Here is a 57,671-nt window from a genome sequence, read left to right as displayed (position 1 = left end):
GCCGATCAGGTGGGTGAAGCTGATCTTGCCGCCGCGCGTGCGCTTGAGGTGGTTGTTGATGACGACGCGGTTGTCGATCATCAGCTTCGCCGGGATGGCGCGCACGCTGGTCGCGGTCGGCACCTCCAGCGACGCCGACATGTTCTTCGCGACGGCCGCCGCGGCGCCGCGCAGTACCTGGTTCTGGTCGCTGTCGTCGGACGGCTGGGACGCCGGCTTGGCGGTGCCGTTGCTCGACTTGTCGGACTTGTCGGATTTGTCGGAGGTCTTGGTGTCGGCCGGCTTGGTCGACGACTTCGACTCGGCGGGCTTGGCTTTCGTCTGGGACTTCGAGTCCTGCTTCGAGTCCTGCTTCGAATCCGCCGGCTTGGCGGCTTGCGCCTTCGAGTCTCGGGCCTTGGGCGCCGGGGCGGGCGCCGGCTCCGGTGGGGCCTTCGGTGCCGCGGTGGAGGTGGCCGTCTGCTGACCGTTCCCGCTCCCGCTGGAGTCGGTGGTCGGTTCCGGGTTGTAGTCGACGAGGAACTCGTGCCAACTGGGGTCTACCGACGAGGGATCCTCGCGGAATTTGCGATACATCTCCTCGACCAACCATTCGTTCTGGCCGAATGGTGAAGGTGAACTGCTCACGGCAGCTACTCGCCTCGATTCCGTCGTCTCAGGCGAGCATGGCAAGGATGCTCGCCGCTCATGTTCTGTTCCGCGGGTTACCCGCTTTGGCGCCGACTAAAGGCTAGCGCTCCGGCCAGCACCGGACCACGGCAATGCCGCCTTGGGCGGGTTGTGGTCGTAGTGGTCATGAATTCGGTTGCACCGACGGCAGGACGTGCAGTGTCGCCGGCCAGCGCGACGGCGGCGGCCCGAAGGCCGATCGGGCGTTCTCGATGATCTTCTTGCCCATCATCCGGTTGCCGACCCCGCCGACGACGGCGCCGATGCCGACCGGCAGCACCTTGCCGAACGCCAGCGCGCCGCGCTTGAGCGTGTAGCGCTTGACGAAGTACCGCAGCAGCCGCGAATTGAGCTGCGACACCGCGGGCAGCGGAAGCGTCGCCGCCCCTTCGCTGACCCACGCGCCACCGGTACGGCCACGGCCGAGGAGGTCGGCCACCGCCTGCTTGCTGTCCTCCCCGACGAGCACCGAGAGCACCAGCGCCCGGCGCCGCTCCCGTTCGTGGGCCGGGATGCCGTGCACCTCGGCGACCGCGAGGACGAACAGCGACGTCGCCTCCAGGAACACCACGGTCTCGCCGGCGACCGCCGACATCGCCGCGATCGTGCCGATCCCCGGCAGGGCCGCCGTGGAGCCCACCGCGGCGCCGCTGGTCATCACCGCGCCCATGTAGTGCTTCTCGAGCTTGCCGATGATCTCGGCCGGGGAGGCGCCGCGATCCCCGGCGCGGACCCGGTTCACGTACGCCTTCACCGCGGGCTCCTGCACCCGGGAACTGCGTTCGATGATCTGCGACAGCACCTTGGCCGCCGCGCCCGGTTTGTCCTCGGGGTCTCCGCCGGCGAGCGCCAGCTGTTTCTTGCGGTCCGATCGAGCGCTCATCGCGAGGCCTCCCTTACCGTGGCGCCTGACTTCCCAGGCTAACGCGAGGACAACGAACGACCACCGCCGCGGGGTGCCGGGTAGTGACTGCAGTCACTGTCGGGCGGTAAATGGAAGAAAATATCGACGCGACTCGCTGACCCTATCCATGGCAACATCCCCGCACGTGAACGTGACCCCCGCCCTCGGTGCGCCGGTGCCCGTCGCGCCGAGCCGGGCGCGGATGATCGTGGTGCTCGGCGCCCTGGTCGCGCTCGGTCCGCTCACGATCGACATGTATCTGCCTGCGCTGCCGCGCATCGCCGACGAACTGAACGTGTCCTCGTCGGTCGCGCAGCTCACGCTCACCGGCACCCTGGCGGGGCTGGCGCTCGGCCAGTTGGTGGTGGGTCCGCTGTCGGATTCGCTGGGGCGGCGGCGGCCGCTGATGGCCGGGATCGTGCTCCACATGCTGGCGTCGGTGCTGTGCATGCTGGCGCCCGACATCACCGTGCTCGGGGTCGCGCGCGGACTGCAGGGTATGGGCGCCGCCGCCGCCACGGTGGTGGCGATCGCGGTCGTGGGCGACCTGTTCGCGGGCAAGGCCGCGGCCACGGTGATGTCGCGGCTGATGCTCGTCCTCGGTGTCGCGCCGGTGCTGGCCCCGTCGCTCGGCGCGGCGGTGCTGTTGCACGCGTCGTGGCAGTGGGTGTTCGCTGCGCTCGTCGTGCTCGCAGGCGGGCTGCTCCTCGTGGCGGCGCTGGTGCTGCCGGAGACCCTGCCCGTGGCGCACCGCCGTCCGCTCAACGTCCGCGGCATCGCGGGCACGTACGCCTCGCTGCTGCGTGACCTGCGATTCGTCGTACTGGTCGTGGTGGCGGCGCTGGGCATGTCCGGGTTGTTCGCCTACATCGCCGGCGCGGCCTTCGTGCTGCAGGGTGACTACGGACTGGATCAGCAGACGTTCGCGCTGGTGTTCGGTGCGGGAGCGGTGGCGCTGATCGGCACCACCCAGTTCAACGTGGTGCTGCTGCGCCGGTTCTCGCCGCAGCAGATCATGGTGTGGGCGCTGGCCGTGGCATCCCTGGCCGGTGTCGTCTTCGTCGGTCTGACGCTCGCCCGCGCCGGCGGTCTGGCCGGATTCCTGGTGTCGGTGTGGGTGATCCTGGCCGCGATGGGGTTGGTGCTGCCGAACGCGCCCGCGGTCGCGCTGTCGCGCCACAACGAGGCCGCGGGCACCGCGGCAGCGCTGCTCGGCGCGGGGCAGTTCGGACTCGGCGCGGCGGTGGCACCGCTGGTCGGTGTGCTCGGCAACGACGAGTTCGCGCTCGCCCTGGTGATGACGGTCGGCACGGTCGTGGCGCTGGTCGCGCTGGTCGCGGTCGGTGTGCGCGGGACCGGCGCGGACCGGGAGCTCACCGACGAGGAACTCGACGGGGCCTTCGACGTGGCCCTGGACGAGGCCGCCGCCGAACCCGCCTGAGTGCCCGGCCGCCTGTGGACTTGTTTCGTCCGGGGCCGGGTACGTAGCGTCGGCTGGCTGCATCCTTCGATAGGCGAGTCGACCCGATATGTTCTCCACCCCTGAAGCCCGACCGGTGACCGGTGACCCATGGCCTGCGCTGTGGGCCATGATGGTCGGTTTCTTCATGATCCTGGTGGACGCGACGATCGTGGCGGTCGCCAACCCGGTGCTCATGGAGGAGCTGGGCGCCGACTACGACGCGGTGATCTGGGTGACCAGCGCGTACCTGCTGGCCTACGCGGTCCCGCTGCTGGTCGCGGGACGGCTGGGGGACCGGTTCGGACCCAAGAACGTCTACCTGCTCGGTCTGGCCGTCTTCACCGCCGCCTCCCTGTGGTGCGGGCTGGCCGGATCCATCGACACGCTGATCGCCGCGCGGGTCGTCCAGGGCGTCGGCGCGGCCCTGTTGACCCCGCAGACCCTGTCGACCATCACCCGGATCTTCCCGCCCGAGCGCCGCGGGGTGGCGATGAGCGTCTGGGGCGCGACGGCCGGGGTGGCCACGCTGGTGGGGCCGCTGGCGGGCGGCGTCCTGGTGGACAGCCTCGGATGGCAGTGGATTTTCTTCGTCAATGTGCCGGTCGGGCTGGCGGGTCTGGCGCTGGCGTTCTGGCGGGTGCCCGCACTGCCCACCACCGCGCACCGGTTCGATCTGCTCGGGGTGCTGCTGTCGGGCGTCGGCATGTTCGCGATCGTCTTCGGACTTCAGGAGGGGCAGTCCCACGACTGGCAGCCCTGGATCTGGGCGGTCATCCTGGCGGGCGTCGCGGTGATGGCGGGCTTCGTCTACTGGCAGTCGGTCAACCCGCACGAACCGCTGATCCCGCTGCGGATCTTCGGTGACCGCGACTTCTCACTGTCCAGCTTCGGCGTGGCCGTGATCGGGTTCGTGGTGACGGGCATGATCGTGCCCGTCATGTTCTACGCCCAGGCGGTGTGCGGACTGACACCAACCGAATCGGCGCTGTTGACCGCGCCGATGGCGATCGCCACCGGAGTGCTGGCGCCCATGGTGGGGCGCATCGTCGACCGCGCCCACCCGCGCCCGATCATCGGGTTCGGATTCTCGGCGCTGGCGATCGCGCTGACCTGGCTGTCGGTCGAGATGGCCCCGGACACGCCGATCTGGCGGTTGGTGCTGCCGTTCCTCGTCATGGGCATCGGCATGGCGTTCATCTGGTCACCGCTGGCGGCCACCGCGACACGCAACCAGCCGGCGGATCTCGCCGGCGCGGGGTCGGGGGTCTACAACACGACGCGCCAGGTCGGATCGGTGCTGGGCAGCGCGAGCATGGCGGCGTTCATGACGTCGCGGATCAGTGCGGAGATGCCGTGGGCGACGGGCGCGGCTCCACGGGGGGAGGGCGCGGTCTCCGCGCTGCCGGCGTTCCTGCAGGCGCCGTTCGCCGCGGCGATGTCGCAGTCGCTGCTGCTGTCGGCGTTCGTGGCGCTGATCGGGGTGGTCGCGGCGATCTTCCTGCGCGGATTCGGTGACCGTCCCGCGCCGGTTCCCGCGGTGCCGGTGGCGAGGGCCGAACCGCAGGACGGCTGTCCCGACGGCGATGTCGATGACGATGACTATCTCGAGTATGCGGTCAGCTGGGACGATCTGCAGTTCACCGAACCGATCACGCCGCGTCCGGACGTGGGCGCCGACGACAGCGTCACCCAGCCGCTCGTCGCTCCGGCGCCGCGCCTGTCCGTGCCTCCCGGCGAGGATCCGTGGCGTCGCGTCCTCGACGAACTGCTGCCGGAGGTCCCGCCGCGGCCCCCGGTCGACCCGGCGAACGGGAGGCGGCGCCGCTATCGCGAGGAGGGCGACGGCCGGCCGGAGTGGCTGCGTACGGGGCCCGAGCAGTCGCGGGGCCGCCATTCGCGCGGGGACTAGGTGGCGCCGTGACCCGTCAACGACAGGAACGCCCCGAGTTCCACCAGCCCCTTCGGCGTGGCGGGCAGGTACTCGGTGAGCGCCTCCGACCGCACGATCACCGCCGCGTACTTGGCCCGGCTGATCGCCACGTTGAGGCGGTTGCGGTTGAGCAGGAACGAGATCCCGCGCGGCACGTCGTCGATGGACGAGGCGACCATCGAGATGAACACCACCGGCGCCTGCTGACCCTGGAACTTGTCGACAGTGCCCACCCGCACACCGGCCAGCCCCGCCGCGTCGAGGCGCTGCCGCAGCAGCACCACCTGCGCGTTGTACGGCGTCACCACCATCACGTCGCCCTCGGTGAGCGGCCGCGGCCCGTCCTCGTCGGTCCACACCGCGTTCAGCAGCGGGCGGATCCGCTCGACGATCGCGTCGGCCTCCTCCGGGCTCTCGGTCGCGTTGCCGTCGTGCGGGACGGCCACCTCGTGCACGCCGGGTGACCAGCCCTGGAGGGTGCGCGCCGCGGTGACCGCGTCGAACGACTGCAGTCGGCCGTCGTAGGACAGCCGCGACACCGCCGCGCACACCTGCGGGTGCATCCGGTACGACACGTCGAGGAAGTAGCCGCGTTCGGCGGGCAGCGTGTGCGCGCCGTCGACCAGCCAGCCGAGCGCGGAGGTGTCGACCGGTTCGGGATGCGTGCCCTGACTGACCTGCGGCAGCTGCTGCGGGTCGCCGAGCAGCAGCAGGTTCGCCGCGGCCGGCGCGACGGCGATCGTGTTGGCCAGGCAGAACTGCCCGGCCTCCTCGATGACGAGCAGGTCGAGGCAGCCGCGGGGGATCCGGTTGCCGTTGGCGAAATCCCACGCGGTGCCCCCGACGACGCAGCCGTCGTTGTCGCTGACGAACGCCGGGAACTGCGCCTCGTCGAGCACGGTCCAGCACGCGTCGTCGCCGTGCCGCTTCTTGGCCACCCGCGCCGCGTCCACTCCCGCGCCGATGATCCCGCGGAACAGGTTCTCCACCACCGCGTGGGACTGCGCCACCACCCCGATCCGCCAGCCGTGGGTGCCGACCAGCGTCGCGATGATCGCCGCCGCGGTGAACGTCTTGCCGGTCCCCGGCGGGCCGTGCACGGCCAGGTACGACGAGTCGAGGTCGAGCAGTGCGGCGGTGATCGCCGCCGGGGTGTCCGGCCCGGTGGGCAGCGGGCGGCCGCTGCGGGTGCGGGGCGGACGGCGCAGCAGGATGTCGGTGACGGCGGTGGCGGGTAGCCGCGGCAGGCTGTCGGCCACTTCGGCGGCCGTCGCCTCGATCGACTCGCGCAGCGCGGTCGTGCGGATCGGCGGGCCCGGCGTCAGCGCGAACGGCAGCTGGTCGAACACCCCGCCGTCGCGGGGGGTGCGCTCGACGATGACGACCTCGGTGGGTGCGTCGGCGTCGTCGTACTCGACGACGGTGGCGCTACCCGCGGCCCGCCGGTCCGGATCGTCGCCGAGCCCGGCCGGGGCGGGCGGCTCGTACAGGGCGTGCATCTCGCGGCTGAGCCCGCCCGCGGCCATCGCGCCGGTCAGCCGGACACGGCGCTGCGGTTTGCGGGCCCGCGGCGGCGTGTGCCAGTCCGTGTCGACCTGCGCGCCGTCGGTGTCGACGAGGAAGACGTCGGTGCTGTCGGCCCACTCGTCGACGGGGTTGTTGAGCCGGTCGAAGTGCGACCACCAGAACGGTTTGTCCTCGCGGCGGTGGTAGCCGCGGGCGGCCGCGACCATCGCCACGGCCGACTGTTCCGGGGTGCGGCCCTCCAGTTCGTCACCCGCGTAGCGGCACAGCGCGCGGTCCAGGGCGTCGACGGCTTCGGGTTCGGCGCCGTCGCGGACCGGCTGCGGCCCGCGCGGTGGCACCTCGCAGTCGATGGCCCGGCACACCAGCCAGTCCCGCAGCTTGCGCGTCGAGGTGCAGTCGTACCGGTTGTAGTCCTCGATCTCCTTCAGGACACCCGCCGCCTCGTCGTCGCGTCCCGCGGCGCGCAGCTCGCAGTACTCGGCGTACTGCGTGATCGATGCGGCGGCCGTCGTCACATCGCCGGTGCGGAGTTGGCCACCCATGTACAGCGGTTCGAGCGATTTGAGGCTGTAGTTCTCGGTGCCGATGCGAAAGCTCTTGCGCACCAACGGGTACAGGTCGACCAACACACCGCTGCGCAGCAGGTCGTCGACCGCCTCCTCGCCGACGCCGTAGCGCCCCGCGAGCCGCAGCAGCGCCGTCTTCTCATAGGCGGCGTAGTGGTAGATGTGCATGTTCGGGTGGCGTCTGCGCCGTTTGCGCACGAACTCGAGGAAGCCCTCGAGCGCCGTGCGTTCCTGTGGGCGGTCGTGCGCCCACAGCGGATGGAACCCGTCAGCGGTGTCGAGCACGCCGAACAGGTACTCCAGCCCCCACTCGTGGCCGTCGTCGGTCCACAGCGGGTCGCCCTCGAAGTCGAAGAACAGGTCACCCTTGTCGGGTTCGGGGAGCAGCATCAGGGGCTGCGGATCGGCCACCTCGTAGGGCGGTTTCCCGTCGACGCGCGGCGCGGTCTGCAGCCGGGCCTGCGCGCTCAGCGCTGCGACCGTGCGCGCGGCCAGTTCCGGCACCGGCCCGCGGTGTGCGGCGAGCTCGGCGACGGTGGTGATCCCCGCGTCGAGGAACCGGGCCCGCTGGCTCACCCGCATCCCCGCGACCAGCAGCAGATCGTCTTGGGCGCGCACCTCGATGCTGCACTCCGGGCAGCGGAAACACGCGCGGACGTGCTCATCCTCCCAGCGCACCGGGACACCGCCGGCCAGATGGTCGTCGAGCAGGCGCTGCAGCGCGTCCCTGCGCGGCCGGTACACCGGCAGCAGCTCCTCGAGCGGATACCTGGCGGTGGCCCCGTCACCGAGGACGAGCTCCACCTCGTCGGCGACCGGCACGCCCGCCGCGGTCAGGGCCTCGGCGTAGGCGGCCAGCTGCAGCAGTGCCTCGACCTTCACCGAGCGCGCCAGCTTGGTGTCGCGCAGCAGGTACCGGTCGCCCTCGAGGACCAGGAAGTCGGCGAAGCCGGCGAACCGGCCGTCGAACATCGCGGCCTGGTAGATCACCGGGGCACGCCTGGCGACGGCGCGGGTGGTGGCCTCGGCGGCCGCGGCCAGCCCGGCGACGGTGTAGGGCGGCCTGCCGATGACGGTGACGTTGTGGTCGCCGTCGGCCCGCAGCGCCTCGAGGTGGCGCTTCTCGTGGTCGTCGCCGAGGTCGGCGGTGCGGGCCAGCAGCTCGTCCTCGGCGGCCACCGCCGGACCCCACCCGAGCCGGGCGTCGAAGGAGCGCAGCAGCGCGTACTCGCAGCGGGCGGCCGCGGCGAGATCGGATGCGCTGTAGATGACCCTGCTGTGTGCGGCGTCGTCGTGCGCCCCAACTGATTCGACGAACACGCCAGCCACTCTAGGGCAGCGGTCCGACAGCCGGCCTCGACCTTTCGTGAGGATGGCGTGGTGAGGGGCGTGTGATGCACGGTGGTGCCTGTCCTGCTCGGAAGGCGCTCCGTCGGTGAAGCGTGGCCGGTGCGGCAGGTTTCGGGTCGAGGCAGGTGGTGAGTCGCTGATTTCGTCGACTGGTGGGTCGCTGCTGTCGCAGACGGCACATAGGCGGTTCTGGATCCGGCGACGGCGATCGCTCTCGGTGATGACTGGCAGACGTGGCGCCGGTGCGGGCTTCGACGCCATGGGCGATGCGCTACGTTGACCGCTGCGCACGCGGAGAACGAGGACGCAGCCCCGAACGTCAAGCGTGCGTTCGGGTTCCACCTGATGATGGCGTGATGACACCGGCGTGGGCAGGGAGGAACGGACACCCACGTCAGCAGCTCGAGCGGTGGGCGATGTCCGCGATCGGCAGACGCTGACGGCGACTTCCCCTGCCTCGCAATATTGTTCGAGCCATCGCGGCTGACCGTCGGGGAGAGATGGGGTACGGGCAACCTTGTGTTCGGCCGACGACCGTGCTTGACTTTCCCGTAGGAGCGCGGTTGACGGATGTCCGATGATGTGTAACCCCGGCGGTGGTGCATGAACGTACGTGATTGTGCAGCAGGACCAATGCAACAAGAGATGCCGTCCGCTGATGTCCGGCCGGAACCCCGCGGTGGGGTACTGCCGCGATGATCCACCGTCTCAGTGGCTTTGATACCGCATTTCTGTTGCTGGAAGGTCCCTCTCAGCCGATCCACCAGTGTTCGCTCGCGGAGTTGGACGTCTCTGCGGTGCCGGGCGGATACAGCTTCGAAGCCTTCCGGGACAGACTGGCCGCCCGCGCCGACGCTCTGCCCGAGTTCCGCGCAAAGCTGGCGAACACCACTCTGAACCTGGGCACCCCGGCCTGGGTGGAGGATCCCGACTTCGACATCGATCACCATGTGCACCGCATCGACGTACCGGCGCCCGGCGGGTACGCCGAATTATGTGAAATTTCAAGAAAACTCGCCACCGAGCAGATGGACCGCCGCCGGCCTATGTGGGATATCTGGTTCATCGAGGGCCTCGATGGTGTCGACCCCGGAACCAGTGGCCGCGTCGCGGCGATCATTCGGACACATCACGTATTCGCCGACGGCGTGACGTCCGGGAACCTGTGGGCGCAGCTGTATGCCGATGCCGACGCGGCACCGTCGAGTCGTGTCGACGGATTCGGAACGTTCACCCCTGGACAGATCGCCCTGGACGGCCTCAAGCAGGTGGCCCGGCGGCCGTGGTTCTTCCTCAGTCACGTGCTGCCCGCAACTATCGGCGGCATCGTGAAAACCATCCGGCGCATGGATCTGGGACAGGTGATGTCCAGTCCGTTCGCCGCGCCGCCCACTCCCTTCAACGGGGACGTCAGCCCTCAGCGCACGGTCGCCTACGCGCAGCTCGACCTGACGGAGGTGGAGGCGATCAAGGCCAAGTTCGGGGTCAAGGTCAACGACGTCATGATGGCCTTGGTATCGGGAACACTGCGCCGTTACCTCGAGCGGCGGACCGCGTTGCCCGAGAGGGCGCTGATCGCCATCATGCCGATCTCGATCTACGACGAAAGTCGGCCGAGCCGCAACCAGTTCACGTCGGTCTTTTCCAGCCTGCACACCGACATCGCCGATCCTGTGCAGCGGCTCAAGGCCATCGCCCATGCCAACTCAGTTGCCAAGGATCACAGCTCGGCCATCGGCTCCACGTTGATGTCCGATTGGACCGAGTGCATACCCACGCTGTACCGGACACTGGTGCGGCTCTACGCGTGGTCCGGGATCGGCAAGCGTCAACCCATGTTCAATCTGTCGTTCTCCAACGTCCGAGGTTTCCAGGAGCACATCCTGGGTGCCCCCATCCTCACGAACTTTCCCTTCGGCCCGGTGCTCAGCGGTGTCGGTCTGAACATCACCGCCTCGACACTGAACGACCACATCGGCTTTGGTTTCGTCGCTTGCCCGCGGCTGACGCCCGAGATCTCGGATCTGGCCGACGGCATTGCCGTGGCGATGCGGGAGTTGCGAGATGCCGAGGAGCATGCGGCCTGAAGAAAGCGCGGAGGTTCGGCGCTGCACGGCGTGATCCGGATGCGTAGCCGACCTGATGATTCGACGTGACCGTCAACCTGGGGCCGTCGTCAGGTCTGAAGTCGTGGACGACGCCGGGATGCCCTCGAGGGGACTGCTGATCCGGTACAGGTAAGCGAGCTGCTTCACGATGAACGGGAGGCTGATGAGTGGTCCGACCAGCCACGGAGTGTTCATGAACACGAACTTCAGCGTGAATCCCCAGACGCCCTGCTCGAGGTGCTCGAAGCCTGCCCGAAGCTCGGAGACGTAGTAGATGCCGAAGGCTGTCAGGTTGTTGACCAAGGCGAAACAGCACCACCACAGCGCGTTGATGCGTTTGGCGGTGTCGTTCTTCGCGGTCAGTAACCTCACCCACTGGATGACCAGAACGATGCCGCCGAGCACGACGAACGTTTCCACGCCGTAGAGACCCGGATCGCTGGTGAGGTATCGGGTGTCGGCGGCGCCGTAGATCCACCACATCCATCCCCAGCGGTCTTGCTCGGTGAGGTTCATCAGTCCGAACGCGTCTCCGATCAGCCACACCAGTTCCCAGAAGAGCTCGCTGGACGCTGTGATCGGAAACCACAGGAGCATGAACTCGTTGGACTTCTCCAACGTCGTGCGGTTCTCACCCGGGGCGTCCCACCACGCTGCCGCCATCATGACGAATAGCGGAACGCATAGGGCAGGGCCCGCGATGAAGCCGGTCGGCTCCATCGGCCATACCCCGATACCGACCAGCGTGACCGGTACGACAGCAAGAAAGAAACCTGCTACCGAGCTGCCGATGTACACCTTCCGGCGCTGGGGTGCCCACGGGCGAGTGAAGTCATGGCGTGCAGAATTCACGCGCGTCCCTTCAGAACACTGGAGTCCATTCGGCGTGTCCCAAGGGGTGTACGCCTTCAAGGATGATTACATCGCAGCCCCACGCCGTCTACAGATTCTTGAAAACGCAACGGATGTACTCGCGGCGTGGCTGCCGGCCCTGGCAACCCGTGGCCCAATTGACCTGGCAAGCAATGAACTTGGTGCGCCTCCGTTCCTCATTGAAACTACGAAGCTGTCAATTTCGCTTGCATGCTCCGTCACGTCACCCGGCACTTCGGCTGAGCGCCTTGCTTATTCACCGAGACCTGCCCCTGTGGACACGAATCGCATTGCCCAGCAGCGTGTCTCGTGAGCAAAGCCGCGACGGCCTTGACACCTGCGGCAACATGTGTAACCTCTCCGAAAGGCGGGCGGCGCTGCCGTCCGTGGGGAGATTTCCGAGGTCGGGTCGATGAAAGCACCCTTGGGTCGAAATTCTGAGGCCCCAGTAGGCCGAACGGAGCCGGGGCGTCCCCCCGGTCCCAACCTTGCTCAACTCACCATGCTGGCCGCGTCCCACCACAAGGACGTCTACGGTTTCCTGCCCGCGATCGCGCGTCGCCACGGCGACGTGGTGAACCTACCCGTCCCACTGCTGGGATGGACGATGACGCTGCTGAGCCATCCAGACCACGTCGACCATGTCATGACCCGTCACCACGGCCGCTACGACCGCCACTACCTGACCGGTGACCTCGTCGTCGGCGAGCCTGACGTGATGCCCGTGCTGGAGGGCGAGGCGTGGCGACGGTGGCGCCAGTCGCTCAATCCCTTCTTCACCGAAAACGCTTTGTCGCGACTGAGTGAAGCCATGGCGGCCGCGGTGGCCGCCGGCATGGACGGCTGGCAGAGATATACCGCCACCGGACAGTGGATCGACCTGGAACACGAGCTCGGCACAGTGGTCATGGATGCACTGATGCGCTCGATGTTCAGCACCACGTTGGACCCCGACACCATGGACCGCTATGTCGGCGCCGCTCGCGACCTCGGCACGTACACCATCGCCCGCGCGCTGATGTCGACGTTTCCGAAATTCGTGCCCCGACCGCACCGACGACGTGGCGAGGCGGCTCAACGCCTGCTGCTGGCCGAACTCGACCGGGTCATCGCTCGACGCATGGAGGACGGACCGCGTGCGCCGGCGGATGTGCTCGACGCATTGATGGGCATGTCGTTCGAGGGATCTCCGCAACACCGGTATCGCAGGCTGCGTACGGAGGTTTCGTCTCTGGTGTTCGCCGGCTTCGAAACCACCGCCCAATCGGTGTCCTGGACCATCGCCCTGCTGCACGACAATCCGACGGCACTCGCCGAGGCCTACACCGAGGTCGACGCACTGGGCGGCGCACCGGTCGAGTACTCGCATCTGGGACGGCTGCCGTACCTACGGGCATGCTTCGATGAGGCCCTGCGAATTCAAGCCTCTCCAGGCCTTATTCGTACGGCCAATCAGGATGACGAGATCGGTGGATACCTCATCCCCAAGGGCTCCCATGTGCTGGTGTCCCCTTACGGTCTTCATCACGACGCGCGGTTCTGGACACGGCCTGAGAGGTACGAGCCGAGCCGGTTCCTCACCGACAAGATCAATCGCAACGCCTACATCCCGTTCAACACCGGACCGCGTAAATGTATGGGCTGGCGAATGGCTTACATCGACGGGCTGATGACCTTGACCGCCATCCTGCAGCGCTACCGGTTCGAGACCCGCCCCGGATGGACGCCCAAACCCAAGCTCCGCATATCGGCCGGACTGGTCGGCGGACTGCCTGTACGCCTGGAGAACCGATGAGCACCGGTATCCGGCCATGTCCTCGCTCCTGGCCTGATCGGGCCGGATGTAACGCTGCTCAGGACACGAGTGCTCAACCGCGCCACCACAGTGAGAGACCCACTCTGCAGGACAACGATGCTCGCACTTTCCGGAGGTAACCCCATGTCCGCCAACGCTCCACGATTCACCGGTTACACGCGACCCGATGGCGTCGTACCCACCGCGCGGTCCTGGCGCACGATCCTCCGTTACTGGGAAGGTTTCACCTTCACCGGCCACGGTGCGTACGAGTACCTCCTCGACAAGGTGAAGTTCGGCAATTCGCGGATGTACGAGACCTTCCTGGAGATGTACACGCCCTCGCTGTCGCGGATGTTCGACCAGTCGCGCGCCCATCCCTATGGCCGCCAGGTGATCCGCGACAAGCCGGACCTTCTGGCCCTCCTCAGCGACGACGACTACCTGGCGTCTCTGCCCGTGGGCTCTCTCGGCCACGCGTACCGCTCGTTTCTGACGACAAATCGCCTCGACGCCGGGGTGTTCGACGAAGCCACCGTCATTCGGCCGCTCGCCGAGTCGCGCAACTGGCATGAAGATTTCTACTACTTCGTCGTGCGCTACACCGTGATGCACGACCTCCTCCATGTCGTCACCGGATATGGGGCCGACATGCCCGGGGAGATCCTCGCCATCGGATTCCAGGCGGGCCAGTCCGAACCCGCTGGACCGTTCGGGAAGATCGGCTACGCCTTGGCAGCGTGGGTGCCCGGTGCTTCCCTGCGGCACAAGCTGCGCGCCTATCGGGAAGCGGTCGAACGGGGCCGTCGGGCTGACCGGCTGTCGGCCACCCCATGGGAAGAACTACTCGACGAGCCACTCGAGGATGTCAGGTCGCAACTCGGCATCGCTCCGGTGAGGGCGGCACACCCGCATGGCATTTGGTTCACGACGTGGACGCCTCCGCGTATGCCGCCTCCGACGCGATGGGACTACGAGGAGATTCTCGCCCGAGAGTCCGCCTGACGCAGGACATGCCGCACCTGCCCCCGAATCACCGTGGTGCGCTGTATCAAATACCGCACGCCGGTGGCGCTGCGCGCACCCTCAAGTCTTGTCGAAAAGCCGGGCGAGAAGGGTGATTTCATTTCATTGCGATCGGCCGGTCCGCATGCTTTACTGAGCCAGCGCTGTGCGGCTGCCCAGCTTTGGGTGTGGCCTCTCGAGCGGCATTCCACGAACGAAATTCGGCGGTGCAACATGCAGCAGGTTCGCGAGATCGAAGTCGGCGCGATTCCCACGCGATTCGCCCGTGGCTGGCACTGCCTTGGCACCGAACGCCAATTCCGAGACGGACAGCCCCACGCCATAGAGGCGTTCGGCACGAAACTCGTGGTGTTCGCGGACAGTCAGGGAGTCCTGCGGGTACTCGACGCGTACTGTCGGCACATGGGCGGCGATCTGAGCCGCGGAAGTATCAAGGGTGACTCCGTCGCCTGTCCGTTTCACGACTGGCGATGGAACGGCGACGGCCGCTGCTCGCTCGTGCCGTATGCCAAGAGGACTCCCAGACGCGCACGGACTCGGTCGTGGATCACATGCCAACAGAACGGTCTCTTGTTCGTGTGGCACGACCACGAGGGCAACCCACCCTCGGACGACGTGGCCATCCCTCGAATCGACGACGTGTTCAGTGACCGATGGACTGATTGGGCAGTCAAGCAATGGCGTATCGATCGGTCGCACAGTCGTGAAATCGTCGACAACCTCGCGGACACCGCTCACTTCTTCTATGTGCACGATGGATTCCCGACGTCGTTCAGGAATGTGTTCGAAGGCCACACCGCAAGCCAGTATCTGACCAACCGTGGCCGCGCCGACACGGAGTTGGGCCCTGAGTTCGGCAGATCGCTTCTGAAGACGGAATCGACGTACTACGGCCCTGCCTACGTGGTGACCTATCTGCACAACAGCTACGGCGAGCTTCGTACCGAGGCGATTCTCATCGCGTTCCACTACCCCGTGGACGAGGACTCCTTCATGTTGCACAACGCCGTCTCCGTGCAGAAGCCGGATGGGCTCGACCCTGCCACGACGGACAAACTCGCCCGCATGGTGGCCGACGGCGTGATGGCCGGTTTCGAGCAGGACGTCGAGATCTTCCAGCACAAAGCCAAGATCGACAACCCGTTGCTCTGCGACGAGGACGGACCCATCTACCAACTGCGGCGATGGTACGAGCAGTTCTACGTCGACGCCGCCGACGTCACGCCGGACATGACGGCGCGCGTCGAATTCGAGGTCAACACCGACTATTCGGTATCGGTGTGGACCCGCGAAGTGGAGGAGAACGTAGCGATCCTGCAATCCCACCGCGCCGCAGCCACTTCCGCTCCGACCACATGACCGGCAAGCACCACAGTCGATTGAGCGACGGTGCGCACACACATCATCCACTGAACCACGCCGACTGCGTTGGCAATGCGACACACATCGACTGACGGCCCCAGTTCCGGTTCGGTCCTGGTCACCGGTGCCTTCGGGCTGATCGGGTCGCGGACGGTGAGACAGCTGGCCAGGGACGGCCGACACGTCATCGCGACTGGTCGTCCGTCTTCGGTGAACCGGAAGGTGGCCCGCACCCTGCCGTCCGGTGCGGAGGTCCGCTGGGCTGACCTCACCCGACCTGGAGAACCTGAGCGCCTCGTCGCCGAGACCTCGCCGACCACGATCATCCACCTCGCCGGTGCGACGCCGCCCCGGATGTACCGAAACCCCGACGCCGCAAGGAAGATCAACGTCGATGCCACGGCCGCCCTGGTGCGGGCTGCGACGGACCTACCGCATCGTCTGCGGTTCGTGCACGCATCCACTGCCGCTGTGTACGGCGTGCGTAATCCCCACCACTGCAGCGAAATTCTGCACGTTGACACCCCGACCACGCCGTTCGACGTCTACGGCGCGCAGAATCTGCAGGCAGAGGCGCACGTCCGGTCATCCAACCTCGATTGGGTGATCCTGCGACTCGGGGCAGTGCTCAAGGTCGATCCACCCGACGGGTCCTTCGACCCCGACGCCCTGTACTTCGACAGCGCACTGCCCACCGATGGCCGCGCGCACCTCATTGACCTGCGCGACGCCGCAACGGCATTCGCCAATGCCGTGACCGCCGATGTCACGGGCGATACCTTGCTGGTGGCAGGTGACGACTCACTCAGGCTGCAGCAAGGCGAAATCGGCGCCACCGTCTCGGCGGCATGCGGCTTCGCCACAGCGCTGCCGGTCGGCCGACCCGGTGACCCGTCCAGCGCTGACGACTGGTTCACCCTGGACTGGATGGATACCCGCGAAGCGCAGCGGAAGCTGTCCTTTCAGCATCACCGTTGGCCGGACATGCTCGCCGAAGTGCGCGAGTACATCGGGTGGCGAAGACATCCGCTGCGGCTCACGGTCCCCATCGCCAGGGCGCTACTGAAGCGGCACGCCGCATACCGATCTGATCCGCCCGGCGCGTACGCGCGTCCCTGGCAGGCCATGAGGGTCAAGTTCGGTGAGCCGGTCGCGAAGGGGAACTGAGATGCTTCAACGCCTCGCGGGATTGGCGATTGCCGCCCCCCGACGGATCCTCGTCACCGCCGTGCTGATCATGATGGGGCTTGGCATCTACTCGGCATCGGTCACCGAAAGCCTCACCGCCGGTGGCGGATACGACCCCACCTCGGAGTCGGCCACAGCCGACGCACTACTGGCCGAGAAGTTCGGGCGCAGCCCGTGGCAATTGCTCATCACCCTCACCGTCCCCACGCCCGACGACATACTCGAGGCCCCCGCCCGCGAGGTGGGCACCGACATCGTCGATCGATTGACCCGATCACCGCGCGTCAGCAGCGTCGTATCACCGTGGACGTCACCGCCCGAGGCTTCCGCGAGGCTCCTCAGCACAGATGGCACCTCAGGACTGATCGTCGCCAGCATCGAAGGAACCGAAGACACCGCATCGGCTGATGCGAAGGCGCTGTCCGAGGGGGTGGTTGGGGACCGAGACGGGGTGCAGGTACGTGCTGGTGGGGTGACGATGTTCGCGTCGCAGATGAGCGAACAGACGACCCGCGACCTCATGGTGATGGAGTCGATCGCCATCCCGCTGAGCTTTCTGGTGCTGGTGTGGGTGTTCGGCGGCCTCGTGGCGGCCGCGTTACCCGTGGCGGTGGGAATGATGGCGATCGTCGGCTCGATGGCCGCACTGAAGGTGATCGCGCTCAGCACCGACGTGTCGCTGTTCGCGCTCAATCTCTGTGCCGGCCTGGGGTTCGCGCTGGCCGTCGACTACACCCTGCTGATCGTCAGTCGTTTTCGCGACGAGTTGTCGGAAGGGGCCGCGCGCCGCGAGGCGATCTGCACGACGTTGGCGACCGCCGGCCGAACGGTGCTCTACTCGGCCGCCACGGTCGCGCTCTCGCTCGGGGCGATGCTTCTTTTTCCGACGAGCATGCTGAGGTCGCTCGCCTACGCCGGCATAGCGGCGGTCGGGTTCGCGGCGTTGGCCGCGGTCACGGTAGCGCCGGCCGCGATTGTGGTACTCGGGGATCGTCTGAACTCGCTGGACGTTCGACGGATCGGGCACCGGATGCTGCATCGGCGAGTTCCGCCTCCTCGCGCCATCGAGCATCACACCCTTTACCGCTCGACGAAATTCGTCATGCGGCATCGGATTGTGAGCGGAGTTGGCGTACTGCTCCTTCTGGCGGTGCTCGTGGCACCGTTCGCCGGTATCACGTTGGGAATCCCCGATGATCGGATGCTGCCACCCTCCTCATCGGCGAGACAGGTTGGTGACCAGCTGCGGTCGATCTACGCCAGCGACGAGGCCTCGGCGATCACGGTGGTCATCCCCGATGCGGACGGCCTGGCCGTCGCCGACCTGGACCGATACGCCACAGAGTTGTCCCGGGTCGTCGACGTGTCGAGCGTGTCGTCGCCGGGCGGCACATACGTCGGCGGCGCCTGGGCGGGGCCGCCATCTGCTGCCACCGATGTCGCCAAAGGCAGTGCGTACCTGACTGTCAACAGTAGTGCGCCGACGCTGTCTGCGAGGTCGCAGACACAGCTGGACCGGCTGCACGAGGTCGCAGGGCCGGCGGGAAGGGCCACACTCTTCACCGGATTCGCTCAAGGCAACCGTGACAACGTCAGGTCGGTGATGACCCCGCTGCCCTGGGTGCTCGCTGCCATGGCGGTTGCCGTGTTCGTGCTCTTGTTCCTCCTGAGCGGAAGCGTGGTCGTGCCGATCAAGGCCATCGTGCTCAGTGTGCTGTCGCTGACCGCGACGTTCGGTGCGTTGGTGTGGGTCTTCCAGGACGGCCACCTTCATGCACTCGGAACGACGGCCACCGGAACCCTCTCCACGTTTCTGCCATTGCCCCTGTTCTGCTTCGCCTTCGCGCTGTCGATGGACTACGAGGTCTTCCTGGTCGCCAGGATCCGGGAGCACTGGCTGAAATCCGGCCGCACCAAGGTCGACAACGAAGAGAGTGTGGCGCTCGGCCTGGCACGAAGCGGCCGGGTCGTCACCGCTGCGGCGCTATTGATGGCGATTCCCTTCGCCGCGCAGATCGGTGGACAGGTGTCCTTGATAAGGATGTTCGGCGTAGGACTCACGCTGGCGCTCCTGCTGGACGCAACCCTGATCCGCATGGTGCTGCTGCCGGTGTTCATGCAGGTTCTCGGCAGATGGAACTGGTGGGCACCCGCACCATTGGCGCGACTACACCAGCGAATGGAACCCGCAAGCCAGGGTCCGTCGGGGTCGCAGATAACTGCGAGAGTAGGTGATCGCGCCGTGCCTCCCTGACGGCGCAGCAGCGCATCGCATCGGTCACCGCACTCGGGGCATCGCCCCTGCGGCCCGAATTCGCCTGCCGCGCAGACGATTCGCGCACCGGCCGTCGCCGCCACCAGTGTCAGGCGGCGCATCACCTGTCCGTATCACGACTCGATCACCTGAAAGTTGCACCATGGACCTCGTCTTTCGCCTGACATACAACCCATTCATGTGGAAACACTCGGCGAAGTACGCCTATCCGATGCAGACACGTCGCGTGGAAACCGATGACGTGGTGTTCCTCAACGCGGGCTACCAGGAGTCTCCGCCGCTCGACCTGCCGTTGGACCCGGCCGATGAGCCGAACCGGCCATCCATTCAGCTTTACCACCGCACCGCCACTCAAGCCGACATCACCGGTCGACGGGTCCTCGAGGTGGGATGCGGTCACGGCGGCGGGGCCTCCTATCTCACCCGTTACCTGCGGCCGGCCTCCTACACGGGCCTGGACCTGAACGGCCGGGGGATTGCGTACTGCAGACGCATGCACCAGCTACCGGGTCTGGATTTCGTTCAGGGCAACGCGCAGAACTTGCCGTTTCCCGCCGAGTCATTCGATGCGGTGATCAACGTCGAGTCCGCACACTGTTATCCGAGCTTTCCCGGGTTCCTCCGTGAGGTCGCGCGTGTGCTCGTCTCAGGTGGTCATTTCCTGTACACCGATCTGCGCAACCGCAAGCATGTCGACGAGTGGGAAGCACAGCTCGCCGAGGCTCCGTTGACGTTGCTGAGCGGGCGCAGTGTCAACGCCGAGATTCTGCGCGGACTCGACCAGATGTGGAGTTCGGCAGCAACGCATGAACGCTTCAACCGGCACACACCGCGCTTGCTGCGCCGAGTGACCAAGGGCGTCGCAGGTGCGCCCGGACCCGGGCTCCATCGCGCGGTGCGCGACGGTGACATCGCATATCGGATGTACGACTTCGTGAAGCCGTGACCACCCACGCACTGCGCTGAGGTGGCGGCTCGTGTCCCTGCCGGGTGCAGCTAGCCGGTGTTGCCGATCAACTCCACGCCGTTGCCGTTCCAGCGGAACCGGACCACGCTGGCCAGCCCGTCCACCTCGCCGGCGTAGCGCAGCGCGACGGTGTCGCCGGTCGTGCCGGCCGGGTCGAGGCCGTTGAACCCGTAGGTGTCGGGTACGCCGGTGGGGATGAACTTGCCGAGGTGGAACATGACTGCTCGGGTGTTGGGGTTCTCGGCGTTGGTGTTCGCGCGCACGATGACCGCCGAGAGTTGCGCGCACGCGTTGTAGTTGCCCGCGACCGGTTCGGGGCTCCACGCCTGATCGCTGCGCGGATCCCGCGGCAGCGAGGAGACGGCCTTGGCGATCTCCGGGGCGGCCAGGTTCACCGCGCACGGATCCGACGGCCCGGCGGCCGGTGGCGGCGGCCCGACGGTCGGGGCGATGCTCGGCGTGGTAGGAGCGGTGGCGGTGGGAGAAGGCCCCGTGGCCTCAGGGGTCTTGGACACCGTCGAATCGCCGGAGCCGCAGCCGACGAGGGTCGCCAGAGCGGCTGCACCGACCGCGATCTCGACCACCCGTCTCACAACAGCGCACCGTACCGGGAACGGATGTGAGGTGGGAACAGGCGCGCTGGGCGGAAGCGGCCCGATGGCGCACTAGACTTGCCTCGTTATGACGTCGCCTGAACCGGACGCGCCCGGTACCGAGACCACCTTCGCCGACCTGCAGATTCACCCCGAGGTGCTGCGGGCCGTCACCGAGGTCGGCTACGAGAGCCCCTCGGCCATCCAGGCCGCCACCATCCCGGCGATGCTCGCCGGATCCGACGTCGTCGGCCTCGCCCAGACCGGCACCGGCAAGACCGCGGCCTTCGCGATCCCGATCCTGTCGAAGATCGACACCTCCAGCCGTCACACCCAGGCGCTGGTCCTCGCCCCGACGCGCGAGCTCGCGCTGCAGGTCGCCGAGGCCTTCGGCCGCTACGGCGCGCACCTGAACGTCAACGTGCTGCCGGTCTACGGCGGTTCCTCGTATGGCCCGCAGCTCGCCGGCCTCAAGCGCGGCGCGCAGGTGGTCGTCGGCACGCCGGGCCGGGTGATCGACCATCTCGACAAGGGCAGCCTGGACCTGTCGCACCTGGACTACATGGTGCTCGACGAGGCCGACGAGATGCTGCAGATGGGCTTCGCCGAGGACGTGGAGCGGATCCTCGCCGACACCCCCGAGTACAAGCAGGTCGCGCTGTTCTCCGCGACCATGCCGCCGGCCATCAAGAAGATCACCGCCAAGTACCTGCACGACCCCGTCGAGGTCACGGTCAAGGCGAAGACGCAGACCGCCGAGAACATCACGCAGCGCTACCTGCAGGTGTCCTACCCGCGCAAGATGGACGCGCTGACCCGGCTGCTCGAGGTCGAGCAGGGCGACGCGATGATCGTGTTCGTCCGCACCAAGCAGGCCACCGAGGAGGTCGCCGAGAAGCTGCGGGCGCGCGGATTCGCGGCGGCGGCCATCAACGGCGACATCCCGCAGGCCGTGCGTGAACGCACGATCGCGCAACTCAAGGACGGGTCGATCGACATCCTGGTCGCGACCGACGTGGCGGCGCGCGGGCTCGACGTGGAGCGGATCTCGCACGTGGTGAACTACGACATCCCGCACGATCCGGAGTCCTACGTGCACCGCATCGGGCGCACCGGCCGGGCCGGCCGGTCGGGGACCGCGCTGCTGTTCGTCACGCCCCGCGAGCGGCACCTGCTCAACTCGATCGAACGGGTCACCCGGCAGAAGCTCGTCGAGATCGCGCTCCCGTCGGTCGACGACGTCAACGCCCAGCGGGTGGAGAAGTTCCGCGACTCGATCAGCGAGGCGCTCAACGCCCCGGGCATCGACCTGTTCCGCCGCCTCATCGAGGACTACGAGCGGGACAACAACGTGCCGTTGGCCGACATCGCCGCCGCGCTGGCCGTGCAGTCCCGCAACGGCGAGGCGTTCCTGATGACCGAGCCGCCGCCGGAGAAGCGACGGGAACGGCCCGCGCGCGAGGACGGCGGACCCAGGAAGTCACGCGAGCGGACGCGGGACGACCTCGCCACCTACCGCATCGCCGTGGGCAAACGGCACAAGGTGATGCCCGGAGCCATCGTGGGCGCGATCGCCAACGAGGGCGGCCTGAACCGGAGCGACTTCGGCCACATCTCGATCAAGCCGGAGTATTCGCTGGTCGAGCTGCCGGCCAAGCTGCCGAAGGACACCCTCAAGAAGCTCGAACGCACCCGCATCCAGGGCATGCTGATCAATCTCGAACCCGATCGCGGGCCGAAGGCGCGCCACAAGGGCAAGTGAGCGTTCCCCGGGGCGTGCAGGACTCCGATACCGGCGCCGCTCAGGGCGGACTGGAGTCCGTGTCGACCGCTGAACGGGTCGCCTCACTGACGGGTGTCCGCGCGGTCGCCGCCCTGCTGGTGGTGTTGACGCACGCCGCCTACACGACCGGCAGGTATCCGCAGGGGTTCGAGGGTCTGGTCTATTCGCGCATGGAGATCGGCGTGCCGATCTTCTTCGTGCTGTCGGGTTTCCTGTTGTTCCGCCCGTGGGTGCAGGCGGCGGCCCGCGGCGGCCCGCCGCCCTCGGTGCGCCGCTACGCCTGGCACCGGGTGCGCCGCATCATGCCCGCGTATGCGGTGACCGTGGTGGCGGCCTATCTCGTCTACCACTTCCGCACCGCGGGGCCGAACCCCGGACACACCTGGGAGGGGTTGTTCCGCAACCTCACCCTGACGCAGATCTACACCGACGACTACCTCTACTCGTTCCTGCACCAGGGTCTGACGCAGATGTGGAGCCTCGCCGTCGAGGCGGCCTTCTACGTGGTGCTGCCGGCGATGGCGTACGTGCTGCTGGTGCTGCTGTGCCGGCGGGCGTGGCACCCGGGACTGCTGTTGGCGGGGCTCGCGGTGTTCGCCGCGGTGTCGCCGCTGTGGCTGTGGATCGTGCACAGCGTGGACTGGCTGCCCGACGGCGCCCGGCTCTGGCTGCCGACGTACCTGGTGTGGTTCGTCGGCGGGATGCTGCTGGCGGCGCTGCAGGCGATGGGCGTGCGCGTCTACGCGATGGCGGCCGTTCCGCTGGCGGTGGTCTGCTACCTGATCGCGTCCACGCCGATCGCCGGTGAACCGACCACCTCGCCTGCCGGGTTGAGCGAGGCGCTGGTCAAGACCGGGTTCTACGCCGTGATCGCGACGCTGACGGTGGCGCCGCTGGCCCTGGGTGACCGCGGGTGGTACGAGCGGTTCCTGGCGAGCAGGCCGATGGTGTTCCTCGGCGAGATCTCCTACGAGATCTTCCTCATCCACCTGATCACCATGGAGCTGGTGATGGTGGAGATCCTGCGCTACCCGATCTACACGGGGTCGATGCTCTGGTTGTTCGTCGGCACGATGGCGACGACGATCCCGTTGGCGTGGGTGCTGCACCGGTTCACGAGGGTGCGCCCGCCCGCTCGGGTTTAGGTTAAGCTGCCCTAAGTTCGACGACGAAGGGTGGGACGCATGGCCGACAGGAAGCCGTCGCGCGGATTCAGCGGCGCAGTGCTCAAGCTGATGCGGGCCGGCGATTACACGTTCACGGTCACCGGGAGGCGTGAGATCGGCCCGTACTACCTGCGGCTCAGCTTCACCGCGGGCGGCATGCTCGCCGACAACCCGCCCCACCCGACGCAGTGGGTGCGGGTGTGGTTCGCCGACGGCGACAAACAGCACCAGCGCGGCTACACCCTGGTCGACCCGGATCCGGCCGCCGACACCGTGGACATCGAGTTCGCCCTGCACGACGGCGTGGCATCGCAGTGGGCGCGCGACGCGCAACCCGGTGACACCCTCGAGATCACCGTCCTCGGCAGCAACTTCGCGCTGCCGGAGCCGCGTCCGGCCGGGTACGTGATCGTCGGTGACACCGCGTCGCTGCCCGCCATCAACTCGCTGCTGGCCGCCATCGGCGACGCCCCGGCGCGGGTGTTCCTCGAAGCAGGGCACGAGGAGGACAAGCAACTGCCGGTGGCCCGCGCGTCCGACGTCACCTGGGTGGACCGCAAGAACGCCGGTGAGGCGCTGATCGAGACGGTCGCCGCGGCGGCGTTCGACGCCGCCGATCACTTCGGGTGGGTGGCGTGCGACAACCGCACCACCCGCGCGGTGTCGAAGGTCCTTCGCGAGGACTACAGGATCCCGAAGAAGTCCATCAAGGCCCAGGCGTACTGGCAGGTCTGACGGCCGGGGCGAGCAGCACCGGCGCCACGAATTCCTCGAGCGCCGCGCGTTCCTCGTCCTCGTCGCGGCCGGGGAACAGCAGCAGCGACGTGAGCACCCGCACCAGCCAGCGGGCGCGTCGCTCCACGTCCTCGGGGTCGGTGTGGCCCAGCGACCGCACGAACGCCTCGGCCATGGCCGCGACGACGTCGGACCGTTCGGCCCACTCGCCGCCGATCGGGCGCGCCGCCGGCGCGAACCACGAGGCGAGCGCGGGGTTTCCCCGCACACTGCGCAGGGTGAGCGCCGTACCCTCGATCAGCCGGTCGACCGGGTCGGTCAACCCGCCGAGCCGCTCGGTGAGCGTGTGGTAGAGCCGTTGCGCCTCGCGGTGGACGTAGGCCGTGTGCAGGGTGTCGCGGCTGTCGAAGTAGCGGTACAGCGTCGCGCGCGAACACCCGGCCGCCTTCGCGATGTCGTTCATGCCGACGGTGGCCGCGTCGCGTTCGGTGAACAGCCGCTCCGCGGCGTCGAGGATGCGGTCTGCCTGCATCAGAGTGTGAACGGGACCGACAGCGGGCGCCGAACGTAACCGCCCCCGGCCCAGACGATCCCGGACTCGTCGACGCTGAAGTCGGGACACCGGGCGAGCAATTCGGTCAGGGCGATCCGCGACTGCATCCTGGCCGCCGCGGCGCCGAGGCAGAAGTGCGCGCCGTGGCTGAACGTCAGGATGTTGCGCGGGCGCCGGGTCACGTCGAGTTCGCCTGCGTGGGAGCCGAATTCACGCTCGTCGCGGTTGGCCGACCCGTAGAGGAGCAGCACCTTGCGGCCCGCGGGGATGGTCGTGTCGCCGATGGTGACGTCGCGGGTCGCGGTGCGTGCCAGCCCCTGCACCGGTGAGGTCAGCCGCAGGAATTCGTCGACCGCGTCGGCGACGAGCTCGGGTTCGGCGGCGAGCATGCTCCGCTGGTCGGGACGCTGATGCAGCAGTTGCACTGTGCCGCCCAGCATTCCGGTGGTGGTGTCGTTACCGCCGGTGACCATCGTGAACGTGAACGCCAGCACCGGCAGCACGTCGACCCCCGCGGCCACCAGGTGGCTGATCGTGTCGTCACCGGGTTCGCGGCGGCGGCGTTCGATCAGGTCGGCGAAGTAGCCCATCATCGCGCCGATCGCGTCGCCCGCGCCGGTCACCCCGCCGGGTCCGGTGTTGGCGGCGACGATCGCCTCGGTCCACCCGTCGAATTGGGCCCGGTCCGCCTCGGGGACGCCGAGGTAGTGCGCGACCACCATCGACGGCAGCGGTTTGAACAACTCCCGGACGATGTCGCCACCGCCGTCGGCGTGCAACCGTTCGATGCGCTCGATGACGAACGCGCGGACCGCGGGTTCCACGGCCTCCACCTGTCGCGGCGTGAAACCGCGCGACACCAGCTTGCGGAAGTCGGTGTGGGTCGGGGGGTCCTGCATCACGAACGGCGGGTTGTCGGCGAGCCCGATCATCTCGAGTTCGCCGTAGTTGACGGTGAGGCCCTGCGCGGACGAGAACGTCTCATGGTCCCGCGCGGCGCGCCACACGTCGGCGTGCCGGGACAGCACGTAGTAGTCGAGGTCGGGCGACGCGGGCGGCACGACGTGGTGCACGGGGTCGTGCTCGCGCAGGGCGGCGTACATCGGCCACGGGTTGGCCCAGGTCTCGGCCGTCGCCAATTCAAAGCGGGCCGCATGAGACACATTCGCCGTCATGTCTCATGGATACCATCCAGCCCGGCGACTTGTGCACGAAACGGGCTCTCATCGCGCGAAACCATGCGTAGGTCACTGCGCTCACGTCGTGAGATGTCCGTCGGTCACCTTGAGACTGGAACTACGCAGAAGTCGAGTGGGGTCCTGCGTAGCTTCCGTCTGGTGACCCCGTCAGGCCGCCGCAACGTTCGCGAGACTGAAATCCCGCAGCGAAATTGCGAGTGAGGGCATGCGTGACGTCCGCCTCGCGAACAATGCGTGCACAAACCGCACGTCAGAAGGCTGCGCCCGGGTTGAGGATCGCGTCGGGGTCGAGGGCCTGTTTGATGCGGCGGTTGAGTTCCATGGCCTCCGGACCGATCTGACCGGCCAGCCACGGCCGCTTCAACCGCCCGACACCGTGTTCCCCGGTGATCGTGCCGCCCAGTCCGACCGCGAGGTCCATGATCTCGCCGAACGCCTTCTCGGCACGCTCGGCCATCGCCGCATCGGCCGGGTCGAACACGATCAGCGGATGGGTGTTGCCGTCACCGGCGTGGGCGATCACCGAGATCATCACGTCACGGTCGGCGGCGATCTTCTCGATGCCGGCGCACAGGTCGGCGAGCCGGGGCACCGGCACGCCGACGTCCTCGAGCAGCAGTGCGCCCTTGGCCTCGACGGCCGGGATCGCGAACCGCCGGGCGGCCACGAACGCCTCGCCCTCATCGGGATCCGAGGTCGAGAAGACCTCGGTCGCACCGGCTTCGGTGAACACCTTCGCCATGAACTCGGCGTCCGCGGCGGCGGCGGCGCCCCGGTCGTCGGAGGCGGCGACCATCATCGCGGCGGCGTTGCGGTCCAGGCCCATACGAAGCTTGTCCTCGACCGCGTTGATCGCGACGGCGTCCATGAACTCGAGCATCGACGGCCGGATCGCGCCGGTGATGGTGACCACGGCGTCCGCCGCCGCCTCGACGGAGTCGAACGTCGCGACGACGGTGCACGGCGGCGGCTGGGGTGGCAGCAGACGCAGCGTCACCTCCGTGATGACCCCGAGTGTTCCCTCGCTGCCGACGAACAGCTTGGTCAGCGACAGGCCCGCCACGTCCTTGAGCCGCGGCCCGCCGAGGCGCACCGCGGTACCGTCGGCGAGCACCACCTGCAGGCCGAGCACGTAGTCCGTAGTGACCCCGTACTTCACGCAGCACAGGCCGCCCGCGTTGGTCGCGACGTTGCCGCCGATGCTGCAGATCTCGTACGACGACGGGTCCGGCGGATACCACAGGCCGTCTTCGGCGACCGCCTTCTTGACCTCGGCGTTGAGCAGCCCGGGTTGGGCGACCGCGGTTCTGGTCACCGGGTCGACGGTGATGTCGCGCATCTTCTCCGTCGACAGCACGATCGCGCCGTCGAGCGCCGTCGCGCCGCCCGACAGCCCGGTGCCCATCCCGCGCGGGACCACCGCGACCCGGTGCGCCGACGCCCAGCGCATCACGGTCTGCACTTCGTCGGTGCGGGTCGGGCGTACGACGGCCAACGCGGTGCCCGCGCTCGGATCGGCCGCGCGGTCCTGCCGGTAGGAGGCGACGATGTCGGGGTCGGTGACCACGACGCCGTCGGGTAGTTCGGCGATGAGCTGGGCCAGGGGGTCAGCGACCATGCCTCGATGCTATGCCGCCGGGCGGGCTGAACGGACGATGACAATCCGCTGAACCCGGGGACGGCGCCCCCTCCACCGCGCATGATTCCTCATACTGCGCTCGACAAGGAGGCGGCCATGGCTGACAATTCGACAGGCGCCGTCGTGGCGCCGCTGCTGCCCGGCGGCGGGGTGCTGCCGTTCGCGCCGACGCCGTCGGCCAGCATCGCGGGGCGCACGCTCGCCGAGTCGACCTACGCACCGCGCACCGTGCCCAAGAGGCTGCACCCCGACAGTCCCAATATCGTGATCGTGCTCATCGACGATGCGGGACCCGGACTACCGTCCACGTTCGGCGGCGAGGTGACCACTGCGACCCTTGACCGGATCCGCGCAGAAGGCGTGTGCTACAACCGCTTCCACACCACCGCGATGTGCTCGCCGACACGTGCATCGTTGCTCACCGGGCGAAACCACCACGAGATCGGCAACGGACAGATCGCCGAACTGGCCAACGACTGGGACGGCTACTCGGGCAAGATCCCCCGCAGCAGTGCCACGGTTGCCGAAGTGCTCAAACAGTACGGCTATGCGACTTCGGCGTTCGGTAAGTGGCACAACACTCCCGCCGAGGAGACCACCGCGGCGGGGCCGTTCGAGAGCTGGCCGACGGGACTTGGTTTCGAGTACTTCTACGGTTTCCTCGCTGGTGAGGCCTCGCACTACGAACCGCATCTGGTGCGCAACACGACCGTGGTGACCCCGCCGCGCACCCCGGAGGAGGGTTACCACCTCTCGGAGGATCTGGCCGACGACGCGATCACCTGGCTGCGCAGGCACAAGGCCTTCAACGCCGAGAAACCGTTCTTCATGTACTGGGCCAGCGGCGCCGTGCACGGACCGCACCACATCATGAAGGATTGGGCGGACCGGTACGCGGGCAAGTTCGACGACGGCTGGGATGCGTACCGGGAGCGGGTGTTCGAGCGTGCCAAGGGCGAGGGCTGGATCCCGTCGGACTGCCGTCTGACCGAGCGCGACGCGACGCTGGCGTCCTGGGACTCGATCCCGGAGGACGAGAAGCCGTTCCAGCGCCGCCTGATGGAGGTGGCCGCCGGATACGCCGAGCACGTCGACATGCAGGTCGGCCGGATCGCCGACGAGCTCGACCGCCTCGGATTCGCCGACAACACGCTGTTCTTCTACATCTGGGGCGACAACGGGTCGTCCGGTGAGGGACAGAACGGAACGATCGCAGAATTGTTGGCGCAGAACGGTATTCCGACCACCGTGCGGCAGCACATCGACGCCCTCGACAAACTGGGCGGGCTCGACGTGCTGGGCTCGCCGTTGGTGGACAACCAGTACCACGCTGCGTGGGCGTGGGCGGGGTCGACGCCGTACAAGGGGATGAAACTGCTGGCGTCGCATCTGGGCGGAACCCGCAATCCGATGGTCGTGCGGTGGCCTGCGAAGGTCCCCGCTGACACCACCCCGCGCGAGCTGTTCCTGCACTGCAACGACGTGGTGCCCACCATCTACGACGTCGTCGGTGTCGAACCGCCGCGTGTGGTGTACGGAGAACCGCAGATCCCGCTGGCCGGAGCGAGTTTCGCCCGCACGCTGACCGATCGCGCCGCACCCGGCGGCAAGAAGACCCAGTACTTCGAGATCATGGGCAGCCGCGCCATCTACCACGACGGGTGGATGGCGTGCGCGCGCGGCCCGCGGTTGCCGTGGGTGGCCGGCCAGCCCGAAGGCATCGCCACCTGGACGCCGGACAACGACGTGTGGGAGCTCTACCACCTCGACGAGGATTGGTCGCAGGCAAGCGATCTGGCGCAGCAGCAACCCGAGAAGCTGATGCAGATGCGGGAGATGTTCGCCATCGAAGCGGCGCGCAACGCGGTGCTGCCGGTCGGCGGCGGGTTGTGGGTGCCGGTCTATCATCCGGAGTTGCGGATTGCCCCGCCCTTCCGGGAGTGGGAGTTCTCCGGGGACATGGTGCGGATGCCCGAGTTCTGCGCGCCGGCGCTGGGCAACAAGAACAACGTCGTCACGATCGACCTGGACCTCCCCGCCGACGCCAACGGTGTGCTGTATGCACTCGGCGCGGCCGCCGGCGGGCTGACGTGTTACCTGGACGACGGTCACCTCTGCTACGAATACAACCTCTTCATCCTGCAGCGGACTAAGATTCGTTCGGCGCACAGGCTCTCGCCCGGTCCTGCCGCCGTACGGGTGATCACCCAGTATGCCGAGCAACATCCGGCCGGACCGCTGGACATCACCATGACCGTCGGGGGCGACACGGTGGCCGCCGGGCGGGTTCCGGTCAGCGCACCGCTGCTGTTCACGGCCAACGACTGCCTCGACGTCGGCACGTGTCTCGGTTCGCCAGTGTCGATGGATTACCGTGAGCGTGCGCCGTTCCCCTTCGAGGGCCGCATCGAGCGGATGCACGTCGCCTACACCTGACGAGCATGGCACTTGGAAACCTGAAGTCCGCACGTAGGGGAGGCTGGGCTGCACTACTTTCGACGCATGCCCCGTTCCTACGGCCAACACTGCGCGCTGGCCAAGAGCCTCGACCTGGTCGGTGACCGGTGGACGCTGTTGATCGTGCGCGAGCTGCTCGACCGGCCGCGGCGTTACGGGGATCTGTTGAGCGGGCTCGCGCCGATCGCCACCGACATGCTGGCCGGGCGGCTGCGCGACCTCGAGCGCAACGGGCTGGTGGTCAAACGTGAACTGCCGAAACCTGCGTCGGGCAACGTCTACGACCTCACCGACGACGGCCGCGCGCTCGAAGACGTCATCAACGCGTTCGCGCGGTGGGGCAGGCATCTGCTGTTCACGCGCACCCCCACGGATCTGGTTCGCCCCGAGTGGCTCGCGCGCGCGGTGCGCGCCTACGTGCGTGACGACCGCACCGGACCCGATCTGGTGCTGCGGCTGGCGACGCCGCAGGGCGGTGCGACGCTGTTGATCGGTGACCGGCGGGTCGAGGTGCTCGGCGACGACGTCACCCCCGACGTCATGCTGACCGGTGAGGTCGACGTGCTGGCCGCCGCCACCGATCCGGCGCGGGTCGACGAGCTCGTCGCCGCGGGCAGACTGCACGTGGCGGGGGCCCCCGATGCGGTGCGACAACTCGCCGAGGTTTTCACCCCACCCCGGGTTCGTCTCTGAGGGGTCGGGCCGGCTCCCGGTCGAGTTCTCGCAGTGCGGGCAGGAAGACGGCCGCCACACCGAGGGCGAGCATCGGAAGCGCGAGCGCGAAGAACGTCGCCGACAATCCCGCGCCGTCGGCCAGGGGACCGGCCACCACCAGGCCGAGTGGTCCGGCGGCGTAAGCCAGCGATCCCATCACCCCGACCACCCGGCCACGCAGGTGAGCGGGGGCCTGCGTCTGCATGACGTAGTTGTAGATCGGCGCGATGGGCCCGTAGACCAGCCCGACGATCGCCGACAGCACCAGGATCACCGGCAGCGGGGGAAGGAACGCGATGACCGTCATCGCGACACCGAGGGTGAGCACGGCGGCCAGCATCACCGTGCGGCGGTTGGCGTATCGCGACAACGCCGCATAGCCGAGCGCGCCCACCAGCCCGCCGACCGACAGCGCCATCAGCACCCAGCCCAGCTGCGCCGGCTCGTCGCGGTCGGTGAAGTACTTCGGGAACAGCACACTCTCCATCGGCATGTAGAGCCCGGTGGCGATCAGGTCGACCACCGCCAGGGTGCGCAACACCGGTGTGCGCCAGACGAATCCGAGCCCTTCGACGATGCCGGCCCACACCCGCTCGGGCAGCTGGTCACGCTCGGGGCGTCCCGCACCCTCCAGGCTCAGCGCCGCGATCGCCAGGATCGACAGCACGAAGGCCCCGGCCGTGACCCACATCGTGTTCACGCCGCCCATCGTCGCGATCAACAGACCGCCGATCCCGGGCCCGACGATGTAGGCGAGGTTGAAGACGGCCTCGTACACGCTGTTGGCGTGGTCGAGTGTCCACCCGGCCCGATGGGCGGCCTCGGGCAGCATCGTCTCGCGGGCGGTCATCCCGGCCGGGTCGAAGAACGCGCCGAGCGCCGCGAGCGCGGCGAGCACCGCCACGTTGACGACCTGAACCCCGAACGTCCACGCGAGGACGGGGACCGCGGCCACCGACAGCGCGGACAAACCATCAGCGATCATCGACACCCGCCGCCGGCCCAGATAGTCGACGGCGGCGCCGGCGATCAGGGTGGCGACCAGCAGCGGCAGGGTCCCCGCCATCGCGACGATCGACGCGTCGACCGCTGAGCCGTTGCGCTGCAACACCAGCCACGGGAACGCGACCAGCGAGATGCCGTTACCCGCTCCCGCGGTCAACGCCGAGAAGTAGATGAGGTACAGCGGCCCGCGCTTGCTGGTGATCATGGGTTATCGCGCCCGAATCTAGCAGCGGGCGGCACAGTGGAGACGTGCAATCACCTCACCCGCGCACCGGTGTCCCGTTCCCCTCGCCCGTGCCGCCGGGTACGGGGTGGCCGGGCGACCCGGCCACCTCCGCGACGGCGGTGGCCGCGTCCGCCGCGGCAGTGGAGTCGCTGGCCGACGCCGCGGGGTCGCTGGGCGAGCTGGACGCGCTGGTCTCGGTGTGCCGCGCGTGCCCGCGCCTGGTCGAGTGGCGGGAGGAGACCGCAGCGGTCAAACGCAAGTCGTTCGCCGATCAGCCCTACTGGGGCAGACCCGCACCTGGCTGGGGTGACGCCCATCCGCGCATCATGGTCGTCGGGCTGGCCCCGGCCGCCCACGGCGCCAACCGCACGGGCCGGATCTTCACCGGCGACCGTTCCGGTGATTTCCTGTTCGCCGCTCTGCACCGTGCCGGCCTGGCCAATCAGGCGTTGTGCGTCGACGCCGCAGACGGGTTGGCGCTCAACGACGTTCGTATGGCAGCCGCGGTCCGGTGCGCGCCGCCGGGTAACGCGCCGACACCGGCCGAGCGGGCGACGTGCGCACCGTGGCTCGACGCGGAGTGGCGTCTGGTCCGCGGTGACGTGCGGGTGGTGATCGCGCTGGGCGGCTTCGCGTGGAAGGCGGCGCTGCAGATGCTGCGGCGCGGCGGCGTCGCCGTGCCGGTGCCTGCGCCGACGTTCGGCCACCTCGCCGAGGCCGGGATCGACGGCGTGACCCTGGTCGGCTGCTACCACCCCAGCCAGCAGAACACGTTCACCGGCAAGCTGACCCCGGCCATGATGGACGCCGTCTTCGCCCGGGCGTGTGAGCTGGCAGGACGGTAGGGCGGGAACGTAGCCGGGCCGGAATGCGTTGACGTTGCCATGCGTCTTTCTGTCCTGGACCTCATACCCGTGCGCTCCGACCAGACCACCTCGGATGCGCTGGCGGCGACCACCCGGCTCGCACAGACCGCCGACCGGCTGGGCTACACCCGCTACTGGATCGCCGAGCACCACAACATGCCCGCGGTGGCGGCCACCAGCCCACCGGTCGTGATCGCCCACCTGGCTGCGCAGACGTCCCAGGTGCGGTTCGGTTCGGGCGGCGTGATGTTGCCCAACCACGCACCGCTGGCGGTCGCCGAGCAGTTCGCGCTGCTCGAGGCCGCCCATCCGGGCCGCATCGACCTCGGAATCGGCCGGGCGCCCGGATCCGACCCGGTGACGTCGATGGCGCTGCGCGGATTCAAAGGACGCGACGGCTGCGACGATCGGGAAGACATCGAACGGTTCCCCGACTACCTCGACGACGTCGCGGCGCTGATGAGCCGCCACGGGGTGCGAGTGTCGTTGCCGCGCAACCTGATGCGGGAGAACTACATCCTCAGGGCGACGCCCGCGGCGACCACCGAACCGCGGCTGTGGCTGCTCGGCTCCTCGATGTACTCCGCACACCTGGCCGCGACGAAGGGGTTGCCGTACGTATTCGCCCACCACTTCTCCGGTCAGGGCACCGCGGAGGCGCTGGCGACCTATCGCGCCGAATTCCGCCCCAGCGACGTCGCCGCCGAACCGGTCACGTTCCTCACGGTCAACGCCGTCGTCGCCGACACCCACGACGAGGCGATGGCGCTGATGCTGCCGAACCTGCACATGATGGCTCAGCTGCGCACGGGGCAGCCGCTCACCGCGCTCGACCTCGTGGAGGACGCGCAGGCCAAGGAGCTCAGCCCGCAGGCCCAGGCCGTCGTCCAGCACGGGCTGCAGCGCGCCGTGGTGGGCTCACCGGCCGAGGCGGCCGAGCAGGTCCGGGCGCTGGCCGCCGAGTTCGACGTCGACGAGGTGATGGTCAACCCGGTCGCGTCGGCGCGCCGCGGCACCGATCCCGCCACGGCGCCGGCCCGCGACACCACGCTGGAACTGCTCGCCAAGGAACTGTTCTAGGACGGTGTGGGGCTCGTGGGGGTGAGCACGACGATCGGGATCGGGCGCGTCGTGCGCTTCTGGTAGGCGTCGTAGCGGTGGGAGTTGTTGTCGTTGACGATGCGCCACAGCCGCGCGTAGTCCGGGTCGTCGGGCAGGACCGGCCGCGCCGTCACGGCCAACCGCCTTGTGCCGAGGTTGATCTCGACGTCGGGGTGGGCCTTGAGGTTGTGGTACCAGCCCGGTGACCGCGGGGCGCCGCCCAGCGAGGCGACGATCAGGTAGTCGCCGCCGTCGCGGGCGTAGGTGAGCGTCGTGCTGCGGGCCTGGCCGGTCTTGGCCCCGACGGTGTGGAGCAGCAGGCTCGGCGGAACGCCGGGGATGCGGTGGCCGATGCGGCCGCCCGACTTCTTGTAGATGAGGTCGTGCACCTTCAGCAACCGTGCGCCGACCTGTTCGATGGGGGAGAGGTTGCTCATTGCACCAGTGTGTCAGCCGTCGCGGCCATAGGGTGTCGGGATGCACGACTGGGGCGGGGCGCGGGCGGTGGTGGTCGGGGGTTCGATCGGCGGCTTGACCACCGCATTGTTGTTGCGGCGGCTGGGTTTCGAGGTGTCTGTCTTCGAGCGCACACCCGAGCAGCTCGACGGTCGCGGTGGCGGCATCGTCCTGCATCCGGAGACCCTGCGCTGGTTCACCGAGTGCAGCCGCCGGGATCCCGGACAGGTCAGCACGTCGACCCACCACGTGCAGTACCTCGACCGGCACGATGCCGTCGTCCACACCGAACCGCTGGCCTGGACCTTCACGTCCTGGGGCACGTTTCACCGCGCGCTGTTGGCCGACTTCGGCGGCGACCGCTACCACCTCGGTGAAACCGCGACGGGCTTCGACGAGGACATCGACGGGGCCGAGGTGTCTTTCGCCTCGGGCCGGTGTGAACGCGCGGATCTCGTGGTGTTCGCCGACGGCGTCACCTCGGCCGGCCGCCGGCGCTTCACCCCGACGGCCGACCTGGAGTACGCCGGCTACGTCGGATGGCGTGGGACGCTGCCCGAGAGCAGACTCTCGGCCGACACCTTCGAGCGGCTCCACGACGCGATCACCTACAGCTTCGCGCCGCACACCCATCTCGTCGCCTATCCGATCCCGTCCCCGGACGGCGGCCTCGCGGTGGGGCGGCGGCTGATGAACTTCGTGTGGTACCGCAATGTGGCGACGGGCGAACTCGCCGAACTCATGACCGACCGCTTCGGTGACGTGGCTGCGGTGTCGGTGCATCCAGGGGCTGTCCAGGACCGCTTCGTCGACGACATGCGCTCAGCGGCAACGCAATTGCTGGCGCCCTCGGTCGCGGAGGTGGTGCTGCGCACCGAACGGCCCTTCCTGCAGGCGGTCTTCGACGTCGGCGTGGACCGCATGGCCACGGGGCGGGTGGCGTTACTCGGCGACGCCGCGACCACCGCGCGGCCCCACGCCGCGGCGGGCACCGCCAAGGCCGCCGCGGACGCCTGGGCGCTGCACGATGCGCTGCGCGCGTGCGGCAGTGTGGCCGAGGCGCTGGCGAAGTGGGAACCGCAGCAGCTCGAGCTGGGCAGGCGCCTGCTGTCCCGGGCCAGGGCGATGGGCATGCGCTCGCAGGTTGACTGCAGCTGGGAGCCGGCCGATCCGCAGAACCGGTTCGGCCTGCGCGGGCCGGCGTGGTGACGCTACGGGGTGGAGTCGAGCTGGGCGAGCGCCTCGCGCAGCAGCCGGCCCGACTCCTCGCGGTCCGGATCCCGGCGCAGCACCATGTTCTTGGCGAACGCGAGCTTGTCGCCGCCGCGGCGGGGCAGCACGTGCAGGTGGATGTGGAACACCGTCTGGAACGCCGCTTTCCCGTCGTTGATGACGACGTTGTTGCCGTCGGCATGCAGCCCTGAGCGCCGCGCCGCCTGGGCGATGCGCTGTCCGAGGCGGGCCATGCCCGCCACGGTGTCGGGCGGGGTGTCGGTGAGGTCCACGCTGTGGCGCTTGGGGATCACCAGGGTGTGGCCGCGGGCGAACGGCCGGATGTCGAGGATTCCCAGATAGTCGTCGTCCTCGTAGACGCGGATGGCGGGCGCTTCGCCGGCGACGATGTCGCAGAACACACAGGACATCCCGCCACCGTAGCCCGCGCCGACAACGCCGAGACTGCTGGGAGATCACCGTTTCGGCGGATTCGGTGATCTCCCAGCAGTCTCGGCGGGGAGCTGTCGGGGTCAGCGGGTGGTGACGTGGACGACGCGGTCGTCGTTGTCGTAGCGGACCGAGACGATGCTGGACTGGTCGAGCGGCTTGTTCATGCCCTGCTGGGTGACGCGGACCTGGTAGCCGCGGTCGTCGAGGGAGCTGATGGTGTCGGCGGCGTTGCCCGGTCCGGAGGGGGCGGCCTGGGCGGGGGCGGCGAAGGCCAGGAATCCGGTGGCCAGTCCGCCGGCGATGATGGTGGCGAATCCGAACTTGTTCATCTCGGTACCTCTTCGTGTCCGTTCGGTCTGGAGGGATTTCCTGGCCGGTCTGACTGCAACAACCTGCAGGTCAGGGCCATCCATCCCGTTGGCAGTGATTGACCGACGGTTGGCAGGAAGTGTTCGGTTCAGGCCATCCTCAGCGCCTCGCGCCAGGCCGCCAGCTTGAGTTCGTAGCGCATGGTCTGCGCCGGGCTCGTCGACGGCAGCCGGGAGTATTCGAGGCCGACCCCGCCGGAGGCCAGCCGCCGGAAGTTCTTCTCCGCGGCGGCGCCGTTGAACAGCACCCGGCGAATCGTCGGGTGCTCGCCGAAGAACGTCGGGAAGTCGTTGACCACCATGCTCGCCGGCTGCACCGCGGAATCGAGACTGCCTGCGCGGCGGCACGAGTGCAGCACGTCCCACACGGCGACGCCGTGCACGGTGAGCGCGCCGGTGCGGCAGGGGTACGGATCGTCGGCGTCGAATCCGTAGAGCGCACCCATGATGCGCCAGAACGCATTCCGCGGGTTGCCGTAGTACTGGTGTCTGGCCAGTGCCAGCACACTGGGCGCATTGCCGAGCACGAGCACCTCGGGGGCCCCGCCGACGATCGGTTCGAACCCCTGCACCAGGTCGGACATCACCGACCATGATGCCCAACGCGCCGCTGGGTGTACGTTGGGGCGTGACTGAAGCGCGCGACATCGACGGCATCGAGGACCTCCTCGACGGACTGACCGGGGCGGCGCGCGCTGAGCGCGCCGAGCTCATCGAGTGGTTGTTCGACCGGGGTTTCGGCACGGCCGAGGTGCGCGAGGCCATCTCGCCGATGCTGCTGGCCTCGCGACGGCACGTCGGTGACGACGGGGTCTACGTGTCCGCCCGCGACATCAGCGAGAAGTTCGGCATCGACCTTGACCTGCTGCAGCGGGTGCAGCGGGCCATGGGCCTGTCCCGGGAGGACGACCCGGACGCGGCGGTGCATCTGCGCGCCGACGCGGAGACCGCCGCCCACGCGCAGCGGTTCATCGAGTTCGGACTCGATCCCGACCAGGTCGTCCAGGTGGTTCGCGTGTTGTCCGAGGGACTCGCCAGGGCCGCGGAGGTGATGCGGTACACGGCGTTCGCCGCCGTGCTGACGCCCGGCGCGTCGGAACTCGAGATCGCCAGGAAGTCCGAGGCGCTCGTGCGGGAACTCGCCCCTCAACTCGGCCCCATGGTCCACGAGATGCTGCTGCTGCAGTTGCGCCACGCGATGGAGACCGAGGCGGTCTCGGCCACCGAGCGGGCGGAGGGTCTGCCGCTGCCCGGCGCCCGCGAGGTGTCCATCATGTTCGCCGATCTGGTGGGTTTCACCCGCCTCGGCGAGGCGGTGCCGCCCGAGCAGCTCGAGCAGCTCGCGCGCCGGCTCGGCGACCTGGCGCGTGAACTCGCCGTGGCCCCGGTGCGGTTCGTCAAGACGATCGGCGACGCGGTGATGCTCGTGAGCACCGATCCCGCGGCGCTGCTCGAGGCGGCGCTGGCCCTGCTCGACGCCGCGACCAGTGACGCGCAGTTCCCGCGGCTGCGGGTCGGGCTGGCCGCCGGGCAGGCGGTCAGCCGGGCGGGGGACTGGTTCGGCAGCCCGGTCAACCTCGCCAGCCGGGTCACCGGCGCCGCCCGGCCGGGGACGGTGCTGGTCGCCGAGTCGGTCCGCGATGCCATCGGTGACGACGAGCGGTTCTCGTGGTCGTTCGCCGGCGCGCGTCACCTCAAGGGCATCAAGGGCGAGACCAAGATGTTCCGCGCCCGCCGCCCCTGACCTCAGCGCGACGGGGTGAACCGGCGCAGCCGCAGGCTGTTGGTGACCACGAACACCGAACTGAACGCCATCGCCGCCCCGGCGATCAGCGGGTTGAGCAGACCGAACGCCGCCAGCGGCAGCGCCGCGACGTTGTAGGCGAACGCCCAGAACAGGTTTCCCTTGATCGTGCGCAGCGTGGCGCGTGACAGCCGGATCGCGTCCGGAACGGCGCGCAGGTCGCCGGTCACCAAGGTGAGGTCCGACGCCTCGATCGCCGCGTCGGTGCCGGTGCCCATGGCCAGTCCGAGATCGGACTGCGCCAGCGCGGCGGCGTCGTTGACGCCGTCGCCGACCATCGCGACGACCCTGCCGTCGTCCTGCAGCCCCCGGACGGCGTCGACCTTGTCCCGCGGCAGCACCTCGGCGATGACGGTGCCTGCCCCGACGTCGATGCCGACCTGCCGGGCCACCGCCTCCGCCGCGCGCCGGTTGTCGCCGGTGAGCAGCACCGGGGTCAGCCCCAGCGCGCGCAGGTCGGCGATCGCGTCGGCGGCGTGGTCCTTGACCGTGTCGGAGACGACGGCGACCCCGCGGATCGTTCCGTCGGCGGCGAACCATACCGGGGTCCGTCCCTCCGCCTCCGCGGTGTTGGCGGCGTCGCGCAGGTCGCCGGGCACCGGTGCGGCGGTGGTCTCGGTCAGCCAGGCCAGCCGCCCCGCGGCGACGCGGTGCCCGTCGACGACGCCGCTGACGCCGCTGCCCCCGTGGTTCTCGAACTGCTCGACCGCGGGCAACTCCCCGTCCTCGGCGGCATGGGCGGCGATCGCGCGGGCGATGGGGTGTTCCGACGCGCTCTCCAGGGCGCCGAAAAGCCGCATCGTCGGCTCGTCGGCGAAGGTGGCGACCACCGACATCTGACCCGTCGTGACGGTTCCGGTCTTGTCCAGGACCACGGTGTCGACCCGGCGGGTCGACTCCAGCATCTGCGGCCCCTTGATCAGGATGCCCAGTTGGGCGCCGCGGCCGGTGCCGACGAGCAGCGCGGTCGGCGTGGCCAGGCCCAGCGCGCACGGGCAGGCGATGATCAGCACGGCGACCGCGGCGGTGAAGGCGGCGTTGGCCGATCCGCCGGTCAGCAGCCAGCCCGCCAGCGTCAGCAGCGAGAGTCCGATCACCACCGGGACGAAGACCGCCGAGACCCGGTCGGCCAGGCGCTGCACCTCGGCCTTGCCGCTCTGCGCCTCGTTGACCAGCCGGGCCATCTGTGCCAGCTGGGTGTCGGCGCCGACCCGGGTGGCGCGCACGGTGAGGCGGCCGCCGACGTTGACGGTGGCGCCGACGACGTCGTCGCCGGGGCCCTTCTCGACGGGCACCGACTCGCCGGTCAGCATGGACATGTCGACGGCCGAGGAGCCGGACGCCACCACCCCGTCGGTGGCGATCTTCTCGCCGGGCCGCACCACGAACTCGTCGCCGACCACCAGCTGGTCGACGGGGATCCGGACCTCATGCGGACCACGCAGTACCGCAACGTCTTTGGCACCCATGTCGAGCAGTGCGCGCAGCGCCGCGCCCGACTGGCGTTTGGCCCGCGCCTCGAAATAGCGGCCTGCGGTGAGGAACGTCGTCACCGCGGCGGCGACCTCGAGGTAGAGGTGTGCGTCACCGGTGTCCGACGGCAGCAGGTCGAACGTCATCGTCATCCCCGGCATGCCGGCGTGGGTGAAGAACAGCGCCCACAGCGACCACAGGTACGCGGCGCTCACACCGACCGAGATCAGCGTGTCCATGGTGGCCGCGCCGTGGCGCAGGTTCACCCACGCGGCCCGGTGGAACGGCCACGCGCCCCACACCACGACGGGCGAGGCGAGCGTGAGCGTCAGCCACTGCCAGTTGTCGAACTGCAGCGCCGGGATCATCGACAGCAGCACCACCGGCAGGGTGAGCGCCGCCGAGATCGTCAACCGCTGTCGCCACTGGGCGGCGTCCTCCGGCCGGGCCGGCTCGGCTTCCTCGGGTTCCGGGGCGGGCAGGGAGGCGGTGTAGCCGGTCGCCTCGACGGCGGCGACCAGGTCCTCGGGGCGCACGCTGTCGGGGTAGGTGACGGTGGCCTGTTCGGTCGCATAGTTCACCGACGCGCTCACACCCTCGATCCGGTTGAGCTTCTTCTCGACGCGGGCGGCGCAGGATGCGCAGGTCATCCCGCCGACGTCGAGCACGACCGAGCTCATGGCGTGGGGCGCACGTCGTACCCGCAGTCCTCGATGGCGGAGACGACGGCGGTCTCGTCGGGTTCACCGGTCACCGTGACGGCCGAGCCGTCCAGGTCCACCGCGACTCCGGTGACGCCGGGCAGCGGCCGCACGGCCTCGGTGATGCTCGCGACGCAGTGCGCGCAGCTCATCCCTTCGACTTCCAGCTTCAGGCTCATGGACCCAGCATATACCCGTAGGGGGTATGGGTAAACGCCTCCGTCCTCACCCGAACGTGGCCGCGAGCGCCTTCTTGTCGATCTTCTCCCCGGCCAGCGTGGGGAGGGGTTCGCTCCGGATCAGCCACCGGGTCGGGACGGCGAACGAGGACACCACGCCGGCGAGGTGGCGCCGCAGCTCGTCATCGGTCGGTGGGGTGGCGCCCGTGCGGTACACGACCACCGCGGCGAGTTCCTCGCCGAGGTCGGGGTGGGGCAGGCCCAGCGCGGCGGCCTCGACCACGGCCGGATGGCTGGTGAGCGCCGCCTCGACGTGCGGGCACGCGATGTTCTCACCGCCGCGGATCACGATGTCCTTGCTGCGGCCGTCGATGAAGAGGAATCCGTCGCCATCGAGATGGCCGAGATCGCCGGTGTGCAACCAGCCGTCGGCGTCGACGGTCTCGTCATCGGCGCGCCCCGCGTAGCCCAGCATCACGGTCGGGGAGCGGGCCAGCACCTCGCCGACACCCTCGGCGTCGGGCCGGTCGATGCGCAACTCGACGACGGGGTAGGGCCTGCCGACCGTGCCGGGCCGTGCACGCAGGTCCCGGCTGTCGGCGACGGTGAGGAAGCCGCCCGCCTCGGTCATGCCCCAGGTGTTCGACAGGCCGCGCTCACGCAGGTTGGGCAGCGTCTCACGGATGCGTTCGAGCAGGTCGGGACTCACCGGCGCACCGCCGAGCGGCCAGGACCGCAGACTGCTCAGGTCGCGGGACCCGAATTCCGGGTGTTCGAGGACGCGCACGGCCATGGTGGGCACCGCGCCCCAGATCTGCACACGTTCGCGCTCGATGAGCGACATCACCTGCGCGGCGTCGAACCTGCCCTGCGCCAACACGATCCGGCCGCCGGTCAGGAAATGCGTGAGCAGGCTGGACAGGCCTCCGATGTGGAACATCGGCGTACTCGCGAGGCTGACCGCCTGCGGCGAGTCGGCGTCGAGCAGATGGGGCAGCCTGCCGTTGCGCGCCAGGATGTTCTGCTGATTGGCGATCACCGAACGTCGCGACAGCTCAACGGCTTTCGGTAGGCCGGAGCTGCCCGAGGTGAACAGGATGACCGCGACGTCGTCGAGGTCCGGTTCGAGGCCGGCGTCGCCGGTCGACGTGGGGTGGCCCGCAGGCCCGAAGGCAGATTCGAGGTCGGCGAGCGGACTGGTGGCGGTCGCCGTGTCCAGCGCTGTGTCGGTGAGGATGTGGCGCAGGTCGAGCAGTTCGCAGGCATGGTCCACCTCGACGGGGCTCCACCAGCGGTTGCCCAGCACCGGAACCGCCCCGTGCAGCAGGAGCGCGAACACGGCCAGAACCCATTCCGGGCTGTTGTACCCGAAGACCATCACCCGGTCGCCCGGCCGCACCCCGAGGCCGGCGATCTGCGCGCCCGCCCGGCCGAGGGCGCTGCGGAAGTCGGCGTAGGTGATGCGGCGCTCGCCGTGGACGAGGAACTCCCGGTCGGTCCAGCAGCGGGTGCCCGCGACGAGATCGCCGATCGTGGTGGGGCTGCGGCGGTAGAGGCGGCCGGGGTGACCGGCGTAGACCCCGTCGAACACCTCGGTGTCCCAGTCGCTCACGATGCGGCCACCTCCTTTCCCGCGCCGAGACTACGGTTCGTGACGCTGTGCGCGCCGAATACGTCATCAACCGTAGTGTCGCGGCCGTTCGCCCCTGGAGAAACCCTCCCACCAGTGATGTAACGGTGTAATTTTGTAATCATGAAGACACATCATCACCGCCGACCCGGACGGCCGGGCGGCTGGCAGCAAGCCGACCAGCCCGACGCGGCCGATGCCGCGGACTGGTTCGCGGGCCGGGTACCGGACGGGTGGTTCGCCGGTGATCCCACCGTGGTCGTGGACCGCGAGGAGATCACGGTCATCGGCCGCCTGACCGAACCCGACGAACAGGAGAGCGAGGCCAGGGCCTCCGGGCGTGCGGCCCGCTTCCGGGAACAGACGCGCCCGGAGCGCATGCGGATCGCCGACGAGGCCGAGGCGCGCTACGGCCGCAAGGTCTCCTGGGGCATAGAGATCGGAGCAGTGGGTGGTGACACCGAGCGGATTCTGTTCACCCACATCGCCGTACCGGTGATGACGCGGCTGCGGCAGCCCGAGCGCCAGGTGCTCGACACCCTGGTCGACGCCGGGGTCGCGCGGTCCCGCTCGGACGCTCTGGCCTGGTCGGTCCGGCTGGTGGGGCAGCACGCCGACGAGTGGCTGGCCCAGCTGCGCGAGGCGATGGCCAAGGTCGACGATCTGCGTGCCGAAGGCCCGCAGCTCTAGACCCGCTCGACTCCGACCCACGCCTCGCTGAGCGTCGAGGTCTGCGACAGCGGGTCGAGTCCGGCGCCGTCCACCAGCAGGTTGCGGTTGACCCCGAACGACTGCGGCTCCGCACCGCCGCGCGGGTCGAAGACCCGTGAGCCCCAGCCGTGGTCGAGGACGACCAACCCGCGGCGTGGCCGGTCGCTCACCGCGGCCTGCAGTTCGACGGCGCCCACGGGGGAGAACACCCGCACCCGGTCGCCGTCGGCCACGCCGAGCGCGAGCGCGTCGTCGGGATGGATGACGACCTCGTTGCGCTTACCGGCCGGGTGTAGTTGCGGCAGATCGTTGAGCCATGAGTTCATCGAGTGACGGTGCCGCCGGTTGCCCAGCTGGAACGGGTAGCCGGCCGGGGCGACCGGATGCGGTGCGCCGAGCAGTTCCCGCGCCCGCGCCACGAACTCCGGCGGCGCCGCGTGCACCTTCTTGTCCGGTGTGCGCAACGCCTCGCGGAAGTGACCGAACTCGCGCGGGCCCAGCACCAGCCCGTGCTGACTGCGCACGACGTCACGCCATTTCAGCCTGCGCCCGTTGACCTTCCGCGCCGTCGCGATGAGGATCCGGTTCATCCACTGCGGGCTGAAGGCCAGCGCGGGCCGGCGGGTCACCGCGGCGGCCCGCCTGGTGGCCCGGACGAACGCGTTCATGCCCCGCACCCCGAACAGCGGCCGCCCCATCGCGAGGGTGAGGTCGGTGAAGATCTGCCACTCCTCGCGGGCGCCCGGCGGAGGGTCGACCGCCCGGCGCCCGTACTGCACGAACGGTTCGTCGTGCATGCTGCTGGTGAACGCCAGCAGATCGTCGCGTTCGAGCCAGTGCGCCGCGGGCAGCAGCCAGTGCGCGTGGCGGTGACTCTCGCGCTGCACCAGGTCGATCACCACCAGCAGGTCGAGCGTCGCCAGCGCGCGGTCCAGTTTGGCGCCGTCCGGGCCGGACACCACCGGATTGCCGCAGTTGATCAGCAGGGCCTTGATCTGGCCCGGGCCCGGTGTGGTGATCTCGTCGGGTAGCTCCGCCAGAGCATGTGCGCCCGACACCATCTCGCGTCCGGCCACCCGGCTGACGTGGGGGGTGCCCTTCGCCAGGTCCGCGAGCCGCAGCGCGTCGACGTAACCCGGTTCGAACCGCCGCCCGCCGGGCCGGTCCATCCGGCCGGTGATGACGTTGAGCACATGGCCGAGCCACTCGGCCACGGTGCCCGCCGCGTGCAGCGACACCCCGGTGCGGGTGACCACCATCGCGCCGCCCGCGGCGGCGAAGTCGCGTGCCACCCGTTCGACCGTCGCGCGGTCGACCCCGCAGCGCTCCGCGAGGTCGTCGAGGTCGGCGTCGGCGACCAGTCGGCGCAACTCGGGCACCCCCACGGCCAGGTCGGCGCAGTCGCCGCGGTGCTCGAGCCCTTCGTCCAGAACGACTTTCACCATCGCCAGCAGCAGCGCCCAGTCCTGACCGGGACGCACCGCGAGGTGCACATCGGCCTTCTCGGCACTCTCGGTGCGGATCGGGTCGACGACCACCAGCGTCGCGCCCCGCTTCTGGCGCTCGAGGGCCCGGCGCCAACCGCCGGGCACCGTCTCCAGCCAATTCCATGCGCTCACTGCGGGATTGGTGCCGACGAGCAGGAAGTAGTCGCAGTTGTCGATGTCGGACACCGGTGCCATGAGCATCGACCCGTACATCGCCTCGGCGACGACGTGCATGGCGTTCTGGTCGACCGAGCCGACGAAGTACCGGTTGCGGGTGCCGACGGCGTCGAGCCAGGCGTTCATGAAGATGACATTGGAGCCCGAGAAGCCGGTGGGGTTGCCGTAGTAGGCGCCGATGGCGTCGGGCCCGTCGGCCTCGATCGCGGCGTTCATCCGCGCGGCGATGTCGGTGATCGCCTCCCCCCAGCTGGCCTCGACGTAGCGGTCGCCCACCCGCCGCATGGGGGTGAGGATCCGGCGCGGATGCTCGACGAGTTGGGCCGCGGTGCGGCCCTTGGCGCAGAAGTCGTGCCAGCTGTGCGGGTTGAGCCGGTCGGCGGAGATCTTGCGGACGCGGTTGTCCTCGACGGTGACCTCCACCCCGCACGACGCCAGACAGTAACGGCAGAAGGTGTGCACGGTGGTGCTGGACATACCGCGCATCCTGCCCCACCGCGCGGCCGGCGGGGCGCGGAATCGTGGGCAGCGGAGTGCTTAAACCTGTGTCATGGACCAGTATTCGCCCCGGCGGGCGACCAGGTCGTCGTGCGTCCCGCGTTCGACGATCCGGCCGGCCTCCATGACCAGGATCAGGTCGGCGTCGCGGATGGTCGACAGGCGGTGGGCGATGATGAAGCTCGTCCGGTCGCGGCGTAGTTCGGCCATCGCCTGCTGGATGAGTAACTCGGTCCGGGTGTCCACCGAACTCGTCGCCTCGTCGAGCACCAGCAGTTGCGGCTGGGCCAGCACCGCCCGGGCGATCGTGATCAGCTGTTTCTCACCGGCGCTGATGGAGCCGCCGTCGTCGCTGACCAGGGTGGCGTAGCCGTCGGGCAGCGTGTGGACGAAGCGGTCCACGTGCGCGGCCTTCGCGGCCGCGATCACCTCGTCCTCACCCGCGCCCGGTCTGCCGTAGGCGATGTTGTCGTAGATCGTTCCGGCGAACAGCCAGGTGTCCTGCAGCACCATGCCGATCCGCGAGCGCAGGGAGTGGCGGCTGACCGTCGAGATGTCGACGCCGTCGAGCAGGATCCGGCCGGAATCGACGTCGTAGAACCGCATCAGCAGGTTCACCAGCGTGGTCTTGCCCGCACCGGTCGGCCCGACGATCGCCACGGTGCTGCCCGGTTCGGCAACCAGCGACAGGTCCTCGATGACCGGTGTGCCCGGCCGGTAGCCGAAGTGCACGTGGTCGAACTCGACCCGGCCCCTGGTGCTGGGCAGGGGTGTCACGGGATCGGCGGACTGCTCGTCGGCGTCGAGGAGTTCGAAGACGCGCTCGGCGCTGGCGATCCCCGACTGCAGCGTGTTGTACATGCCGGCGACCTGGCTCAGCGGCTGGTTGAACTGGCGCACGTACTGGGTGAACGCCTGGATGTTGCCGAGCGTGATCTGCCCACCCGCCACCTGCAGGCCCCCGACGACGGCGACCGCCACGTAGCTGAGGTTGCCGATGAAACCCGTCGCCGGCGAGACCAGCCCCGAGAAGAACTGGGCGCCGAAGCTCGACTGGTACACCTCGTCGTTGAGTTCGCGGAACTTCTCCTGCGCGGCGGCGCGGTGACCGAACGTCTTGACGATCGTGAAGCCGCTGTAGGTCTCCTCGATATGGGCGTTGAGCCGTCCGGTGTTGCGCCACTGCGCGACGAACAGCCGCTGGCTGCGCCGGGTGATCCAGCGGATCGCCAGCAGCGACAGCGGCACGGTGAGCACGGTGAGCAGGGTCAGCAGCGGTGAGATCGTCAGCATCATCACCAGCACCGCGACGATCGTCAGCACGGAGGTCAGCAGCTGGCTGATCGTCATCGTCAGCGAGGTCTGGATGTTGTCGACGTCGTTGGTGACGCGGCTGAGCACCTCACCGCGCTGGCGGGTGTCGAAGTAGGACAGCGGCAGCCGGTGCACCTTGTCCTCCACGTCGGCACGCAGCCTGACCATAGTGCGCTGCACCACCACGTTGAGGATCCGGGCCTGGATCCAGACCAGCAGCGCCGCAACGAGATACAGACCCAGAGCCAGTGCCAGCGTGCGGGCCACGGCGCCGAAGTCCACCCCTTGCCCGGGTACCACGGCCATCCCGGACAGCAGGTCGGCGAAGGTCGAGTCCCCGCGGGCGCGGGCCGCCTCGACGGCCTGCTCCTTGGTCAGCCCGGCGGGCAGTCCCCGGCCGATCACCCCGTTGAACAACAGGTCGGTCGCGTGTCCGAGGATCCGCGGCCCGATGACACCGAGGGCGATGCCGGCCACCCCGAGTGCGATCACCGTCGCGGTCAGCGTGCGCTGTGGGGTGAGCCGCCGAACCAGGCGCAGCGCCGAACCCTTGAAGTCGCGGGTGCGTTCGGCCGGCGCCTGCGGCAGGCCGCGCATCGGACGGCCCATCGGTCCGGTCACGGGCGGCCGCCGACATCGGCGCCGACCGACTGCGACTCGGCGAACTCGGCGTAGGTCGGACAGTCCACCAGCAGCGATTCGTGCGTGCCGGCGCCGACCACGCGGCCGTCGTCGACGACGATCACCTGATCGGCCTGCGCGACGGTCGAGAGCCGCTGTGAGACGACGACGACGGTGGCCTCGGCCGACACCTCGCGCAGCGCGGCGCGCACGCGGGCGTCGGTGTGCACGTCGAGGGCGGAGAACGCGTCGTCGAACAGGTACACCGACGGCCGGCGGATCACCGCGCGGGCGATCGCCAGCCGCTGCCGCTGGCCGCCGGAGAAGTTCATCCCGCCCTGGGCGACGCGCATCTGCAGCCCGTCGGCGTGCGCGCGGACGAAGTCGTCGGCGGCGGCCACCCGCAGCGCGGTCCACATCTGTTCCTCTCCTGCGTCGGGATCGCCGTACCGGAGGTTGTCGGCGACGGTCCCGGTGAACAGGTAGCCGCGCTGCGGCACGAGCCCGATCAGCGACCACAGCCGTTCGATGTCATAGTCGCGCACGTCGGTCCCGTCGATGCGGATGCTGCCGCCGGTCACGTCGTAGAGCCGGCAGATCAGCGAGATCAGGGTCGACTTCCCGGATCCGGTCGACCCGACGATCGCCGTCGTCGTCCCGGGTCGCGCGGTCAGCGAGACGTCCTCGACGACCGGCCGGTCCGCGCCGGGATAGCAGAAGGTGGCGCCCTCCAGGCGGATCTCGCCGCGCACCGTGTCGGGCCGGACGGCGTCCGGCGGGGTGTCGATGCCCGGGCGGGTGGCCAGCACCTCACCGATCCGTTCGGCGCACACCGTCGCCCGCGGGATGATGATCAGCATGAAGGTGGCCATGAGCACGGCCATCAGGATCTGCATGAAGTAGGACAGGAACGCGATCAGCGAGCCGACCTGCATCTGGCCGGCGTCGATGCGCAGGCCGCCGAACCAGATCAGCGCGACGCTCGAGACGTTGATGACCAGCGTGGTGACCGGCAGCATCAGCGCCTGCCAGCGGCCGGCGTCCAGGGCGGTGTCCGACAGTGTCTGGTTGGCCGCGGCGAAACGGTCGCGTTCGAGCGGCTCGCGGGCGAACGCGCGGATGACCCGCAGACCGGTGAGCTGATCGCGCATCACCCGGTTGATGTCGTCGATGAACTGCTGCATCCGGCGGAAGATCGGCAGCAGATGCGAGACGATCCAGTAGTTGGCCAACGCCAGCACCGGGATGCTGACCAGCAGCAGCCACGACAGCCCGGCGTCCTGGTGGATCGCCATGAAGATGCCGCCGACCGACATGATCGGCGCGGTGATCAGCATCGTGCACGTCAACTGCACGAGCAGCTGGATCTGGCCGACGTCGTTGGTGGTGCGGGTGAGCAGCGACGGGGCGCCGAACCGCGCGGTGTCCTCCGCCGAGAACCGCGTCACCCGGTCGAAGATCGCCGAACGCAGGTCCCGGCCGAAGCCCATACCGGCGCGCGAGCCGAAATACACCGCGCCGACCGCGCACACCACCTGCAGCGCGGTGACGGCGAGCATCACCATGCCGAGTTCGACGATGGTCGCGGTGTCGCCCCGGGCGACGCCGTCGTCGATGATCGCGGCGTTGACCGTCGGCAGGTACAGCGAGGCGAGCGTGCTGACGATCTGGAGCGCGGCGACCGCCGAGAGCAGTCCGCGGTACGGCCGCACGTACTGCCGCAGCAGACCCCAGAGCATCTCGCTACTGTCGCACACCGAACGAACTTGCAGGTCAACCGGCATGTCGGTGGTTCACGATCAGTGCTGCCGCTACAGTGCATGGCGTGAACCCCAGCACGCGCACGACGGGACGGACCCGCCACGCGAAAGCGCTGGCCGCGCTGGCGATGGCCGTGATCCCGCTGTTGGCCGCCTGTTCCTCGGACTCGGAGCCCGCGGCGCCGGGTGAGTCGCCGCAGAGCACGCAGGCCCAGCAGGACATCAAGCACGGCCCGTTCTTCCCGCAGTGCGGTGGGATCAGCGATCAGACCATCAGCCAGCTCACCGAGGTGCCGGGTCTGGTGAACACCGCGACCACGTCGGTGGGCTGCCAGTGGCTGGCAGGCGGCAGCATCGTCGGGCCGCACTTCTCGTTCACCCATTTCCGGGGCAGCCCGATCGGCCGCGAGCGCAAGACCGAGGAGTTGTCGCGCACCAGCGTCGAGGACATCAACATCGAGGGCCACGACGGATTCATCGCCACCGGCGACGATCTGACGCTGGGCACCAACCTGTGTGAGATCGGCATCCAGTTCGACAACGACTTCATCGAATGGTCGGTCAGCTTCGCCGAGAAACCGTTCCCTGACCCGTGTGAGGTCGCCAAAGAGCTCACCCGTCAATCGATTGTGAATTCCCGATGAGCCGCTCCGCACGGACTCTGGCCGCCGTGGCCGCTCTGCTGGCCGCCCTGACGATGCTGCTGGGCTGCACCCGCACGGTCGAGGGCACCGCGGCGCGTGCGGGTTCCGGCGGCGGGCCCAGCAACAACGACTCCGAACAGCAGTACCCGAACCTGCTCAAAGAGTGCGACGTGCTGACCGAGGACATCCTGGCCGAGACGGTCGGCGCCGACCCGCTGGACATCCAGAGCACCTTCGTGGGCGCCGTCTGCCGCTGGCAGGCCGCCAATCCCGCCGGCCTCGTCGACATCACCCGCTTCTGGTTCGAGGAGGGCAGCCTCGACAACGAGCAGCAGACGGCCCAGAAGCTGGAGTACCAGATCGAGAACCGTTCGGTGGCCGGGGTGCCGTCGATCGTGATGCGGCCCGGCGATCCGAACGGCGCGTGCGGGGTGGCCAGCGATGCGGGTGGCGTGGTCGGCTGGTGGGTCAATCCGCAGGCGCCCGGCATCGACGCGTGCGGGATGGCGATCAAGCTGATGGAGCTGACGCTCGCCACCAACTCCTAGCGATTTGGGCGTGCTGGGTCGCGCTGAGCGCGACCGCGCACGCCGAAGTCACCGAGGAACGTGGAAGGTGACCAGCGCGGCGCCGCCGAGCGCCAGGCGATCCCACGGCTGCGCGGTGCGCAGCACGGCGATCGCCGAGGTCGGGAACTTCGCCGCGATCCCGTCGGCCGCCCTCCGGTCGCTGTCCTCGACCGCGGCCAGTCCCAGGGCGACGTGCGACATGGCCGGTTCGTGCCCGATCACCAGCAGCGTGTCGACCCGGTGGTCGAAACGCCGCGCGACCGAGTTGATCTCGTCGATCACCGTGCCCGGCGTGGCGTCGTAGAGCCGGTCGGCGAAATGGACCGGTGCGTCGACGCGCGCGCGCTCGAGGGTCTGTCGGGTCCTGGTGGCCGTCGAGCAGAGCACCGCGTCCAGCGGCGTCAGGTGGGCGCGCAGCCAGTCGCCGGCGAGACCGGCTTCGCGGATCCCCCGCGCGGCCAACGGCCGTTCGTGGTCGTCGACGCCGTCGGGGTAGTCGGACTTGGCGTGTCGGAGCAGTACCAGGGTGCGGATGTTCGGGCTCACCCCCTCCACGTTAGGTCGTGGGGCCACATGCCGGTCGAGGTCCGCTGACTTGTCGGTGCCCGGTCCTACACTCGCCATGCACCACGACGACGAGGGGAAAGGGACGGGGCCACATGCGATTTGTGCATACCGCCGACTGGCAGCTCGGGATGACCCGCCACTTCCTCAACGGTGAGGCGCAGCCCCGGTATTCGGCCGCACGGCGCGAGGCCGTCGTTGCAGTCGGTGCGCTGGCGGCCGAGGTGGGCGCGGAGTTCGTGGTGGTCGCCGGCGACGTGTTCGAGCACAACCAGCTGTGCCCGCGCGAGGTCGGCCAGTCGCTCGAAGCCATGCGGACCATCGGTGTCCCGGTCTATCTGCTGCCCGGCAACCACGACCCGTTGGACGCCTCCTCGGTGTACACCAGCGCCCTGTTCACCGCCGAATGCCCGGACCACGTCACGGTGCTCGACCGCGCCGGTGTCCACATGGTGCGGCCGGGCCTCGAGCTCGTCGCGGCACCGTGGCGGTCGAAGGCGCCCACGAGCGATCTCGTCGGGGACGTGCTCGCCGACCTGCCCGCCGACGGGGTGACGCGCATCGTCGTGGGTCACGGTGCCGTGGACCTCATCGACCCGGGTAAGGACAAGGCGGCGCTGATCCGGCTGGCCGCCGTCGAGGCGGCGTTGGCCCGTGGCGCCGTGCACTATGTGGCGTTGGGCGACAAGCACTCTCGTACCGAGGTCGGTGCGACCGGGCGGGTCTGGTACTCGGGCTCGCCCGAGGTCACCAACTACGACGACATCGAATCCGACTCCGGTCACGCACTCGTGGTCGAGATCGACGAGGACGCCGATCGGCGTCCGGTACGGGTGCGCCCCGAGCGGTTGGGTCGCTGGCGGTTCGTCACGCTGACCCGTTCGGTCGACAGCAGCCGAGACGTGGCCGATCTCGACCTCAACCTCGACCTCATGCCGGACAAGGAACGCACCGTCGTCCGCCTCGGGCTGACGGGTTCGCTCACCGTCACGGACAAGGCCGCACTGGACGAGTGCCTGCTCAAGTACTCCCGGTTGTTCGCCGCGTTGACGGAGTGGGAGCGCGGCACCGACATCGCGGTCCTGCCCGCCGACGGTGAATTCGACGACCTGGGCATCGGGGGGTTCGCGGCCGCGGCCGTCGACGAGTTGGTGGAGGCCGCCCGCGCCGACGGGGAGGGCGCCGAGGACGCCCGCGCCGCGCTGGCTCTGCTGCTGCGACTGGTCGAACGGAGCGAGGTCGCATGAAACTGCACCGTCTGGTGTTGACCAACTACCGCGGCGTCAGCCGCCGCGAGATCGAGTTCCCCGACCGCGGTGTCGTCATCGTCAGCGGCGCCAACGAAATCGGGAAATCGTCGATGATCGAGGCGCTGGATCTGCTCTTCGCCGCCAAGGACCGCTCGACGAAGAAGGAGGTCAAGCAGGTCAAACCCACCCACGCCGACGTAGGGGCCGAGGTCAGTGCCGAGATCAGCACGGGGCCCTACCGTTTCGTGTACCGCAAACGCTTCCACAAGCGTGCGGAGACGGAACTGACCGTTCTCGCCCCGCAGCGTGAGCAGCTCACCGGTGACGAGGCACACGAGCGGGCGTTGGCCCTGCTCGAACAGACCGTCGACATGGATCTGTGGCAGGCGCAACGGGTCTGGCAGTCCGCGTCCACCGCCGCGGCGGACTTCTCCGGTTCCGACGCGCTCGCCCGCGCGCTCGACGCGGCCGCCGGTGAGGCGGCCACCACCTCGGGTGCCGAACCGCTGCTCGTCGACCGCATCGACGAGGAGTACGGCCGCTACTTCACAGCCACCGGTCGGGCGACGGGCGAGTGGGCCGCAGCGATCAAACGGCTGCAGGCCGCCGAAGCCGAGGTGGCACGGTGCGCGGAAGCGGTCGGTGAGGTCGACGAGGCGGTGCGCCGGCACGCGGCGCTGACCGGCCAGCTGGCCGAATCGACCGAGCAGCGGGCGGCGCTCGCGCACGAACTGACCGCCGCGCGCGAAGCCGCGCAGGCGGTGGCGGCGCTGCGCAGGCAGGCCGACGAGGCCGACGTCCTCGCCAAGGCGGCCCAGGCCACCCGCGCCGCCTCGCTCGCCGCGGTCACCGAGCGCCGCCGCATGCGAGCCGACATCGACGAACGTCGCGCGGCGCTGACCGACCTCGACGCCGCGGTGGCCACCGCCGTCGGCGAGGAGGCCACCGCCCGCGAGGTCGACGAGGCCGCGCAGCAGGCTGCCGACCGGGCCCGGGCCGCGGTCGAGGAACACCACGCTCTGGTCGATACGGCACGCGTTGTCGCGCAACGCCTTTCCGATCGGGATGAGGCCGACCGGTTGGCGGCACGGCTGGCGAAGATCGACGCGGCAGTGCGCGAGTCCGCGGTCGTCGACGCCGAACTGGCCGGAATCGCGGTCACCGACACCTCGATGCGACTCGTCGAGACCGCCGCCGTGGCCGTGGAACGGGCCGCCGGACAGGCCGAACTCGCCTCCGCGCGAATCGAACTCGACGCGGTTGCCGATGTCGAGGTGCGGGTGGGTGACGAGGTGGTGCGGGTGGCCGCCGGCGACGGCTGGTCGGTCAACGCGACGTCCCCGACGGAGATCAGCGTGCCCGGGCTGCTCACGGCGCGCGTGGTGCCGGGCACTCCGGCCGCGCAGACCCAGGCGCGGCTCGAGGCGGCCGAGGCGGAACTGGCGGCCGCGTTGCAGGCGGCCGGCGCCGCCGACATCGCGACCGCGCGCAGCCTGCACGACCGTCGTCGTGCCCTGATGCAGACGCGGGCGACGTTGCGGGCGACCCTCGATGCGCTCGCCGGGGACGACACCGAAGCCGCACTGCGGGCCCGGCTGGCCGAACTGCGGGACGGACATCCGGAACCCGAGGGGCTGTTCGACCTCGACGGGCCGGCCGATGCCGCCGCCGCCCGACAGGCCCTCGCCGCCGCCGTCGCCGCACACCAGCGCGCCATCGGTGACTGCGAGACGCACCGGAAGGTGGCGGTCGCGGCGTCGGCCAAGTTGGGGGAGAAGGTCACTCGGCTCGGCGTCGCGCGCGAGAAGCTCGCTGCCGCACAGGCGGAACTGAACACCGCCACCGAGCGCCTGGCCGCGGCGCGCGCCACCGTGGCCGACGAGGATCTGTCGGTGGCGGCCGAAGCCGACCGTGAGGCGGCCGAGTACGCCACCGTCCGTGCCGCCCGACTGCGCGACGAATTGGCGCAGAGCGCCCCGGAGGCGGTCGAGGCCACCCTCGCCGAGGTGACCCGCCGGGACCGGGCTCTGCAGGCCCGCCACGAGGACACGACCGAGGCCTTGCGCGAGGTGATCGCCGCGCTGAAGGTCTACGGCACCGAGGGCAGGCAAGGACAATTGGACGGCGCGAACGCCGAACGTGAACACGCTGAGTCCGATTACCTGCGGGTGCACCGCCTGGCGCGCGCGGTGGAACTGCTGCGCTCGGTGATGAGCAGGCACCGGGCGGCAACGCGGGAACGCTACGTCGAGCCGTACCGCCGCGAGGTCGAACGGCTCGGGCGGCTGGTGTTCGGCGACAGCTTCGAAGTGGAGATCGACAGCGATCTGCGAATTCACCACCGCACGCTCGCCGGTCGCACGGTGCCCTACGAGTCGCTGTCCGGCGGTGCGAAGGAACAGTTGGGCATCGTGGCCCGGCTCGCCGGTGCCGCCCTTGTGGCCAAGGAGGACTCGGTGCCCGTGGTCATCGACGATGCGCTGGGCTTCACCGACCCCGACCGGTTGACCAAGATGGGCACGGTTTTCGACGTCATCGGCGGCGACGGTCAGGTGATCGTGTTGACCTGCAGTCCGCAGCGGTATGCATCGGTGCCCGATGCGCACCACATCGAGTTGACGGTCTGAACGCCCTTTTCGCGTTACCGTGGCGCGTGACACGTGAGGTATCCGCGAAAACGGGTATGGGGGCTACGAGCCATACGTGAAACGGGAGGCCATGGTGTCATCAGAAGACACGTCAGAAGACAAGGGCGCGCCGCTGCAGCAGCGCGTCACCGATCTGCTCGCGACCGTGGGAGTGGCGCTGGGCGAGCTGGCACAGCGGGCGCGTGACGCCGTCGAGGGGGCGGCCGGGCGCGTCGGCATCGGATCGTCGTCCGACGACGACGGCCCCGCCGCACTGCCGTCCGGGCAGAAGGCCGCGGCGGGTTCGGGGCCGACGGCGAAAAGTCCGGTGACAAAAGCCCCCGCCAAGAAGACCCCCGCCAAGAAGGCGGCGGTGAAGGCGACCCCGGCGAAGACCGAGGCGGCCAACATGGCGCCGCCGGCCGCCAAGGCGCCCGCGAAGACGCCGGCCAAGGCGACTCCCGCCAAGGCGCCCGCCAAGAAGGCTGCGGCGAAGGCGACCCCGGTGAAGACCGAGGCGGCGAAGACGCCGCCGGCCAAGGTGACCCCCGCCAAGACACCGTCCGCGAGCGCGCCTGCCAAGAAGGCGCCCGCCAAGAAGGCCGCGGCCAAGACCGCGGAACCGGCCAAGAAGGCCGCGCAACCGGCGAAGAAAGCCGCCGAGCCGGCCACGCCCGCGGTCGCGAAGAAGGTGCCCGCCAAGAAGGCGGCCCCGGCCAAGAAGGCGCCCGCGAAGAAGGCGGTCAAGCGGCGCGGCAGCCCCGGCTGATCGCGGGGGCCGGACCCCTCAGAAGTAGGCGTTCGCGGGAACCGGTGTGCCGTGCAACAGGTTCTCGCCGACCACCCGCGCCTTATAGGCCACCGGGTTGTGCAGCGTGATCGTGCGGATGTTGCGCCAGTGCCGGTCGAGGTTGCGCTGACGGCTGGCTGCGCTGGCCCCGCCGAGTTCCAGCAGGCGGGTGGCCGCGTCCGGCGCCACCCGGTCCAGATGCACCTTCACCTTCGCGACCGCGAGCTGCGCCTCCTGCGCCAGCGTCGCGTCCGGCACTCCGTCGACCGCCGAATCGGTGGCCGCACCGATGACCGCGGCAGCATCCAACACGGCCGCCCGTGCGACGTAGGCCGTGCTGGCCAGCTCGCCGAGCTGACGCTGCAGCAACGGGTCGTCGGTCGGTCGCTCGGCCACCGCATGGCTGAAGTTGCGCTCACGCGACTCCAGCAGCGCGACACCGTCCTCCACCACGTTCGCCAGGATCCCGGCCACCACCGCGTGGATGAACAGCTGCAGCGAGGCGTACTGCACCGTCGGCTCCGCCTCGGCGTCGTACGGCGAATCGGTGAGCACCTCGTCGGCCGCCACCGCGACGTCGGTGAACGTGGTGGTGCCGGTTCCCGTGCGCCGTTGACCGAAACCGTCCCAGTCGTCGACGATCCCGACCCCCTCCCGATCGGTGGGCACCACGACCGTCGCCACCGAATCGTGGTCGGTCGTCGCGGTCACCGTCAGATAGTCGGAGAACAACGTGCCGGTGCTGTAGTACTTCTCGCCGGTGAGCCGGTAGCCACCCTGCCCGTCGGGCAGCAGACGGGTGTTGAACACCAGGCTGCCGACGGCCAGTCCGCCCTTCTCGCTGAACGCATTGCCGAAGATCTTGCCGTCGGCCACCGTGTCCAGCCAGCGCCGCGACGCCGGGTCGCCGACGGTGCGCAGCCGCTCCTCGACGAACCAGAAGTGGGTGCGGAAGATGTGCGCCACGATCGGGTCGGCGGCGGCGACGTCGATGATCGTCGAGAAGAGTTGCGGCACAGTCAGTCCCGCACCGCCCAGATGTTCAGGCAGCCGCAGCGTGCCGAAGCCGGCCCGCTTGAGCGCGGCGACCTGGTCGAAGGGGTTCTCGTCGTCCCGGTCCCGGTCGCGTGCGCCCGCGGCGATCTGAGCCAGCAGGACGGCGAACTCCGGTGACCCGGGCAGGGCGCGGGTGTTCTCCACAGTCGTCATGCCCTCGGTTCTACCGAGGACCCCTCGTGCCGAGCACCGTTTGGATCAGCGGGACCCGAAGTCCGGCTACTCGACGAAGCCGATCTTCGTGTAGTCGGCGTCCGCGAGGCCGAACGCGCCGAAGTTGGCGAGGTTGGCCCGCACCGCCACGTTGCCCGGTGACTGCGTTAACGGCAGGCTGAACACCTCGTCCCACAGCAGTTTGTCGACCTCGTTGGCCTTCTGCTGAGCCTTCGCGGGGTCCAGTTCCTCCAGCGCCTCCTCGATCTTCGCGTCGATCTCGGGGCTGCCGATCTTGCCGAAGTTGCTCTCTCCGTTGGATGCGTAGATCTGCGTCAGTCCCGAGAGCGGGAATGCGTCACCCACCCAGGAGAACTGCGCGATGTCGAAGTCACCGGTGTTGATGTAGTCGGTGAAGAAGCCGGCCGCGCCCTTGGCGTCGAGTTCGAGTTTGACCCCGATCTGAGCGAGGTTGTTCTGGGCGATCTGGCCGAATTGGCGCGTGCTCAGCGCGTCGAACAGCACGTCGCGGATCACCAACTGGCGGCCGTCCTTCTCCCGGAACTGTCCGTTGAGCCGCCACCCGAGCGCGTCGAGCTCCTGTTTGGCCTTCTCCGGGTCGAAGGCCACCACCCCGCTGTTGTCCTCGTAGCCCTGTTGGCCCGCGACGAAGATGTGGTTGTTGAGCGGAACCGGGTCGTCGGCCAGACCGCGCTGGGTGACCGCCGCGATGGTCTGGCGGTCAATGCCTTTCGCGATCGCCCGGCGCAGCGCCTTGTCGGCCAGGATCGAGCCCGGTGCGCCGTTGAACGTGAAGTGATACCAGCTGTTGCCCGGCGCCCGCCGGATCGCCACCCCGTTGGTGCGCCGCGCGATCGTCAGCTCGTCGAGGGTGGCCAGGCCCGTGGCGTCCAGCGCGTTGTTCTGCAGCGCCGGAATCCGGGCGGCGTCGTCGAGCACCGAGTACGTGATGCTGTCGAGCACCGGCGGCGCACCCCACCATTTCGGGTTGCGGGTCAGCGTGATCCGCTGGGCCGTACGGTCGAGGTTCGACACGATGTACGGCCCCGCCGACGGACCCGGTGCGTTGAGCTGGGCGCGGTTGAACGCCTCCGGCGTCGCGGTCACACTCCTG

46 protein-coding genes (2 of these 46 cut by a window edge) are annotated in these 57,671 nt (G+C 69.1%); 24 read left to right on the top strand and 22 right to left on the bottom strand.

Going from position 1 to position 57,671, the window contains the following annotated elements; translation table 11 throughout:
- Together AU196_RS06325 and AU196_RS06320 are read right to left on the bottom strand one after the other, a co-directional pair.
- On the bottom strand, window positions 1-576 hold the 5' end (the start) of the coding sequence (locus AU196_RS06325; protein WP_502687220.1) for a multifunctional oxoglutarate decarboxylase/oxoglutarate dehydrogenase thiamine pyrophosphate-binding subunit/dihydrolipoyllysine-residue succinyltransferase subunit. Its footprint begins 3,195 nt before the window's first position; the window shows 576 of its 3,771 coding nt (coding positions 1-576); its start codon is at window positions 574-576; its stop codon lies beyond the left edge, outside the window.
- Window positions 577-793: 217 nt separating this feature from the next.
- A complete protein-coding gene (locus AU196_RS06320) occupies window positions 794-1,552 on the bottom strand; it encodes a hypothetical protein (protein WP_059094242.1) in 759 nt (252 codons plus the stop codon).
- Window positions 1,553-1,700: 148 nt separating this feature from the next.
- Here AU196_RS06320 and AU196_RS06315 point away from each other — a divergent pair, with 148 nt between their 5' ends.
- A complete protein-coding gene (locus AU196_RS06315; RefSeq protein ID WP_059094241.1) occupies window positions 1,701-3,014 on the top strand; it encodes a multidrug effflux MFS transporter in 1,314 nt (437 codons plus the stop codon).
- A gap of 88 nt (window positions 3,015-3,102) precedes the next feature.
- Window positions 3,103-4,944, top strand: coding sequence for an MFS transporter (locus tag AU196_RS06310; protein WP_059094240.1), 1,842 nt, complete (start codon window positions 3,103-3,105; stop codon window positions 4,942-4,944).
- Here AU196_RS06310 and AU196_RS06305 read toward each other — a convergent pair.
- Window positions 4,941-8,378: a TM0106 family RecB-like putative nuclease gene (locus AU196_RS06305; protein ID WP_059094239.1), complete on the bottom strand. Its 3,438-nt coding sequence runs from the start codon at window positions 8,376-8,378 to the stop codon at window positions 4,941-4,943. The genes AU196_RS06310 and AU196_RS06305 overlap by 4 nt on opposite strands.
- A gap of 725 nt (window positions 8,379-9,103) precedes the next feature.
- On the opposite strand from AU196_RS06305, the gene AU196_RS06300 reads away from it, so the two are divergent.
- The gene (locus AU196_RS06300) at window positions 9,104-10,495 is read left to right on the top strand and encodes a WS/DGAT/MGAT family O-acyltransferase (RefSeq protein WP_231737401.1); all 1,392 of its coding nucleotides are present in this window, start codon (window positions 9,104-9,106) and stop codon (window positions 10,493-10,495) included.
- A 72-nt stretch (window positions 10,496-10,567) separates the two neighbouring features.
- Here AU196_RS06300 and AU196_RS06295 read toward each other — a convergent pair whose 3' ends face one another.
- Window positions 10,568-11,314, bottom strand: a complete 747-nt coding sequence (locus AU196_RS06295) for an Emopamil-binding protein (protein ID WP_157546070.1) — start codon at window positions 11,312-11,314, stop codon at window positions 10,568-10,570.
- A gap of 487 nt (window positions 11,315-11,801) precedes the next feature.
- On the opposite strand from AU196_RS06295, the gene AU196_RS06290 reads away from it, so the two are divergent.
- The 6 genes from AU196_RS06290 (at window position 11,802) to AU196_RS06265 (ending at window position 19,981) form a co-directional block, all read left to right on the top strand.
- Window positions 11,802-13,184, top strand: a complete 1,383-nt coding sequence (locus AU196_RS06290) for a cytochrome P450 (RefSeq protein WP_082695633.1) — start codon at window positions 11,802-11,804, stop codon at window positions 13,182-13,184.
- A 144-nt stretch (window positions 13,185-13,328) separates the two neighbouring features.
- Window positions 13,329-14,189 carry a Coq4 family protein gene (locus tag AU196_RS06285; RefSeq protein ID WP_059094236.1) on the top strand — a complete coding sequence of 287 codons (861 nt, stop codon included), beginning with the start codon at window positions 13,329-13,331 and terminating at the stop codon, window positions 14,187-14,189.
- Window positions 14,190-14,423: 234 nt separating this feature from the next.
- Window positions 14,424-15,569 (top strand): 3-ketosteroid-9-alpha-monooxygenase, oxygenase component, encoded by a 1,146-nt coding sequence (locus AU196_RS06280; protein ID WP_059094235.1) that lies wholly within the window; start codon window positions 14,424-14,426, stop codon window positions 15,567-15,569.
- A gap of 75 nt (window positions 15,570-15,644) precedes the next feature.
- Entirely contained in the window at window positions 15,645-16,739 is a 1,095-nt protein-coding gene (locus AU196_RS06275; protein WP_059094234.1) for an NAD-dependent epimerase/dehydratase family protein, read from the top strand.
- A 1-nt stretch (window position 16,740) separates the two neighbouring features.
- The gene (locus tag AU196_RS06270; RefSeq protein WP_059094233.1) at window positions 16,741-19,014 is read left to right on the top strand and encodes an MMPL family transporter; all 2,274 of its coding nucleotides are present in this window, start codon (window positions 16,741-16,743) and stop codon (window positions 19,012-19,014) included.
- 163 nt (window positions 19,015-19,177) lie between these two features.
- On the top strand, window positions 19,178-19,981 hold the full coding sequence (locus AU196_RS06265; RefSeq protein ID WP_059094232.1) for a phthiotriol/phenolphthiotriol dimycocerosates methyltransferase: 804 nt from the start codon (window positions 19,178-19,180) through the stop codon (window positions 19,979-19,981).
- 50 nt (window positions 19,982-20,031) lie between these two features.
- Here AU196_RS06265 and AU196_RS06260 read toward each other — a convergent pair whose 3' ends face one another.
- The gene (locus AU196_RS06260) at window positions 20,032-20,586 is read right to left on the bottom strand and encodes an LppP/LprE family lipoprotein (protein ID WP_231737404.1); all 555 of its coding nucleotides are present in this window, start codon (window positions 20,584-20,586) and stop codon (window positions 20,032-20,034) included.
- Between the two features lie 97 nt (window positions 20,587-20,683).
- Here AU196_RS06260 and AU196_RS06255 point away from each other — a divergent pair, with 97 nt between their 5' ends.
- Genes AU196_RS06255 through AU196_RS06245 form a run of 3 tightly spaced genes read left to right on the top strand, consistent with a single transcriptional unit; the run spans window position 20,684 to window position 24,279 of the window.
- Window positions 20,684-22,357, top strand: coding sequence for a DEAD/DEAH box helicase (locus tag AU196_RS06255; RefSeq protein ID WP_059094231.1), 1,674 nt, complete (start codon window positions 20,684-20,686; stop codon window positions 22,355-22,357).
- Between the two features lie 14 nt (window positions 22,358-22,371).
- Window positions 22,372-23,523 (top strand): acyltransferase family protein, encoded by a 1,152-nt coding sequence (locus AU196_RS06250; RefSeq protein ID WP_157546089.1) that lies wholly within the window; start codon window positions 22,372-22,374, stop codon window positions 23,521-23,523.
- Between the two features lie 39 nt (window positions 23,524-23,562).
- Window positions 23,563-24,279 carry a siderophore-interacting protein gene (locus tag AU196_RS06245; protein WP_059094229.1) on the top strand — a complete coding sequence of 239 codons (717 nt, stop codon included), beginning with the start codon at window positions 23,563-23,565 and terminating at the stop codon, window positions 24,277-24,279.
- On the opposite strand, the gene AU196_RS06240 is transcribed toward AU196_RS06245, so the two are convergent.
- From AU196_RS06240 to AU196_RS06230, 3 genes are all read right to left on the bottom strand, one after another.
- Window positions 24,251-24,811 carry a TetR/AcrR family transcriptional regulator gene (locus AU196_RS06240; RefSeq protein ID WP_059094228.1) on the bottom strand — a complete coding sequence of 187 codons (561 nt, stop codon included), beginning with the start codon at window positions 24,809-24,811 and terminating at the stop codon, window positions 24,251-24,253. The two genes, AU196_RS06245 and AU196_RS06240, sit on opposite strands and share 29 nt — an antisense overlap.
- Window positions 24,811-26,007, bottom strand: coding sequence for a cytochrome P450 (locus AU196_RS06235; RefSeq protein WP_059094227.1), 1,197 nt, complete (start codon window positions 26,005-26,007; stop codon window positions 24,811-24,813). Before AU196_RS06235 ends, AU196_RS06240 begins: the two co-directional genes overlap by 1 nt.
- A 274-nt stretch (window positions 26,008-26,281) precedes the next feature.
- Window positions 26,282-27,649, bottom strand: a complete 1,368-nt coding sequence (locus AU196_RS06230; protein WP_059094226.1) for an FAD-binding oxidoreductase — start codon at window positions 27,647-27,649, stop codon at window positions 26,282-26,284.
- A gap of 117 nt (window positions 27,650-27,766) precedes the next feature.
- On the opposite strand from AU196_RS06230, the gene AU196_RS06225 reads away from it, so the two are divergent.
- A complete protein-coding gene (locus tag AU196_RS06225; protein WP_059094225.1) occupies window positions 27,767-30,106 on the top strand; it encodes an arylsulfatase in 2,340 nt (779 codons plus the stop codon).
- Window positions 30,107-30,172: 66 nt separating this feature from the next.
- The gene (locus tag AU196_RS06220) at window positions 30,173-30,820 is read left to right on the top strand and encodes a winged helix-turn-helix transcriptional regulator (RefSeq protein ID WP_059094224.1); all 648 of its coding nucleotides are present in this window, start codon (window positions 30,173-30,175) and stop codon (window positions 30,818-30,820) included.
- Here the strand turns inward: AU196_RS06220 and tap are convergent.
- Window positions 30,795-32,051 carry a multidrug efflux MFS transporter Tap gene (tap, locus tag AU196_RS06215; protein ID WP_059094223.1) on the bottom strand — a complete coding sequence of 419 codons (1,257 nt, stop codon included), beginning with the start codon at window positions 32,049-32,051 and terminating at the stop codon, window positions 30,795-30,797. The genes AU196_RS06220 and tap overlap by 26 nt on opposite strands.
- A gap of 44 nt (window positions 32,052-32,095) precedes the next feature.
- Between tap and AU196_RS06210 the strand changes: the two genes are divergently transcribed.
- Together AU196_RS06210 and AU196_RS06205 are read left to right on the top strand one after the other, a co-directional pair.
- Window positions 32,096-32,917 carry a uracil-DNA glycosylase gene (locus AU196_RS06210; RefSeq protein ID WP_059094222.1) on the top strand — a complete coding sequence of 274 codons (822 nt, stop codon included), beginning with the start codon at window positions 32,096-32,098 and terminating at the stop codon, window positions 32,915-32,917.
- 39 nt (window positions 32,918-32,956) lie between these two features.
- Entirely contained in the window at window positions 32,957-34,018 is a 1,062-nt protein-coding gene (locus AU196_RS06205) for an LLM class flavin-dependent oxidoreductase (protein WP_059094221.1), read from the top strand.
- On the opposite strand, the gene AU196_RS06200 is transcribed toward AU196_RS06205, so the two are convergent.
- The gene (locus tag AU196_RS06200) at window positions 34,015-34,476 is read right to left on the bottom strand and encodes a nitroreductase family deazaflavin-dependent oxidoreductase (protein WP_059094220.1); all 462 of its coding nucleotides are present in this window, start codon (window positions 34,474-34,476) and stop codon (window positions 34,015-34,017) included. The genes AU196_RS06205 and AU196_RS06200 overlap by 4 nt on opposite strands.
- A gap of 40 nt (window positions 34,477-34,516) precedes the next feature.
- Here AU196_RS06200 and AU196_RS06195 point away from each other — a divergent pair, with 40 nt between their 5' ends.
- A complete protein-coding gene (locus AU196_RS06195; RefSeq protein ID WP_059094219.1) occupies window positions 34,517-35,704 on the top strand; it encodes an FAD binding domain-containing protein in 1,188 nt (395 codons plus the stop codon).
- Between the two features lie 2 nt (window positions 35,705-35,706).
- Here the strand turns inward: AU196_RS06195 and AU196_RS06190 are convergent, their stop codons facing one another.
- The 3 genes from AU196_RS06190 to AU196_RS06180 form a co-directional block, all read right to left on the bottom strand.
- Entirely contained in the window at window positions 35,707-36,138 is a 432-nt protein-coding gene (locus AU196_RS06190; RefSeq protein WP_059094218.1) for an HIT family protein, read from the bottom strand.
- A gap of 102 nt (window positions 36,139-36,240) precedes the next feature.
- Complete coding sequence (locus tag AU196_RS06185) at window positions 36,241-36,489, bottom strand: hypothetical protein (RefSeq protein WP_059094217.1); 249 nt, start codon at window positions 36,487-36,489, stop codon at window positions 36,241-36,243.
- Window positions 36,490-36,617: 128 nt separating this feature from the next.
- Entirely contained in the window at window positions 36,618-37,112 is a 495-nt protein-coding gene (locus tag AU196_RS06180; protein WP_059094216.1) for a DNA-deoxyinosine glycosylase, read from the bottom strand.
- 44 nt (window positions 37,113-37,156) lie between these two features.
- On the opposite strand from AU196_RS06180, the gene AU196_RS06175 reads away from it, so the two are divergent.
- Window positions 37,157-38,272 carry an adenylate/guanylate cyclase domain-containing protein gene (locus AU196_RS06175; RefSeq protein WP_059094265.1) on the top strand — a complete coding sequence of 372 codons (1,116 nt, stop codon included), beginning with the start codon at window positions 37,157-37,159 and terminating at the stop codon, window positions 38,270-38,272.
- A 2-nt stretch (window positions 38,273-38,274) separates the two neighbouring features.
- Here AU196_RS06175 and AU196_RS06170 read toward each other — a convergent pair whose 3' ends face one another.
- From AU196_RS06170 to AU196_RS06160, 3 genes are read right to left on the bottom strand one after another with little or no spacing between them, the layout of a single operon-like run.
- Entirely contained in the window at window positions 38,275-40,485 is a 2,211-nt protein-coding gene (locus tag AU196_RS06170) for a heavy metal translocating P-type ATPase (RefSeq protein WP_059094215.1), read from the bottom strand.
- Window positions 40,482-40,685, bottom strand: a complete 204-nt coding sequence (locus AU196_RS06165; protein ID WP_059094214.1) for a heavy-metal-associated domain-containing protein — start codon at window positions 40,683-40,685, stop codon at window positions 40,482-40,484. The genes AU196_RS06170 and AU196_RS06165 overlap by 4 nt, the downstream gene beginning before the upstream one ends.
- 46 nt (window positions 40,686-40,731) lie before the next feature.
- Complete coding sequence (locus AU196_RS06160) at window positions 40,732-42,297, bottom strand: class I adenylate-forming enzyme family protein (RefSeq protein ID WP_059094213.1); 1,566 nt, start codon at window positions 42,295-42,297, stop codon at window positions 40,732-40,734.
- A 141-nt stretch (window positions 42,298-42,438) separates the two neighbouring features.
- On the opposite strand from AU196_RS06160, the gene abmR reads away from it, so the two are divergent.
- Window positions 42,439-43,005 carry an ATP-binding transcription factor AbmR gene (abmR, locus tag AU196_RS06155; protein WP_059094212.1) on the top strand — a complete coding sequence of 189 codons (567 nt, stop codon included), beginning with the start codon at window positions 42,439-42,441 and terminating at the stop codon, window positions 43,003-43,005.
- On the opposite strand, the gene AU196_RS06150 is transcribed toward abmR, so the two are convergent.
- Genes AU196_RS06150 through AU196_RS06140 form a run of 3 tightly spaced genes read right to left on the bottom strand, consistent with a single transcriptional unit; the run spans window position 43,002 to window position 48,862 of the window.
- On the bottom strand, window positions 43,002-45,167 hold the full coding sequence (locus tag AU196_RS06150; RefSeq protein ID WP_059094264.1) for a molybdopterin-containing oxidoreductase family protein: 2,166 nt from the start codon (window positions 45,165-45,167) through the stop codon (window positions 43,002-43,004). The genes abmR and AU196_RS06150 overlap by 4 nt on opposite strands.
- A 60-nt stretch (window positions 45,168-45,227) precedes the next feature.
- Complete coding sequence (locus AU196_RS06145; RefSeq protein ID WP_059094263.1) at window positions 45,228-47,111, bottom strand: ABC transporter ATP-binding protein; 1,884 nt, start codon at window positions 47,109-47,111, stop codon at window positions 45,228-45,230.
- Window positions 47,112-47,119: 8 nt separating this feature from the next.
- Complete coding sequence (locus AU196_RS06140) at window positions 47,120-48,862, bottom strand: ABC transporter ATP-binding protein (protein WP_157546082.1); 1,743 nt, start codon at window positions 48,860-48,862, stop codon at window positions 47,120-47,122.
- Window positions 48,863-48,939: 77 nt separating this feature from the next.
- Here AU196_RS06140 and AU196_RS06135 point away from each other — a divergent pair, with 77 nt between their 5' ends.
- Together AU196_RS06135 and AU196_RS06130 are read left to right on the top strand one after the other, a co-directional pair.
- Window positions 48,940-49,527 (top strand): DUF3558 domain-containing protein, encoded by a 588-nt coding sequence (locus tag AU196_RS06135; RefSeq protein ID WP_059094210.1) that lies wholly within the window; start codon window positions 48,940-48,942, stop codon window positions 49,525-49,527.
- Window positions 49,524-50,075 carry a DUF3558 domain-containing protein gene (locus AU196_RS06130; protein WP_059094209.1) on the top strand — a complete coding sequence of 184 codons (552 nt, stop codon included), beginning with the start codon at window positions 49,524-49,526 and terminating at the stop codon, window positions 50,073-50,075. Before AU196_RS06135 ends, AU196_RS06130 begins: the two co-directional genes overlap by 4 nt.
- Before the next feature lie 48 nt (window positions 50,076-50,123).
- On the opposite strand, the gene AU196_RS06125 is transcribed toward AU196_RS06130, so the two are convergent.
- Window positions 50,124-50,642 carry a SixA phosphatase family protein gene (locus AU196_RS06125; protein WP_231737400.1) on the bottom strand — a complete coding sequence of 173 codons (519 nt, stop codon included), beginning with the start codon at window positions 50,640-50,642 and terminating at the stop codon, window positions 50,124-50,126.
- Window positions 50,643-50,755: 113 nt separating this feature from the next.
- Here AU196_RS06125 and AU196_RS06120 point away from each other — a divergent pair, with 113 nt between their 5' ends.
- The 3 genes from AU196_RS06120 to AU196_RS06110 all read left to right on the top strand — a co-directional run bounded on the left by AU196_RS06120 (window position 50,756) and on the right by AU196_RS06110 (window position 55,306).
- Complete coding sequence (locus AU196_RS06120; RefSeq protein ID WP_059094207.1) at window positions 50,756-51,907, top strand: metallophosphoesterase family protein; 1,152 nt, start codon at window positions 50,756-50,758, stop codon at window positions 51,905-51,907.
- Complete coding sequence (locus AU196_RS06115) at window positions 51,904-54,537, top strand: AAA family ATPase (protein ID WP_059094206.1); 2,634 nt, start codon at window positions 51,904-51,906, stop codon at window positions 54,535-54,537. Before AU196_RS06120 ends, AU196_RS06115 begins: the two co-directional genes overlap by 4 nt.
- Before the next feature lie 91 nt (window positions 54,538-54,628).
- A complete protein-coding gene (locus AU196_RS06110; protein WP_059094205.1) occupies window positions 54,629-55,306 on the top strand; it encodes a hypothetical protein in 678 nt (225 codons plus the stop codon).
- Between the two features lie 18 nt (window positions 55,307-55,324).
- Here AU196_RS06110 and AU196_RS06105 read toward each other — a convergent pair whose 3' ends face one another.
- Together AU196_RS06105 and AU196_RS06100 are read right to left on the bottom strand one after the other, a co-directional pair.
- Window positions 55,325-56,536: an acyl-CoA dehydrogenase family protein gene (locus AU196_RS06105; protein ID WP_059094204.1), complete on the bottom strand. Its 1,212-nt coding sequence runs from the start codon at window positions 56,534-56,536 to the stop codon at window positions 55,325-55,327.
- Between the two features lie 66 nt (window positions 56,537-56,602).
- On the bottom strand, window positions 56,603-57,671 hold the 3' portion of the coding sequence (locus AU196_RS06100; protein ID WP_059094203.1) for an ABC transporter family substrate-binding protein. It continues 599 nt past the right edge of the window; only the last 1,069 of its 1,668 coding nucleotides appear in the window; the start codon falls outside the window, past its right edge; it ends in the stop codon at window positions 56,603-56,605.

Origin of the sequence: Mycobacterium sp. IS-1742, assembly GCF_001500125.1 — a bacterium.
Taxonomy (GTDB): Bacteria; Actinomycetota; Actinomycetes; order Mycobacteriales; family Mycobacteriaceae; genus Mycobacterium.
Note: the sequence above shows the minus strand (reverse complement) of the source record. Positions and strands in the feature narration are given on the sequence as shown.

What these genes read in the sequence shown, in the direction of transcription:
- AU196_RS06320 (WP_059094242.1), bottom strand. Translation starts at nt 1,552, where the DNA reads ATGAGCGCTCGATCGGACCGCAAGAAACAGCTGGCGCTCGCCGGCGGA.
- AU196_RS06315 (WP_059094241.1), top strand. Translation starts at nt 1,701, where the DNA reads ATGGCAACATCCCCGCACGTGAACGTGACCCCCGCCCTCGGTGCGCCG.
- AU196_RS06310 (WP_059094240.1), top strand. Translation starts at nt 3,103, where the DNA reads ATGTTCTCCACCCCTGAAGCCCGACCGGTGACCGGTGACCCATGGCCT.
- AU196_RS06300 (WP_231737401.1), top strand. Translation starts at nt 9,104, where the DNA reads ATGATCCACCGTCTCAGTGGCTTTGATACCGCATTTCTGTTGCTGGAA.
- AU196_RS06290 (WP_082695633.1), top strand. Translation starts at nt 11,802, where the DNA reads ATGAAAGCACCCTTGGGTCGAAATTCTGAGGCCCCAGTAGGCCGAACG.
- AU196_RS06285 (WP_059094236.1), top strand. Translation starts at nt 13,329, where the DNA reads ATGTCCGCCAACGCTCCACGATTCACCGGTTACACGCGACCCGATGGC.
- AU196_RS06280 (WP_059094235.1), top strand. Translation starts at nt 14,424, where the DNA reads ATGCAGCAGGTTCGCGAGATCGAAGTCGGCGCGATTCCCACGCGATTC.
- AU196_RS06275 (WP_059094234.1), top strand. Translation starts at nt 15,645, where the DNA reads ATGCGACACACATCGACTGACGGCCCCAGTTCCGGTTCGGTCCTGGTC.
- AU196_RS06270 (WP_059094233.1), top strand. Translation starts at nt 16,741, where the DNA reads ATGCTTCAACGCCTCGCGGGATTGGCGATTGCCGCCCCCCGACGGATC.
- AU196_RS06265 (WP_059094232.1), top strand. Translation starts at nt 19,178, where the DNA reads ATGGACCTCGTCTTTCGCCTGACATACAACCCATTCATGTGGAAACAC.
- AU196_RS06255 (WP_059094231.1), top strand. Translation starts at nt 20,684, where the DNA reads ATGACGTCGCCTGAACCGGACGCGCCCGGTACCGAGACCACCTTCGCC.
- AU196_RS06245 (WP_059094229.1), top strand. Translation starts at nt 23,563, where the DNA reads ATGGCCGACAGGAAGCCGTCGCGCGGATTCAGCGGCGCAGTGCTCAAG.
- AU196_RS06240 (WP_059094228.1), bottom strand. Translation starts at nt 24,811, where the DNA reads ATGCAGGCAGACCGCATCCTCGACGCCGCGGAGCGGCTGTTCACCGAA.
- AU196_RS06235 (WP_059094227.1), bottom strand. Translation starts at nt 26,007, where the DNA reads ATGACGGCGAATGTGTCTCATGCGGCCCGCTTTGAATTGGCGACGGCC.
- AU196_RS06230 (WP_059094226.1), bottom strand. Translation starts at nt 27,649, where the DNA reads ATGGTCGCTGACCCCCTGGCCCAGCTCATCGCCGAACTACCCGACGGC.
- AU196_RS06225 (WP_059094225.1), top strand. Translation starts at nt 27,767, where the DNA reads ATGGCTGACAATTCGACAGGCGCCGTCGTGGCGCCGCTGCTGCCCGGC.
- AU196_RS06220 (WP_059094224.1), top strand. Translation starts at nt 30,173, where the DNA reads ATGCCCCGTTCCTACGGCCAACACTGCGCGCTGGCCAAGAGCCTCGAC.
- tap (WP_059094223.1), bottom strand. Translation starts at nt 32,051, where the DNA reads ATGATCACCAGCAAGCGCGGGCCGCTGTACCTCATCTACTTCTCGGCG.
- AU196_RS06205 (WP_059094221.1), top strand. Translation starts at nt 32,957, where the DNA reads ATGCGTCTTTCTGTCCTGGACCTCATACCCGTGCGCTCCGACCAGACC.
- AU196_RS06200 (WP_059094220.1), bottom strand. Translation starts at nt 34,476, where the DNA reads ATGAGCAACCTCTCCCCCATCGAACAGGTCGGCGCACGGTTGCTGAAG.
- AU196_RS06195 (WP_059094219.1), top strand. Translation starts at nt 34,517, where the DNA reads ATGCACGACTGGGGCGGGGCGCGGGCGGTGGTGGTCGGGGGTTCGATC.
- AU196_RS06190 (WP_059094218.1), bottom strand. Translation starts at nt 36,138, where the DNA reads ATGTCCTGTGTGTTCTGCGACATCGTCGCCGGCGAAGCGCCCGCCATC.
- AU196_RS06185 (WP_059094217.1), bottom strand. Translation starts at nt 36,489, where the DNA reads ATGAACAAGTTCGGATTCGCCACCATCATCGCCGGCGGACTGGCCACC.
- AU196_RS06180 (WP_059094216.1), bottom strand. Translation starts at nt 37,112, where the DNA reads ATGTCCGACCTGGTGCAGGGGTTCGAACCGATCGTCGGCGGGGCCCCC.
- AU196_RS06170 (WP_059094215.1), bottom strand. Translation starts at nt 40,485, where the DNA reads ATGAGCTCGGTCGTGCTCGACGTCGGCGGGATGACCTGCGCATCCTGC.
- AU196_RS06165 (WP_059094214.1), bottom strand. Translation starts at nt 40,685, where the DNA reads ATGAGCCTGAAGCTGGAAGTCGAAGGGATGAGCTGCGCGCACTGCGTC.
- abmR (WP_059094212.1), top strand. Translation starts at nt 42,439, where the DNA reads ATGAAGACACATCATCACCGCCGACCCGGACGGCCGGGCGGCTGGCAG.
- AU196_RS06150 (WP_059094264.1), bottom strand. Translation starts at nt 45,167, where the DNA reads ATGTCCAGCACCACCGTGCACACCTTCTGCCGTTACTGTCTGGCGTCG.
- AU196_RS06145 (WP_059094263.1), bottom strand. Translation starts at nt 47,111, where the DNA reads ATGGGCCGTCCGATGCGCGGCCTGCCGCAGGCGCCGGCCGAACGCACC.
- AU196_RS06140 (WP_157546082.1), bottom strand. Translation starts at nt 48,862, where the DNA reads ATGCTCTGGGGTCTGCTGCGGCAGTACGTGCGGCCGTACCGCGGACTG.
- AU196_RS06130 (WP_059094209.1), top strand. Translation starts at nt 49,524, where the DNA reads ATGAGCCGCTCCGCACGGACTCTGGCCGCCGTGGCCGCTCTGCTGGCC.
- AU196_RS06120 (WP_059094207.1), top strand. Translation starts at nt 50,756, where the DNA reads ATGCGATTTGTGCATACCGCCGACTGGCAGCTCGGGATGACCCGCCAC.
- AU196_RS06115 (WP_059094206.1), top strand. Translation starts at nt 51,904, where the DNA reads ATGAAACTGCACCGTCTGGTGTTGACCAACTACCGCGGCGTCAGCCGC.
- AU196_RS06110 (WP_059094205.1), top strand. Translation starts at nt 54,629, where the DNA reads ATGGTGTCATCAGAAGACACGTCAGAAGACAAGGGCGCGCCGCTGCAG.
- AU196_RS06105 (WP_059094204.1), bottom strand. Translation starts at nt 56,536, where the DNA reads ATGACGACTGTGGAGAACACCCGCGCCCTGCCCGGGTCACCGGAGTTC.